Annotated in this window: 53 protein-coding genes and 3 tRNA genes (1 of these 56 running past the window's edge); 33 read left to right on the top strand and 23 right to left on the bottom strand. The window is 63.8% G+C overall.

Going from position 1 to position 56,873, the window contains the following annotated elements; all coding sequences use genetic code 11:
• The 8 genes from EPD66_RS21250 to EPD66_RS21215 form a co-directional block, all read left to right on the top strand.
• Positions 1–182: the end of an NAD(P)-dependent oxidoreductase gene (locus tag EPD66_RS21250; protein WP_142850557.1), read on the top strand. Its footprint begins 1,273 nt before the window's first position; only the last 182 of its 1,455 coding nucleotides appear in the window; its start codon lies off the left edge, out of view; the stop codon is at positions 180–182.
• Between the two features lie 20 nt (positions 183–202).
• Positions 203–4,744, top strand: coding sequence for a glutamate synthase large subunit (gltB, locus tag EPD66_RS21245; protein ID WP_142850556.1), 4,542 nt, complete (start codon positions 203–205; stop codon positions 4,742–4,744).
• A gap of 152 nt (positions 4,745–4,896) precedes the next feature.
• A complete protein-coding gene (locus EPD66_RS21240) occupies positions 4,897–5,808 on the top strand; it encodes a glycosyltransferase family 2 protein (protein WP_142850555.1) in 912 nt (303 codons plus the stop codon).
• Between the two features lie 98 nt (positions 5,809–5,906).
• Positions 5,907–6,737, top strand: a complete 831-nt coding sequence (locus EPD66_RS21235; protein WP_142850553.1) for a glycosyltransferase family A protein — start codon at positions 5,907–5,909, stop codon at positions 6,735–6,737.
• 40 nt (positions 6,738–6,777) lie between these two features.
• Positions 6,778–7,470, top strand: a complete 693-nt coding sequence (locus EPD66_RS21230; RefSeq protein WP_142850552.1) for a class I SAM-dependent methyltransferase — start codon at positions 6,778–6,780, stop codon at positions 7,468–7,470.
• A gap of 798 nt (positions 7,471–8,268) precedes the next feature.
• The gene (locus EPD66_RS21225; RefSeq protein WP_185961551.1) at positions 8,269–9,114 is read left to right on the top strand and encodes a class I SAM-dependent methyltransferase; all 846 of its coding nucleotides are present in this window, start codon (positions 8,269–8,271) and stop codon (positions 9,112–9,114) included.
• A 78-nt stretch (positions 9,115–9,192) separates the two neighbouring features.
• Positions 9,193–9,861, top strand: coding sequence for a glutathione S-transferase family protein (locus tag EPD66_RS21220; protein WP_142850549.1), 669 nt, complete (start codon positions 9,193–9,195; stop codon positions 9,859–9,861).
• 40 nt (positions 9,862–9,901) lie between these two features.
• Positions 9,902–10,252 (top strand): STAS/SEC14 domain-containing protein, encoded by a 351-nt coding sequence (locus EPD66_RS21215; protein WP_142850548.1) that lies wholly within the window; start codon positions 9,902–9,904, stop codon positions 10,250–10,252.
• A 134-nt stretch (positions 10,253–10,386) separates the two neighbouring features.
• Here EPD66_RS21215 and EPD66_RS21210 read toward each other — a convergent pair whose 3' ends face one another.
• The gene (locus EPD66_RS21210; RefSeq protein ID WP_142850547.1) at positions 10,387–11,157 is read right to left on the bottom strand and encodes a cobalt-precorrin-6A reductase; all 771 of its coding nucleotides are present in this window, start codon (positions 11,155–11,157) and stop codon (positions 10,387–10,389) included.
• Positions 11,144–12,211 (bottom strand): cobalt-precorrin-5B (C(1))-methyltransferase, encoded by a 1,068-nt coding sequence (locus tag EPD66_RS21205; RefSeq protein WP_142850546.1) that lies wholly within the window; start codon positions 12,209–12,211, stop codon positions 11,144–11,146. Before EPD66_RS21205 ends, EPD66_RS21210 begins: the two co-directional genes overlap by 14 nt.
• An 86-nt stretch (positions 12,212–12,297) precedes the next feature.
• Here EPD66_RS21205 and cobA point away from each other — a divergent pair, with 86 nt between their 5' ends.
• The 6 genes from cobA (at position 12,298) to EPD66_RS21175 (ending at position 17,931) form a co-directional block, all read left to right on the top strand.
• A complete protein-coding gene (cobA, locus tag EPD66_RS21200) occupies positions 12,298–13,098 on the top strand; it encodes a uroporphyrinogen-III C-methyltransferase (protein ID WP_142850545.1) in 801 nt (266 codons plus the stop codon).
• 253 nt (positions 13,099–13,351) lie between these two features.
• The gene (locus EPD66_RS21195; protein WP_255448606.1) at positions 13,352–14,119 is read left to right on the top strand and encodes a sulfite exporter TauE/SafE family protein; all 768 of its coding nucleotides are present in this window, start codon (positions 13,352–13,354) and stop codon (positions 14,117–14,119) included.
• A 114-nt stretch (positions 14,120–14,233) separates the two neighbouring features.
• Entirely contained in the window at positions 14,234–14,845 is a 612-nt protein-coding gene (locus tag EPD66_RS21190; protein ID WP_142850544.1) for an SCO family protein, read from the top strand.
• Positions 14,842–16,155, top strand: coding sequence for a cobyrinate a,c-diamide synthase (locus EPD66_RS21185; RefSeq protein WP_255448605.1), 1,314 nt, complete (start codon positions 14,842–14,844; stop codon positions 16,153–16,155). The genes EPD66_RS21190 and EPD66_RS21185 overlap by 4 nt, the downstream gene beginning before the upstream one ends.
• Positions 16,156–16,289: 134 nt before the next feature.
• Positions 16,290–17,534 (top strand): polyhydroxyalkanoate depolymerase, encoded by a 1,245-nt coding sequence (locus EPD66_RS21180; protein ID WP_142850542.1) that lies wholly within the window; start codon positions 16,290–16,292, stop codon positions 17,532–17,534.
• Positions 17,476–17,931, top strand: coding sequence for a YcgN family cysteine cluster protein (locus EPD66_RS21175; RefSeq protein ID WP_142850540.1), 456 nt, complete (start codon positions 17,476–17,478; stop codon positions 17,929–17,931). The genes EPD66_RS21180 and EPD66_RS21175 overlap by 59 nt, the downstream gene beginning before the upstream one ends.
• Before the next feature lie 15 nt (positions 17,932–17,946).
• Here the strand turns inward: EPD66_RS21175 and EPD66_RS21170 are convergent, their stop codons facing one another.
• Positions 17,947–18,387, bottom strand: a complete 441-nt coding sequence (locus EPD66_RS21170; protein ID WP_142850539.1) for a DNA-binding transcriptional regulator — start codon at positions 18,385–18,387, stop codon at positions 17,947–17,949.
• Between the two features lie 13 nt (positions 18,388–18,400).
• Entirely contained in the window at positions 18,401–18,715 is a 315-nt protein-coding gene (locus EPD66_RS21165; RefSeq protein WP_142850538.1) for a DUF4258 domain-containing protein, read from the bottom strand.
• A gap of 140 nt (positions 18,716–18,855) precedes the next feature.
• Between EPD66_RS21165 and EPD66_RS21160 the strand changes: the two genes are divergently transcribed.
• Together EPD66_RS21160 and EPD66_RS21155 are read left to right on the top strand one after the other, a co-directional pair.
• Complete coding sequence (locus EPD66_RS21160; RefSeq protein ID WP_142850537.1) at positions 18,856–19,563, top strand: M48 family metallopeptidase; 708 nt, start codon at positions 18,856–18,858, stop codon at positions 19,561–19,563.
• A 3-nt stretch (positions 19,564–19,566) separates the two neighbouring features.
• Positions 19,567–20,778: a multidrug effflux MFS transporter gene (locus tag EPD66_RS21155; RefSeq protein WP_142850536.1), complete on the top strand. Its 1,212-nt coding sequence runs from the start codon at positions 19,567–19,569 to the stop codon at positions 20,776–20,778.
• 92 nt (positions 20,779–20,870) lie between these two features.
• On the opposite strand, the gene EPD66_RS21150 is transcribed toward EPD66_RS21155, so the two are convergent.
• The 9 genes from EPD66_RS21150 to hemC form a co-directional block, all read right to left on the bottom strand.
• Positions 20,871–22,160 carry a TRAP transporter large permease gene (locus EPD66_RS21150; RefSeq protein ID WP_142850535.1) on the bottom strand — a complete coding sequence of 430 codons (1,290 nt, stop codon included), beginning with the start codon at positions 22,158–22,160 and terminating at the stop codon, positions 20,871–20,873.
• A complete protein-coding gene (locus tag EPD66_RS21145) occupies positions 22,157–22,633 on the bottom strand; it encodes a TRAP transporter small permease (RefSeq protein WP_142850533.1) in 477 nt (158 codons plus the stop codon). The genes EPD66_RS21150 and EPD66_RS21145 overlap by 4 nt, the downstream gene beginning before the upstream one ends.
• Positions 22,634–22,699: 66 nt before the next feature.
• Positions 22,700–23,725 (bottom strand): DctP family TRAP transporter solute-binding subunit, encoded by a 1,026-nt coding sequence (locus EPD66_RS21140; RefSeq protein WP_142850532.1) that lies wholly within the window; start codon positions 23,723–23,725, stop codon positions 22,700–22,702.
• A gap of 208 nt (positions 23,726–23,933) precedes the next feature.
• Positions 23,934–24,008: transfer RNA gene (locus EPD66_RS21135), tRNA-Thr, on the bottom strand.
• A gap of 304 nt (positions 24,009–24,312) precedes the next feature.
• Entirely contained in the window at positions 24,313–24,603 is a 291-nt protein-coding gene (locus EPD66_RS21130) for a GIY-YIG nuclease family protein (protein WP_142850531.1), read from the bottom strand.
• A gap of 258 nt (positions 24,604–24,861) precedes the next feature.
• Entirely contained in the window at positions 24,862–26,208 is a 1,347-nt protein-coding gene (locus EPD66_RS21125; RefSeq protein WP_142850529.1) for a heme biosynthesis protein HemY, read from the bottom strand.
• A gap of 6 nt (positions 26,209–26,214) precedes the next feature.
• The gene (locus EPD66_RS21120; protein WP_142850528.1) at positions 26,215–27,744 is read right to left on the bottom strand and encodes a COG4223 family protein; all 1,530 of its coding nucleotides are present in this window, start codon (positions 27,742–27,744) and stop codon (positions 26,215–26,217) included.
• Between the two features lie 24 nt (positions 27,745–27,768).
• Positions 27,769–28,488: a uroporphyrinogen-III synthase gene (locus EPD66_RS21115; protein WP_142850527.1), complete on the bottom strand. Its 720-nt coding sequence runs from the start codon at positions 28,486–28,488 to the stop codon at positions 27,769–27,771.
• A 9-nt stretch (positions 28,489–28,497) separates the two neighbouring features.
• Complete coding sequence (gene hemC / locus EPD66_RS21110) at positions 28,498–29,439, bottom strand: hydroxymethylbilane synthase (protein WP_142850525.1); 942 nt, start codon at positions 29,437–29,439, stop codon at positions 28,498–28,500.
• Between the two features lie 63 nt (positions 29,440–29,502).
• Between hemC and tsaD the strand changes: the two genes are divergently transcribed.
• Entirely contained in the window at positions 29,503–30,558 is a 1,056-nt protein-coding gene (gene tsaD, locus EPD66_RS21105; RefSeq protein ID WP_142850524.1) for a tRNA (adenosine(37)-N6)-threonylcarbamoyltransferase complex transferase subunit TsaD, read from the top strand.
• A 315-nt stretch (positions 30,559–30,873) separates the two neighbouring features.
• On the opposite strand, the gene EPD66_RS21100 is transcribed toward tsaD, so the two are convergent.
• Complete coding sequence (locus EPD66_RS21100; RefSeq protein ID WP_142850523.1) at positions 30,874–31,425, bottom strand: TetR/AcrR family transcriptional regulator; 552 nt, start codon at positions 31,423–31,425, stop codon at positions 30,874–30,876.
• Between the two features lie 85 nt (positions 31,426–31,510).
• Here EPD66_RS21100 and EPD66_RS21095 point away from each other — a divergent pair, with 85 nt between their 5' ends.
• Positions 31,511–32,254, top strand: coding sequence for an SDR family NAD(P)-dependent oxidoreductase (locus EPD66_RS21095; RefSeq protein ID WP_142850521.1), 744 nt, complete (start codon positions 31,511–31,513; stop codon positions 32,252–32,254).
• 180 nt (positions 32,255–32,434) lie between these two features.
• Here EPD66_RS21095 and EPD66_RS21090 read toward each other — a convergent pair.
• Positions 32,435–33,192, bottom strand: a protein-coding gene (locus EPD66_RS21090) for an IS5 family transposase (RefSeq protein WP_142850520.1) whose coding sequence is annotated in 2 segments (ribosomal slippage) — positions 32,435–32,865 and positions 32,865–33,192 — 759 coding nt in all. Because the reading frame shifts where the segments join, the coding sequence is not laid out codon by codon here.
• 430 nt (positions 33,193–33,622) lie between these two features.
• On the opposite strand from EPD66_RS21090, the gene EPD66_RS21085 reads away from it, so the two are divergent.
• The 5 genes from EPD66_RS21085 (at position 33,623) to acs (ending at position 37,822) form a co-directional block, all read left to right on the top strand.
• Positions 33,623–34,612, top strand: a complete 990-nt coding sequence (locus tag EPD66_RS21085; protein ID WP_142850519.1) for an NAD(P)H-dependent glycerol-3-phosphate dehydrogenase — start codon at positions 33,623–33,625, stop codon at positions 34,610–34,612.
• A gap of 44 nt (positions 34,613–34,656) precedes the next feature.
• Positions 34,657–34,938 carry a YciI family protein gene (locus tag EPD66_RS21080; RefSeq protein WP_142850518.1) on the top strand — a complete coding sequence of 94 codons (282 nt, stop codon included), beginning with the start codon at positions 34,657–34,659 and terminating at the stop codon, positions 34,936–34,938.
• Between the two features lie 2 nt (positions 34,939–34,940).
• On the top strand, positions 34,941–35,354 hold the full coding sequence (locus EPD66_RS21075) for an EVE domain-containing protein (protein ID WP_142850517.1): 414 nt from the start codon (positions 34,941–34,943) through the stop codon (positions 35,352–35,354).
• Positions 35,351–35,686 carry a Rieske (2Fe-2S) protein gene (locus tag EPD66_RS21070; protein WP_142850516.1) on the top strand — a complete coding sequence of 112 codons (336 nt, stop codon included), beginning with the start codon at positions 35,351–35,353 and terminating at the stop codon, positions 35,684–35,686. Before EPD66_RS21075 ends, EPD66_RS21070 begins: the two co-directional genes overlap by 4 nt.
• Before the next feature lie 195 nt (positions 35,687–35,881).
• Positions 35,882–37,822 carry an acetate--CoA ligase gene (gene acs / locus EPD66_RS21065; protein WP_142850586.1) on the top strand — a complete coding sequence of 647 codons (1,941 nt, stop codon included), beginning with the start codon at positions 35,882–35,884 and terminating at the stop codon, positions 37,820–37,822.
• 398 nt (positions 37,823–38,220) lie between these two features.
• Here acs and EPD66_RS21060 read toward each other — a convergent pair whose 3' ends face one another.
• A complete protein-coding gene (locus EPD66_RS21060; RefSeq protein ID WP_255448604.1) occupies positions 38,221–38,787 on the bottom strand; it encodes a D-sedoheptulose 7-phosphate isomerase in 567 nt (188 codons plus the stop codon).
• A 132-nt stretch (positions 38,788–38,919) separates the two neighbouring features.
• Between EPD66_RS21060 and EPD66_RS21055 the strand changes: the two genes are divergently transcribed.
• Both EPD66_RS21055 and EPD66_RS21050 read left to right on the top strand, forming a co-directional pair.
• A complete protein-coding gene (locus EPD66_RS21055) occupies positions 38,920–39,675 on the top strand; it encodes a glycosyltransferase family 2 protein (protein WP_142850515.1) in 756 nt (251 codons plus the stop codon).
• 2 nt (positions 39,676–39,677) lie between these two features.
• A complete protein-coding gene (locus EPD66_RS21050) occupies positions 39,678–40,649 on the top strand; it encodes a glycosyltransferase family 9 protein (protein WP_255448603.1) in 972 nt (323 codons plus the stop codon).
• Here the strand turns inward: EPD66_RS21050 and EPD66_RS21045 are convergent.
• On the bottom strand, positions 40,646–41,113 hold the full coding sequence (locus tag EPD66_RS21045) for a thermonuclease family protein (protein WP_142850513.1): 468 nt from the start codon (positions 41,111–41,113) through the stop codon (positions 40,646–40,648). The genes EPD66_RS21050 and EPD66_RS21045 overlap by 4 nt on opposite strands.
• Before the next feature lie 66 nt (positions 41,114–41,179).
• Positions 41,180–41,347, bottom strand: a complete 168-nt coding sequence (locus tag EPD66_RS21040) for a DUF1674 domain-containing protein (RefSeq protein ID WP_142850512.1) — start codon at positions 41,345–41,347, stop codon at positions 41,180–41,182.
• Between the two features lie 81 nt (positions 41,348–41,428).
• Here EPD66_RS21040 and htpX point away from each other — a divergent pair, with 81 nt between their 5' ends.
• The 4 genes from htpX to purH all read left to right on the top strand — a co-directional run bounded on the left by htpX (position 41,429) and on the right by purH (position 45,955).
• Positions 41,429–42,310: a zinc metalloprotease HtpX gene (gene htpX, locus EPD66_RS21035; RefSeq protein ID WP_142850511.1), complete on the top strand. Its 882-nt coding sequence runs from the start codon at positions 41,429–41,431 to the stop codon at positions 42,308–42,310.
• A 64-nt stretch (positions 42,311–42,374) separates the two neighbouring features.
• The gene (gene rsmB / locus EPD66_RS21030) at positions 42,375–43,664 is read left to right on the top strand and encodes a 16S rRNA (cytosine(967)-C(5))-methyltransferase RsmB (protein ID WP_142850510.1); all 1,290 of its coding nucleotides are present in this window, start codon (positions 42,375–42,377) and stop codon (positions 43,662–43,664) included.
• A 7-nt stretch (positions 43,665–43,671) separates the two neighbouring features.
• Complete coding sequence (gmhB, locus tag EPD66_RS21025; protein WP_142850509.1) at positions 43,672–44,247, top strand: D-glycero-beta-D-manno-heptose 1,7-bisphosphate 7-phosphatase; 576 nt, start codon at positions 43,672–43,674, stop codon at positions 44,245–44,247.
• Between the two features lie 130 nt (positions 44,248–44,377).
• Positions 44,378–45,955 carry a bifunctional phosphoribosylaminoimidazolecarboxamide formyltransferase/IMP cyclohydrolase gene (gene purH / locus EPD66_RS21020; protein ID WP_142850508.1) on the top strand — a complete coding sequence of 526 codons (1,578 nt, stop codon included), beginning with the start codon at positions 44,378–44,380 and terminating at the stop codon, positions 45,953–45,955.
• A gap of 591 nt (positions 45,956–46,546) precedes the next feature.
• Here the strand turns inward: purH and EPD66_RS21015 are convergent.
• The 5 genes from EPD66_RS21015 to EPD66_RS20995 all read right to left on the bottom strand — a co-directional run bounded on the left by EPD66_RS21015 (position 46,547) and on the right by EPD66_RS20995 (position 53,936).
• On the bottom strand, positions 46,547–47,830 hold the full coding sequence (locus EPD66_RS21015; RefSeq protein ID WP_142850506.1) for an MFS transporter: 1,284 nt from the start codon (positions 47,828–47,830) through the stop codon (positions 46,547–46,549).
• 320 nt (positions 47,831–48,150) lie between these two features.
• Positions 48,151–52,971, bottom strand: coding sequence for an NAD-glutamate dehydrogenase (locus EPD66_RS21010; protein ID WP_142850505.1), 4,821 nt, complete (start codon positions 52,969–52,971; stop codon positions 48,151–48,153).
• Between the two features lie 218 nt (positions 52,972–53,189).
• Positions 53,190–53,543 (bottom strand): hypothetical protein, encoded by a 354-nt coding sequence (locus EPD66_RS21005; protein WP_255448602.1) that lies wholly within the window; start codon positions 53,541–53,543, stop codon positions 53,190–53,192.
• Positions 53,544–53,631: 88 nt separating this feature from the next.
• A tRNA-Gly gene (locus EPD66_RS21000) sits at positions 53,632–53,706 on the bottom strand.
• Between the two features lie 155 nt (positions 53,707–53,861).
• Positions 53,862–53,936 (bottom strand) — tRNA-Gly (locus tag EPD66_RS20995).
• A 245-nt stretch (positions 53,937–54,181) separates the two neighbouring features.
• Here EPD66_RS20995 and trxA point away from each other — a divergent pair.
• From trxA to EPD66_RS20975, 4 genes are read left to right on the top strand one after another with little or no spacing between them, the layout of a single operon-like run.
• Complete coding sequence (gene trxA, locus EPD66_RS20990) at positions 54,182–55,102, top strand: thioredoxin (RefSeq protein WP_142850503.1); 921 nt, start codon at positions 54,182–54,184, stop codon at positions 55,100–55,102.
• Between the two features lie 13 nt (positions 55,103–55,115).
• Complete coding sequence (locus EPD66_RS20985) at positions 55,116–55,790, top strand: LON peptidase substrate-binding domain-containing protein (protein WP_142850501.1); 675 nt, start codon at positions 55,116–55,118, stop codon at positions 55,788–55,790.
• 25 nt (positions 55,791–55,815) lie between these two features.
• The gene (locus EPD66_RS20980; RefSeq protein WP_142850500.1) at positions 55,816–56,025 is read left to right on the top strand and encodes a Trm112 family protein; all 210 of its coding nucleotides are present in this window, start codon (positions 55,816–55,818) and stop codon (positions 56,023–56,025) included.
• A gap of 5 nt (positions 56,026–56,030) precedes the next feature.
• A complete protein-coding gene (locus EPD66_RS20975; RefSeq protein WP_142850499.1) occupies positions 56,031–56,408 on the top strand; it encodes a gamma-butyrobetaine hydroxylase-like domain-containing protein in 378 nt (125 codons plus the stop codon).
• Positions 56,409–56,873 lie beyond the last annotated feature (465 nt).

The raw sequence follows: 56,873 nt of genomic DNA, 5'->3' as shown, positions 1-56,873 counted from the left end.
TCGATTTCCGCACCCAGATGACCAATCTGGACGGCGTGTTCGGCGCCGGAGACATTGTGCGCGGCGCCTCGCTGGTGGTCTGGGCCATCCGTGACGGTCGCGACGCTGCCGCATCCATCCACAATTACATTCAGTCCAAGGCCAAGGCCGACGCCGACCAGCGCGTCGCGGCGGCGCAGTGATAGGGCACGGAGGGCATTCCATGAACGAGATCATCCGCAACGACGGCGATAAGCATATTGCCGAGTGGAAAGCCAATGCCGCCCATCTCGAGGCCAACGGCATGTATCGGCCCGAGCAGGAAGTGGATTCCTGCGGCGTCGGCCTGGTCGCCGCGCTGGACGGCAAGCCCAGCCGCAAGGTGGTGGTCGCCGGTATCGAGGCGCTGAAGGTCCTGTTCCATCGCGGCGCCGTCGATGCCGACGGCAAGACCGGCGACGGCGCGGGCATCCATGTCGAAATCCCGCAGGATTTCTTCAAGGAACATATCCGCCATACCGGCCATGAGCCGCAGCCGGGCCGTCTGGCCATCGGCATGTGCTTCCTGCCCAAGACCGACCTGTCGGCGCAGGAGCGCTGCCGCACCATCGTGGAAACCGAGATCCTCAATCTCGGCTACACCATCTACGGCTGGCGTCAGGTCCCGACCAATGTCAGCGTCATCGGCGAGAAGGCCAACGCCACCCGTCCCGAGATCGAACAGATCATGGTGGCGAACAATCGCGGCGTGTCGGACGAGCAGTTCGAGACCGATCTCTACGTGATCCGCCGCCGCATCGAGAAGAAGGTGCTGGCCGAGAACATCACCGAGTTCTACATCTGCTCGCTCTCGGCCCGCTCGATCATCTACAAGGGCATGTTCCTGGCCGAACAGCTGTCGGTGTTCTATCCCGACCTGCTGGACGAGCGCTTCGTCTCGCGCTTCGCCATCTACCACCAGCGCTATTCGACCAACACCTTCCCCACTTGGCGTCTGGCCCAGCCCTTCCGCATGCTCGCCCATAACGGCGAGATCAACACGCTGACGGGCAACGTCAACTGGATGAAGTCGCACGAAACGCGCATGGCGCACGAGATCTTCGGCGACCATATCGAGGACCTGAAGCCGGTGGTCCAGGCCGGCGGCTCCGACTCCGCTGCCTTGGACAACGTGTTCGAGCTGCTGGTCCGCGCCGGCCGCCCGGCGCCCATGGTCAAGTCCATGCTGGTGCCCGAAAGCCTGGGCCAGAACGTCACCATGAAGGCCGAGCACCGCGCCCTGTTCAGCTATCTGAACTGCGTGATGGAGCCCTGGGACGGCCCGGCCGCCCTGTGCGCCACCGATGGCCGCTGGGTCGTCGCCGGTCTCGACCGCAACGGCCTGCGCCCGCTGCGCTACACCATCACCGGCGATAACCTGCTGATCGTCGGTTCGGAAACCGGCATGGTCCGCGTCGCCGAAGCCGATGTCGTGGAAAAGGGCCGTGTCGGCCCCGGCCAGATGATCGCCGTCGACCTGGTGGCCGCCAAGTTCTATCGCGACACCGAGGTCAAGGACCTGTTCGCCGCCAACAAGCCCTATGGCGAATGGATCAAGCGTATCACCGAACTGGACAGCCTGATCCAGAACCGTTCCGAGCCGACCGAACTGGCGAGCGAGGAATTGCGCCGTCGCCAGATGCTCTATGCCCTGACCATGGAAGACCTGGAGCTGATCCTCCACCCGATGGTGGAAGACGGCAAGGAAGCCGTGGGCTCGATGGGCGACGACACGCCGCTGGCCGTGCTGTCCGAGCATTACCGCGGCATGCACCACTATTTCCGCCAGATGTTCAGCCAGGTCACCAACCCGCCGATCGATTCCCTGCGTGAGCAGCGGGTGATGAGCCTGAAGACGCGTCTAGGCAACCTGGGCAACATCCTCGACGAGGATGAGACCCAGTGCGACCTGCTGCAGCTGGAAAGCCCCGTGCTGACCAATGCGGAATTCGAGGCCATGCGCCGCTACATGGGCGACACGGCGGCCGAGATCGATTCCACCTTCGACCCCAATGGCGGCGACACCGCCCTCCGCGATGCCATCAGCCGCATCCAGCGCGAGGCCGAGGATGCCGTGCGCGGCGGCTGCACCCATGTCATCCTGTCGGACAAGGCGGTCAGCGCCACCCGCGCGCCGATCCCGATGATCCTGGCCACCGCCGCCGTCCACACCCATCTGGTCCGCCAGCAGCTGCGCACCTTCACCTCGCTGAACGTGCGCTCCGGCGAGTGCATGGACACCCAGTATTTCGCCGTGCTGATCGGCGTGGGCGCCACCACCGTCAACGCCTATCTGGCCCAGGAAAGCATTGCCGACCGCCATCGCCGCGGCCTGTTCGGCAGCATGACGCTGGAAGAATGCATGCACAACTTCAAGCATGCCATCGACCAGGGCCTGCTGAAGATCATGTCCAAGATGGGCATCTCGGTGATCAGCTCCTATCGCGGCGGCTATTGCTTCGAAGCGGTCGGCCTGTCGCGCTCGCTGGTGGCGGAATTCTTCCCCGGCATGGCCTCGCGCATTTCCGGCCTGGGCCTGGCCGGTATCCAGCACAAGGTCATCGAGCAGCACCGCAAGGCCTTCACCGCCAACAATCCGTCCCTGCCGGTCGGCGGCTTCTACCGCTACCGCCGCTCGGGCGAGGTGCACAGCTTCGACGGCACGCTGATCCACACCCTGCAGACCGCCGTCGCCACCGACAGCTACACCACCTACAAGCGCTATTCGGAAGGCCTGCGCCGCATGCCGCCGGTGAATCTGCGCGACCTGCTGGAATTCAAGCCGCTGGGGGCGCCGGTTTCCCCCGACGAAGTGGAATCCATCACCGAGATCCGCAAGCGCTTCGTCACGCCGGGCATGTCGCTGGGCGCCCTCAGCCCCGAGGCCCATGGCGCGCTGAACATCGCCATGAACCGCATCGGCGCCAAGTCGGTCTCCGGCGAAGGCGGCGAGGACCCGGCGCGCTACAAGCCCGCCCCGAACGGCGACAACGCCAATTCGGCGATCAAGCAGGTGGCCTCGGGCCGGTTCGGCGTCACCGCCGAATACCTGAACAATTGCCGCGAGATCGAGATCAAGGTGGCCCAGGGCGCCAAGCCCGGTGAAGGCGGCCAGTTGCCCGGCTTCAAGGTCACCGTCGAGATCGCCAAGTTGCGTCACTCGACCCCCGGCGTGACCCTGATCAGCCCGCCGCCCCATCACGACATCTACTCGATCGAAGACCTGGCGCAGCTGATCTACGACCTCAAGCAGATCAATCCGGAAGCCAAGGTCACGGTCAAGCTGGTCTCGCGCGCCGGCATCGGCACCATCGCCGCCGGCGTGGCCAAGGCCAAGGCCGACGTCATCCTGGTGTCGGGCCATAACGGCGGCACCGGCGCTTCGCCGCAGACCTCGATCAAGTTCGCCGGCCTGCCCTGGGAAATGGGCCTGTCGGAAGTGCATCAGGTTCTGACGCTGAACCGCCTGCGCCACCGCGTCACGCTGCGCACCGATGGCGGCCTGAAGACCGGCCGCGACATCGTCATCGCCGCCATGCTGGGCGCCGAGGAATTCGGCATCGGCACCACCAGCCTGATCGCCCTGGGCTGTATCATGGTCCGCCAGTGCCATTCCAACACCTGCCCGGTCGGCGTCTGCACCCAGGACCCGGCTTTGCGCCAGAAGTTCACCGGCACGCCGGAAAAGGTCGTCAACCTGTTCAGCTTCGTCGCCGAGGAGGTCAAGGAGATCCTGGCCCAGCTCGGCGCCAAGAGCCTGGACGAGATCATCGGCCGCACCGACCTGCTGCACCAGGTCAGCCGTGGTTCGCCGCATCTCGACGACCTCGACCTGAACCCGCTGCTGGCCCAGGCCGATACGGGCGGCTTCCCGCGCTTCTGCACCGCCGAAGGCCGCAACGAAGTGCCCGAGACGCTGGACGCCCAGCTGATCAAGGACGCCCGTCCCGCCCTGGAAGACGGTGAGAAGATGCAGCTCACCTACACCGTGCGGAACGTGGAACGCGCCATCGGCACCAAGCTGAGCCACAAGATCACCAAGCGCTTCGGCATGACCGGCCTGCAGCCCGGCCATATCACCGTGCGCTTGCGCGGCTCGGCCGGCCAGTCGCTCGGCGCCTTCTCGGTGCAGGGCCTGAAGCTGGAAGTCTTCGGCGATGCCAACGACTATGTCGGCAAGGGCCTGTCGGGCGGCACCATCGTCGTCCGCCCGCCGGTCTCCAGCCCGCTGAAGACCAACGAGAACACCATCATCGGCAACACGGTCCTCTACGGGGCCACGGCCGGCAAGCTGTTCGCGGCGGGCCAGGCGGGCGAACGCTTCGCCGTCCGCAACTCGGGCGCCCGTGTGGTGATCGAAGGCTGCGGCTCGAACGGCTGTGAATACATGACCGGCGGCATGGCCGTCATCCTGGGTTCGGTGGGCGCCAATTTCGCGGCCGGCATGACCGGCGGCATGGCCTTCATCTACGACACCGACGACAGCTTCCAGCATCAGGTCAATACCGAGAGCGTGATCTACCAGCGCATCGAGGTCGAGCACTGGGAGAACCAGCTCAAGGAGCTGATCGAAGAGCATGTCCGCGAAACTCAGTCGGCCTGGGCCCAGAACATCCTGGTCAACTGGCACGAAGCCAAGACCCGCTTCTGGCAGGTCGTCCCGAAGGAAATGCTCACCCGCCTGGAAGTGCCGGTGACGGCCCAACGGGAAAAGGTCCCGGCTTGATCACCGGAACCTGAACAGAGAGAAGGCGGGGCCAGGTGGCTCCGCCTTTTTTATGACTGCAGGTACGACTACTTTGGCAGCATCTTCGCTGCTGACACGTCCAGGCCGAAAAGGCTATGCTGCCGGCCATATTGCATTAGAAGAGTTTCACCATGTCTCTCGGCGTCTCCTTCATTGTGCCCGTCTATAACAAGGCACCATGGCTTCCTGCGGTACTCAACGCGCTGTGGGCTCAGAGAGGCGATTTTGAGCGAGAGTTTATTTTTGTCGACGACGGCTCTACGGACGAATCCATGCCGGTCCTCGAAAGGCAGACTGCGGATTGGCCGAATGTGACGATCGTCCGGCAAGCCAATGCTGGGGCAGCATCAGCGACAAACCGGGGCATCGAGCGCGCACGCCTGCCCTATATCAAATTCTGCGATGCAGACGATCTCTTGGCGCATGATGCGACGCAGGTGCTGCTGAATGCTCTTCATGGTTCCGGCGCCTATCTCGCTTTTGGCGATGCCGTAATGTACCGCGAAGGAGAGTCGATTGATCTTAGCGCGCCACTGCCCGAAGCAGAAGTAGAGTATATCGCCGAACCTCTCCGTCCGACAGTAAGGACCTCCCGTTTCAATCCCACACAGATGCTTGTGAACACACGAGCAGCCCAAGAAGTCGGAGGCTGCGACGAGCGGGTCATTCATACACAGGATTATTCCCTCTCCCTTCGCCTAGCCCGTATCGCTCCCTTTGTTCATGTGAAAACAACGTTAGCCTACATTCCTGCAGAAGTACCTGGACGTGTTACAAGAAAAGACCCGGGATGGCAACTACAGCGGGTGACACGTACTTTAGCTTATTTTCTTCGTGACAATCCTGATGTCCCTATCGAGCTCAAGCGACTTGCTTGCCGGCAAGCTGCGGGGCGCGCATGGAAATACCAGAAGCGGCAAAGAGGGGCGACGATTCTATCGCCCTGGTTCTGGCGCAGCATAAAAAGCAGTCTCTTCACTCCCTCTGACCCTGAGTTCATAGAAGATTGCACACGTGCGTTTGACCCTGAGGAAAAAAAGTAATTATTGCATTCTTTTTAGATTATCCGGAGACAGTCCAAGCGTAAACGGCATGAAAGAGGGTTAAGGTGCTTAAATATATACGCAGGAAGTTCCGGAAGATGGCTCCCACTGTCATTCCCTGGAAGCTAAAGCTTTCAAAAGCAACAATTCATACTGCTGAACCGCATTCTTTGAACAAAGAGCTAACGGTTTCATTGACCTCCTATCCCGCACGTTTTCCAGTTCTCCCTCTCACCCTCAAAAGTATTTTGCGTCAGGATATTTCTCCCGACCGAATTGTCCTCTGGATTGCTCACGACGACAAAAAATACCTTACAAAAGAAATAATTAAAGAATGCAGTGATTTCATCGAAATTCGCTTCTGCGACGACCTGGGATCTTATAAGAAAATAATACCTACCCTTGAGGCCTTTGAAAACTCTGTCATTGTTACCGCTGACGATGACACCTATTATTGGCCCAATTGGCTTCGAGGCCTAGTTGAAGCATCAAGAAAATATCCGGATAATGTTCTCTGCTATCGTGCACACCGCATCAAGCTAGGGAGGGACGGAACTCCTTGCCCCTATAAAGAATGGAAGCTCGATATCGGAGAAGGTGCCGCCTCTCCACTTACCTTTCCTACTGGCGTAGGTGGGGTTTTGTATCCTTCAAACGTCTTCCACAAAGATGTCCTCCACCGCGATATCTTTGAGACATATTGCCGGCAAGCCGATGATGTATGGCTTTACTGGATGGCGCGCCTTAATGGCGCCACCGCACGTAAAATAGGTCCTATCCATAACTGGATCAGTTGGCACGATACCCAGGAATCAGGACTCTGGAAAGTAAATATAGGTCATGGCCGGAATGACGAGTGCATCCAATCTTTAAAAGAAATCTATGGTTTTCCTTCCCTTAGCGGAGCGGACATTAGAGAAAACATCTAATTAAAAATCATGATTAACGACTAACGGAAGAATCATAGGCATGGAAAAGTATAAAGAAAAAAAATCACCAATTAAAATTGCTATAAAAAAATTAAAGCGCGTTTTTTTTGGTAAAAAAAGTTTATTCGACAGCTCAAAAAGCTACTGGGAGCGCAGATACCACTCTGGCGGAAACTCCGGCTCGGGGTCCTATAACCGTCTTGCAGAATTCAAAGCCGAAGTTCTTAACGATTTTGTGAAAGAAAAAAACATAAGAACAGTTATTGAGCTTGGCTGTGGAGATGGAGCTCAACTCGAACTATCCTCATATCCTAATTATGTTGGAATAGATGTATCTCCCACCGCCGTAAGCATATGTAAAGAAAAATTTGCAAAAGACCACACAAAATCGTTTTTTATACTAAATAACTTTGACTTCACAAATAAATTTTATGATCTCGCCCTCTCTCTCGATGTCATTTACCACTTAGTGGAGGACGAAACATTTGATCAATACATGAAAAATCTTTTCTCTGTATCAAAAAAATATGTCGTGATTTATTCCAGCAATGAAGAAAAAGCATGGCCTGCACCACATGTACGGCATCGGCAATTTACTCAATGGGTAATGGACAACCAACCAGCCTGGGAAATGATTGGCCATATAAACAACAGATATCCATTTGACGAAAACGATCAGGAAAACACTTCCTTTGCCGATTTCTACATATACGGAAGAAAGAATATCTCATAAATTTTCACTCTATCAGCAATTCAACCATTCATTATGTCTCCCTAAAGAATCCTCTAGATGAAGGCCTTGGTGAAGGACGAGCAGTTTACACGGCGAAAACCGCATCTGGCGGCAGAAATGCATGGCAAGACGCGGGTTGAGCGGATCCGCTGTATCATCCATGTCTTGAAATCTGGCTGCCGCTGGATAGCCAGGACATCCGGAAATTTCATGCCATCACCTCTCCTAATGATCCTCCGGTAGAAGCCATGGACCATTCGCCCGCTACAAAAGTTCCTTGCTATACCCTTGGTGGAAAAGTGGGCATCGGGACCGAGGCCTTTACCCCCTTACATAGCAGCACTCCATGGAGATCCATGCCCTGAGCGATACATTCTGCCGTCCTTTCGTTTCCTACTGACCGGCAGTCAAGCCACCGACTACACGACCAGCGCCCCTTCATGCCGTAGATCAACATCCCGCATCGCAACAAGGGCGGTGACTGCAATTTTCTTCACCGCAGCCGCACTCCAATGGAGATCATGATTTCCCACTAAATGACTTTCTTGAGAATTGCTGTATATTACAACAGATGCACAGAGAAACTTGCAGTTACAGTCTTCATTGCAGATGCCACCAGATTCTGACTATGAATTCAAAGCTTCATTGACCTCAAGGGAATTTATCACACTGAACCAGCTGGTTAGCCACCAATGGCTTAGGCGTTACGGAATAGCGATAGCGCTCCTAACCAAGCTTCCTAAAAATTCTTACTGCATGTTTTTAGGAATTTTACATCAAATAAGGTTGGTGTTGGTCATGTCCATAATCGTTCCCCTCATAAAAGCTTATGAGGCTCACGGCTTTACCATCTCTACAGGCCTCAACTCATTTCTTTTCAACAATGCCCGAGCAGCACCTTTTACATGGCTTATGCGGAATGGACGCTCGGTCACCGAAGGCTTGGGAATCGCTTTGCAAGAAGTGCACTTCTTCGAACAATTGTGCGCAGCTTCTCAGCCAAAGCGCGTTTTCGTCATCGGCAATAGCTTTGGCTGGAGCACCATCGCTCTCGGACTGATCAATCCAAAATCCAGGATTGTCGCTATTGATGCTGGCTATGACCATAATTCCTTGGAAGGCCTTGAGCTGACCAATCTCATTTCCTCTGAACTCGGCCTAAATGTCAGCGCTACGCTTGGAACTTCCCCACAAGATGTTGACAAAATCATAGCCACCCAACTTGACGGTCCTATCGATCTGGCCTTCATCGATGGCTTGCACACGAATGAGCAAGTACTGAAGGATGCTTTGGCAGTTTGGCCGCACCTTTCCCCGGAAGGCATCATGGTTTTCCATGATGTTATAATGTGCGGGCTTACGCCGGCCATGAAAGAAATTGGCGAAAAGCTCGGCCAGGCTCCTGAGACTATGTGGATGACGCCTTCCGGAATAAGCGTTCTGTCGCGCTCACGAGTTCCAGAAGTCGCCGAATTGCTCCGCATTTATGCCGGATCAGAAGAAGGAAGAAATATTCTTTCGGCAAAGGCCGAATGGGAGCGTGAACGCCAACGGTGGCGTCGCGTAAAGAAATGGAAACGCAGCATCGCGAAACGGCTGGGCTTTCATTCTTCAAAACCCACATTCCATACAGGGGAGATCTAACCCCCCATCTTCCCCCCTTCTCCCATTAGCCATAGGATAGGCTGTCGTCGTCATCGAAGTTGGTGTAACACCCTGTCCATGCGCAGCCTTTATCACCTTCCTCTCTGTCCTTTCTCGCGCCGGGTGCGGATTGCCCTGGCGGAGAAGCGGCTCGACTTCGAGCTGGTGGAGGAAAGGCCGTGGGAGCGGAAGCCGGAATTTCTCGCCCTCAATCCGGCGGGCGAGGTTCCGGTGCTGGTTCATGACGACGGCACGGTGCTTTCGGGCGCGACGCCGATTTGCGAATATCTGGACGAGACGGTGCTGGACCCGCCGCTGCTGGGGCATTGCCCCGACTCGCGGGCCGAGGTGCGGCGGCTGGTGGACTGGTTCGACGTCAAGTTCAACCGCGAGGTCACCCTTTGCCTAGTCGGCGAGAAGGTGATGAAGCGCATGCTGGGCAATGGCGGGCCGGATTCCCGGGCGGTGCGGGCCGGCTTCGCCAATATCCGCATCCATCTCGACTATCTCGGCTGGCTGATCGACCACCGCCGCTGGCTGGCGGGCGATCACTTCTCGCTGGCCGACATCGCCGCTGCCGCCCATCTGTCCTGCGTCGATTATGTCGGCGACGTGCCGTGGGAGGATTATCCTTCGGCGAAGGACTGGTATGCGCGGGTGAAGTCCCGTCCCAGCTTCCGCCCCTTGCTGGCCGACCGCCTGGTCGGCTCTCCGCCGCCGGCCCATTACGCCGACCTGGATTTTTAGGGATATTGATCAAGCCTTTGACGATGATCAACTTTCAGACATGATCGAGGTCGAAGAGCATGGCGGCATCCTGACCGTCCGGGCCCGGGGGCGGCTGACGCGGGAAGATTACGACTGCCTGGTCCCGGCGGTCCAGAACGCCCTGTCCTGCGGGGGCGAATTGCGCCTCTATCTCGTCTTCGAGGATTTCCAGGGCTGGGAGCCGGCGGCCCTGTGGCAGGATCTACGCTTCGACTTCCGCCGCCGTTCGGATTTCCATCGCGTCGCCGTGGTCGGCGACGTGCTGATCGACAAATGGATGAGCAAGCTCGCCCGGTGGTTCTTCACCGCCGATGTCCGTTTCTTCGATCCCCAGGATGCCGCGGTCGCGGCGAACTGGCTGCGGCGGTAGGGAGTCCGGGCCCTTCGAAACGCCGCCAAGGCGGCTCCTCAGGACAAAGCTAATTTCTTAGGGCCACTGACTCTCGAGGTCCAGGAGCCCGAGGCTCCTGGCGGGTTGCAGGGCAGCGCCCTGCCCTTCTTCCCCTACATCCCTGCCATCTGCCGCACCCAGCCCAGGGCCCCGTCGATGCTGGAGACCCGCTCTCCCGGTTCCGGGTCGGGGCGGCGGATCATCAGGACCGGCAGGCGCAATTCCCGGGCGGCGATGATCTTGCCATAGGTGGCGAAGCCGCCGCTGGCCTTGGTCACCACGCAATCGATCTGCCAGGACGACAGCAGGCTGCGCTCGTCGTCGATGCTGAAGGGGCCGCGCCCGAGGGTGACCTGGTAGTCCTCCAGCGGCAAAGGCGTCTTGGGTGGGGCGATCAGGCGCACCAGGAACCAGACTCCCTCGGATTTGGCGAAGGGCTCGATCTCGCCCGTTCCCACCGTCAGGAAGGCGCGCTGGCCGATACGCGGCAGCAGCCGCGCAGCCTCCTCCATGTCGTCCACCTCCACCCAGATATCGCCGGGCTGGCGCTGCCAGGCGGGACGTTCCAGGGTCAGGCGCGGCAGGCGCAGGATGTCGCAGGCCTGGCGGGCATGGGCCGAGATGGCGGTGGCGAAGGGATGGGTGGCGTCCACCAGCATGGTGATGCCGTTCTCGCGCATGTATTGCGCCAGCCCCACGGGTCCGCCGAACCCGCCGATCCGCACCTCGCCGGGCAGCGGGCCGGGGCGTTCGACCCGCCCGGCCAGGGAAGAGACGATACGCAGCCGTCCGGCATATTGGCGATGGAGAACGCGAGCCAGTTCGGCGCCTTCCGTGGTGCCGCCCAGGATCAGGAGTGCGGGACGAGTCTCAGGGCCCGGCATGGCCCACCATCCTTCCGGCCCGGTCGAAGACCGCCACATCCACCGCGATATCGCCGGCCAGCACGGCCAGGGCCGTCTCCCGGGCCCGCCGCGCCACGGCCTCGCCCAGCGGCAAGGATCCGGCCAGTTGCAGGACCTGGGCGGCGCTGACGGCCTGGCGGGCCCGGGAGACGGTCTCGCCGGATGCCCCCAACTCCTCCAGCATGGAGGCCAGCAGCGCCATATCGACGCTGGAGCGCGAGGAATGCAGGTCCATCTCGCCTGCGGCCAGCTTGGTCATCTTGGCGAAGCCGCCGCCGATGGTCAGACGCCGGACCGGATGGCTGCGCAGATATTTCAGCAGCGCTCCGGCGAAATCACCCATATCCATCAGCGCCGTATCGGGCAGGCCATGGAGTTTCTTCACTCCCGCCTCCGAGGTCTTGCCGGTCGCCCCGGCCACATGCTCGATCCCCAAGGCGCGGGCCACGTCCACGCCGCGATGGATGGAATGGATCCAGGCCGAACAGGAATAGGGGATCACCACCCCCGTCGTGCCCAAGATCGACAAGCCGCCGAGAATCCCCAGCCGCCCGTTCATGGTCTTGGCGGCCAGTTCCGCCCCGCCTGGGATGGAAATCGTCACCTCCACGTCGCCGGCCACGCCCAATTCCCGGGCCAGGGCGTCGATATTGGCGGCGATCATCGCGCGCGGGGCCGGATTGATGGCGGGCTCGCCCGGCGGCAGGGGCAGGCCCGGCAAGGTCACGGTGCCGACCCCTTCCCCGGCACGGAAGGTCACGCCGCTGCCCGCCGCGCCGGGGCGCAACGTGGCGACGATCTCGGCGCCATGGGTCACGTCGGGATCGTCACCTGCATCCTTGATCACCGACGCCGTCGCCCTGCCCTCCCCCAGTTCCTGCCGGGCCAGGGGAAAGGACGGCGTCAGGCCGCGCGGCAGGGTGATGGTCACGGGATCGGGAAAGCGCCCGCAGGACAGCGCGGCAAACGCCGCCTTGGCCGCTGCCGTGGCGCAGGCTCCGGTGGTCCAGCCCTTGCGTAGTTCCTTCGTCATACAGACCAATCTAGCCTGCCCGGCAATGCCATGATAGGGCTAGAAAAAGCCGGGCAAAGACAAAGACGAGTGGATATACTGCGCCCATGGACTCATTCCCTATCGAAATGCCGGAGTTCCGTCCGGGCAGTGTCTGGCTGGTCGGCGCCGGGCCGGGCGATCCCGGCCTGCTTTCGCTGCTCGCGCTGCATGCCTTGCGCCACGCGGATGTGGTGGTCTACGACGCCTTGGTGGATGAGCGCATCCTTGCGCTGGTGCATCCCGAGGCGGTGCTGGAATATGCCGGCAAGCGCGGCGGCAAGCCCTCGGCGAAGCAGCCCGACATCTCGAAACGGCTGGTCGTCCTGGCGCAGGAAGGCAAGCGGGTACTGCGGCTGAAGGGCGGCGACCCCTTCGTCTTCGGACGCGGCGCGGAAGAGGCGCTGACGCTGGTCGGGGCGGACGTGCCCTTCCGCGTGGTACCGGGCATTACTTCGGGCGTCGGGGCGCTGGCCTATGCCGGTATTCCCGCCACCTCGCGCGATACCAATTCGGCCATCGCCTTCGTCACCGGCCATTCCGCCACCGGCGACGTGCCGGACGGGCTGGACTGGACGGCCCTGGCGCGGCTGCCGGCACTGGTGCTGTACATGGCGCTGAAACATGCCGGGCCGATCTCGCAGCGCCTGATCGCCGCCGGACGGGATGCCGACACGCCCGCCGCCGTGGTCAGCCGGGGCACCACGCCCCACCAGAAGGTGCTGGAAACGACCCTGGGACGGCTGGAAGCCGATATCGCCGCCTCGGGGATCGAGCCCCCGGCCCTGCTGGTGATCGGCGAGATGGTCCGTCTGCGTTCCCTGCTGGATTGGCAGGGCGGCGGCGCGATGGTTTTCGGAGAGGTTTGAGAGGCGGACAAGGTTTCGCAGGGCGCTGCCCTGCACCCGCCAGGAGGCTCGCCTCCTGGACCTCGCTAAGGTTATGCGTCATTCCCGCGAAAGCGGGAATCCATGCTGCTGTGTCTTCCTGGGCGGAGATGGACTCCCGCTTTCGCGGGAGTGACGAAAACAAGGAATGGGTGCCAAGGGCTAAGGCCCTTGGCGGGTGCAGGGCAGAGCCCTGCAACACCCCTTCACGCCATCTTTTAGGACTGACAAGGCTGTGGACGAAACTTCCCTTCTTCTCGCGGCGCTTTCCTCGGGCCTCAATCAATGCATGGCCGTCCTCGACCAGCAGGGCGGGCTGATCTTCGGCCTGTTCATGATGGGCCTGATCGGCGGCGCCAGCCATTGCGCCGGCATGTGCGGCCCCTTCGTCCTCAGCCAGGTGGCCGCACGGCTGGAAACCCGGCCGGTGAGCCAGATGCGGGAATGGCACCGCTTGGCCGGAGCCGCCGTCCTTCCCTATCACCTCGGCCGCGCCACCACCTATGCCGCCTTGGGCGGTGCTGCGGCCCTGGCGGCGGGCTCGCTGTCCATGGTGCCGGGGCTGAAATGGCTGTCGGCGGGATTGCTGTTGCTGGCCGCGATACTGCTGCTGGGGCTGGCGGTGCCGAAGCTGAAGATGGCCCTGCCCGGCGGCGCCAAGGCCGAAGCCCTGTGGTCGTCCAAGGTATCGGAATGGGCCAAGCCGCTGTTCCGCAGCCCCACCGGCCTGCGCGGCTATGGACTGGGGCTGGCCCTGGGCTTCATTCCCTGCGGCCTGCTCTATGGCGCCATCGCCGCCGCCGCCGCCTCGGGCAGCGCCTTGGGGGGAATCATGGCGATGCTGGCCTTTTCGGCGGGCACCATCCCCAGCCTGCTGGCGGTGGGACTGGTCGGCCATTTCGCCGCCAGCCGCTTCCGCGCCACCGTCTTCCGCTATGCGCCGCTGCTGCTGGTGCTGAATGCGGGGGTACTGTCCTTCATGGCGTGGCGGCTGGTAGCATAAGGAAGTTTGGCCCCCCGGCCCTCAACTTCCTATGTATAGGGTTCCAAGGGCCTTTCGGCCCTTGGCGAGGGCGCGGGAGCAGCGCTCCCGCATGAACGGCATAAGGAATGAGGCATGAAACTCGGTCGGATCATTGCCGTCGTGGCGGCTCTTCTGGTGGTGGGGCTAGTGGCGCTGGCGGGCCGTGCCACCCTATGGAACGACGGCGGCCAGCATCAGGCGGCGGCGGTTCCCATCGGCGGCCCCTTCACCCTGGTGGACCATACCGGCAAGACGGTGACCGAGCAGGATTTCCGGGGCCGTCCCATGCTGATCTATTTCGGCTATGCCTATTGCCCCGATGCCTGCCCCACCAGCCTTGCCATCATGGCCCAGGCCCTGGACATGCTGGGACCGCAGGGCGAAGAGATCACCCCGGTCTTCATCACGGTGGACCCCGAGCGCGACACGGTCGAGACGGTGGCCGGCTATGTCCAGGCCTTCCACCCCCGCATGGTCGGCCTGACCGGCACCAACGAACAGGTGGAAGCGGCCAAGAAGGCCTGGCGGGTCTATTCCGCCAAGGCCAATGTGGAAAGCGCCACCGATTATCTGGTCGATCACAGCTCGATCATCTATCTCATGGGGCCTGACGGCAGCTTCGTGACTCATTTCAGCCATGGCACCACCCCCGAGGCCGTGGCCGAAGGCCTGCGCCGCTATCTCTCGGGCAAGATGATCTCTTGAACGGGCTGATCATCGCCGCGCCGTCCTCGGGCAGCGGCAAGACGATGGTGACCCTGGGCCTGCTGCGCCTGCTGGCCCGCAAGGGCTTGGCGGTGGCCTCGGCCAAGGTCGGGCCGGACTATATCGATCCCGGCTTCCACGCCGCCGCCTGCGGCGGTCCCTGCCGCAACCTGGACGGCTGGGCGATGCGCCCGGCCAGCCTGTCCGCCGCCCTGTCCGCCCTCGGCGCCGCCTCCGAGATCGTGCTGTGCGAAGGCGTCATGGGCCTGTTCGACGGCGCCAACGTCACCGAGGGTCCCAGCGGCTCGACCGCCGAAATCGCCGCCCTGAGCGGCTGGCCGGTGGTGCTGGTGGTCGATGTGCGCGGCCAATCGGCCAGCGCCGCCGCCGTGATCCGGGGCTTCGCGGACCTGATGCCCGAAGTGACGGTGGCGGGCGTCATCTTCAACCGCTGTGGCAGCGCCAACCATGTGGAGATGCTGACCCGCGCCTGCGCCCGCCATTGCCCCGGCATCCCGGTCCTGGGCTGCCTGCCGCGCCTGAACGGGCTGGAGACACCGTCGCGCCATCTGGGGCTGGTCCAGGCCCGCGAACATGCGGAACTGGCCGCCTTCCTCGACCAGGCCGCGGACCTGATGGCCGAGCATCTGGACATCCCCGCCCTGCTGTCCCTCGCCCGCCCGACGAAGCCGTCCGGCGGCCGGACGGAGGCGCCGATGCCGCCCCTGGGCCAGCGCATCGCCATCGCGCGGGACGACGCCTTTTCCTTCACCTATGCCGGATTGCTGGATTCCTGGCGGACCGAGGGGGCGGAACTCGCTTTCTTCTCTCCCCTTGCCGACGAGGCCCCGCCGGAAGATTGCGACGGCCTCTATCTGCCCGGCGGCTATCCCGAACTTCATGCCGGCAGGCTGGCCGCAGCCGACCGCTTCATGGGCGGCCTGCGCGCGGCGGCGGCGCGGGGGGCGGCGATCTTCGGGGAATGCGGCGGCTTCATGACGCTGGGAGAAAGCCTGACCGATGCCCAGGGCCAGCGCCACGCGATGGCCGGGCTGCTGCCGCTGGAAACCAGCTTCGCCGAACGCCGCCTGCATCTCGGCTATCGCCGGGCGGTGCTGCTGGCGGACAGTTTCCTGGGTCCGGCGGGCCGGGTCTATCGCGGCCACGAATTCCACTATGCCACCATCACCCGCCAAGACGGCCCCACCCTATTCCGCGCCAGCGATGCGGCGGGCCGGGACATGGGTCCTATGGGTTTGGCATCTGGCAAAGCAGCAGGATCCTTCCTACATGTCATAGATCATGAATAGGCATAATCGCCTAAGCAAAATGGGGAGAAAGCGTCCAATAACCCTTCAAAAATTATTTTTATTGCGAGAGGTATACCTCATGCGTAATAAAAATATAACGACAGAGGTAGTCTCTCTGACCTCCGGGGGATTGGATGCTCTATCACTTCCACGAAATGAACTATGCTGCCGTGGCGCCGCTGCGCCTGATGGCCGAAACGGCCCAGCATCTCTTCAGCCATCCTTGGCTGCCGATTTCCTACACAAATTTCGGCCGGGTCATGGCGGCGGGTGCCGAATTGGTCGAACGGACGACGCGGCGCTACAAGAAGCCCGATTTCGGCCTGACCCATACGACCGTCGGCGGGGAAAAGGTCGCCGTCCACGAAGAAGTGGTGCTGCGCAAGACCTTCTGCGACCTGCTGCATTTCAAGCGTGACACCGACCGCCAGGACCCCCGCGTCCTGATCGTCGCCCCCATGTCGGGCCATTGGGCGACGCTGCTGCGCGGCACGGTCGAAGGCATGATGAAGGACCACGACGTCTACATCACCGACTGGCAGGATGCCCGGGACATTCCGCTTCATGCCGGCGGCTTCGACCTGGACGATTACATCGACTACATCATCGACTTCCTGCACTTCCTGGGGCCGAACACCCATGTGCTGGGGGTCTGCCAGCCTTCGGTGCCGGTCCTGGCCGCCGTGTCGCTGATGTCCAGCCGCAAGGACCCGCTGGTCCCGTCCTCGATGATCCTGATGGGCGGCCCCATCGACACCCGCGTCAGCCCGACCAAGGTCAACGAACTGGCCACCGAACGCCCATTGAGCTGGTTCGAGCACAACGTCATCCAGACCGTGCCCTTCCAGTATGCGGGCCGCGGCCGACGGGTCTATCCGGGCTTCATCCAGCTTTCGGGCTTCATGTCGATGAATCTCGACCGTCATGTGACGGCCCATTGGAAGCTGTTCGAACACCTGATCGAAGGCGACGGCGACAGCGCCGAGGCCCATCGCAAATTCTACGACGAATATCTGTCGGTCCAGGATCTGTCGGCTGATTTCTACTTGCAAACCATCAAGACGGTGTTCCAGGATCACGCTCTGCCCTGCGGGACCATGACCCATCGCGGCGAGAAGGTGACGCCCAGCGCCATCACCCGCACCGCCTTGATGACCGTCGAGGGCGAAAAGGACGATATCACCGGGCCCGGCCAGACCATCGCGGCGCATAAGCTGTGTACCGGCCTGCCGGCCCATATGCATCGCGACCACTGCCAGCGGGGCGTCGGCCACTACGGCGTCTTCAACGGCCGGCGCTGGCGCGAGGAGATCCTGCCCAATGTCACGGACTTCATCCGCACCCACGACGCGGTTCTGGGAAGGGAAGTCGCTGCATGACCTGACCGAAGCGGAGTGGGAATCCCTCTGCGACGGCTGCGGGAAATGCTGTCTGCATAAGCTCGAGGACCAAGACACAGGCGAGGTTCACTACACGAACATCGCCTGCCGTCTCCTCGATACCGGCTCCTGCCGCTGCTCCAACTATCCGGGGCGCAAGCGGCTGGTGCCGGATTGCGTCAAGCTTACGCCCGACGACATCAAGACGCTGACATGGCTGCCCTCGACCTGCGCCTACAAGCTGGTGGACGAGGGCAAGCCCCTGCCCTGGTGGCACCCGCTGGAATCGGGCGACCCCAATACCGTCCACGCCGCCGGCATCTCGGTGCGCGGCCGCTGCGTCCCGGAAAAACGCGCCGGCGACTACGAAGACCACATCGTCACCTGGCCTTGGTGAGAGCGAGGGGGCAGTTCAAGCTGCTTCCTGGAACTCCCAATTCTCTTCCTTTTCCTGATAGGTGAAGGCTGGCGTCTCACCCTTTTTCAGGTCCGCAACCTTATAGACCATGTCCAGGTAGGATGGCGTTTCGCCCAAATGGTTGAGATAGATCACTCGCGCCAGGACATTCACCAGATCAGGAACTTCCTCGCTCTTTTCCCAACGGGCGACGGTTTGCGTATCCCGTCCGAGCAGATAGGCGAATTCCGCCTGGGTCTTATCCATATTACCACGCAGGAAGCGGAGTTCGCCGCCGCTGAGATGGGGCTTGCGGTGTATCAGGTCGGTGGCGATAGCCTGATGCAGCGCACGAGAGTTGGGAACGGATACGGCTTTCCCATAGCCGGTTTCGATTTCCCTATAGCCGTTCACCAGCCATACATTCTCCAGACCGCATTCGGTGTAGTGATACATTCCTGTGCTCCAATCACCTGGCGGTTTTTCCGCATTCATAGGCGGTGATGACCAAGATATTTTCCGAGGGAACAAAGACCACGACGACTTCATGGCATTCCCGAGGGACAAAACGCGTGATGGTGCATTTCTTACCGTTGGGCACCTTGATATCGTCAACCGGATCATCCTTGACATAGCCGTGGGTCAGGCAATTCAGGACTTGATCCTTGGTCAGCGGAAATTTTCCTTCCTGAGGATTTCTCTTCTTCGCATGTTCAGTAAAGAAGACCCTCGTCTCATCCTGCGCCAACTGCCGGATCTGCTTCGTCGCGGTATGACGGTCCACTCGAGCCTCCAGATTGGCGCAGCTCCAAACTATCAAAATGATAGACCCAGGGAACAGCCCCGTCAAGCTTAACCTATCAAAATGACAGGCATACTGGAACCTCTCTTGCCGCCGAAGGAGCGAAGCGGTATCACCATTTCATGAGCCTTGCCCAGAGAGAGCTTCACGAGATCGAACTCGACGGACAGGCGCTGCCGGTGCGGGTCCGCCGGTCGGCGCGGGCGGCGCGGCTGTCCCTGCGGGTGGGGCTGAAAGGCGACGAGCTGGTCCTGGTCCTGCCGCCCGGCGTGAAGCTGGAGCATGGCCTGCGCTTCTGCCGCCAGCAGCAGGACTGGATCCGCCGCCGCCTGTCTTCCCTGTCCCCCCAGGTCCCCTTCGCGCCGGGAGCCAGCCTGCCCCTGCTGGGGCAGGATCACGTCCTGCGCCATGCGCCCGAGGCGCGGCGCGGCGTCTGGGCCGAAGGCGGCGAGATCTTCGTCTCAGGTGGGATCGAGCATTTCCCCCGTCGGGTCGGCGACTGGCTGCGCCGCCAGGCCCGCACCGAGATCGTCGCCCGCGCCTATCCCATGGCCGCGGAGATCGGCAAGCGCATCGCCAGCCTGTCCTTGCGCGACACCACCTCGCGCTGGGGCAGCTGCACCGCGCGCGGCGACCTCGCCTTCTCGTGGCGGCTGGTGCTGGCGCCCGAAAAGGTGCTGACCTATGTCGTCGCCCACGAGGTCGCCCATCTGGCCGAGATGAACCATTCCCCCCGCTTCTGGTCGGTGGTCGACACCCTGTGCCCCCATGCCGTCGAATCCCGCGCCTGGCTGAAACGCCACGGCACCAGTCTCCACCGCTTCGGGTGACCCATGGCCCTGCATGACCGGCTGCCGCCGACTTCCCTGCCCGTGACCATCCTGCTGACGGGCCTCGTCGCCTTCGGGCCGATCTCGACCGACCTCTATCTGCCCTCGCTGCCCGACATGACGCGCGCCTTCGGCACCGACGTGTCCATGGTGCAGCTGACACTCAGCGTCTTCCTGATCGGCTTCGCCTTCGCGCAGCTGATCTACGGGCCGTTGTCGGACCGCTTCGGGCGGCGGCGGGTGGTGATCGGCGGCGTGCTGACTTATCTGGCGGCCAGCCTCTTCTGCCTGTTCGCCCCCAGTATCGAGATGCTGATCCTCGGCCGCTTCCTGCAAGCCGTCGGCGCCTGCTGCGGCCCCGTGGTGGGGCGTGCGGTGGTGCGCGACGTCTATCCGCGCGAGCAGGCGGCACGCATCATGTCCTACATGGCCTCGGCCATGGCGCTGGCACCGGCGGTGGCGCCGCTGCTCGGCGGCTGGCTGCACAGCCTGTTCGGCTGGCGTGCCAATTTCGTCGTCCTGGTCCTGTTCGGACTCCTGCTTCTGGTCGCCTGCCTGACCATGCTGGCCGAAACCAACCGTCACCAGGACCCGGCCGCCCTACGCCCGTCGCGCATCCTGGAAACCTACGGCCTGCTGCTGTCGGACCGGCATTTCCTCGGCTATGCCGCAGCCGTCGCCTTCAGCTTCTCGGCCCTCTTCTCCTTCATTTCCGGCTCGTCCTTCGTGCTGATCGACGTGCTGGGGCTGGAAGCGCGGCATTTCGGCTTCGCCTTCATGATCTGCGTCATCGGCTACATCATCGGCACCTTCACCGCCGGGCGGCTGACGATGCGGGTCGGGCTGGCCAACATGATCACCATCGGGGCTTGGCTGGGCGCGCTGGGCGGCGTGCTGCTGGCGGGCTTCGCCTGGATGGGAATCGAGACCCTGGCCGCCGTCGTCGGTCCCGTCGCCCTGGTCTTCCTGGCTGTGGGACTGGTCCTGCCCAATGCCTCGGCCGGGGCCATCGCGCCCTATGCCCGCATGGCCGGCAGCGCCTCGGCCATGCTCGGCTTCCTGCAGATGGGCATCGGCGCCGGGGCCGGTTTCCTGGTCGGGCTTCTCCATGACGGCAGCACCAAGCCCATGGCGACCGTCATCATGATCGCCACGCTGCTGAGCCTTGCCGCCGTGCTGGGGCTGGTGCGCCGCCGGACGGCGGCGGCGGAGTAAAAGTTTTCCGGGCTGCCGCCCAAACCCTTTTGGGGGTCTTGAGAAGCCGCCTTGGCGGCGTCTCGAAGAGCGAGGCGGGTCAAAATCCGCCTCTAGTAGCCCAGGCTCCTCGGCAGCCACAGGGCGATGGACGGGAAGATGGCGACCAGGACCAGGGCACTCAGCATGGCCAGGACCAGCCAGATCACCCAGCGCACCGTCTTCTCGATGGGCACACCGGCCACGGCGCAGGTGACCATCAGATTGACGGCCAAGGGCGGCGTGAACTGGCCGACCGCCAGATTCATGGTCATCACCACGCCGAACCATACCGGGTCCCACTGATAGGCGGTGACGAGGGGCATCAAGAGCGGCAGCAGGATCAGATAGATGCTGACGGCATCCAGGAACATGCCCGCGCCCATCAGCAACAAGTTGATCAGGATCAGCACCATCCATGGCGGCGCCTCCAGGGACACGATGCTCTGAGCCAGGACGTCGAAGGCGCCCAGCGTGCTGCCCGCCCAGGCGAAGATGCTGGCTAGGCCGATGATCAGCAGCACCACCGCCGACATCTCGGCGGCTTCCATGAAGACGTTGCCAAGGTCGCGCAGGGTCAGGCTGCGATGGATGAACAGCCCGACCAGCAGGCCATAGGTCACGGCGGCGACGGCGGCTTCGGTGGGGGTGAACAGACCGGCGCGCATGCCGCCCAGGATGATGACCGGCGCCAGCAGGCCCCAGATGGCTTCGCGCGCCGCCCGCAGGACGCCGATCTTCTCCTCGTCTTCCCGGCGGCCGCCGAAACCGTAACGGCGGGCGATGAAGACGATGGGCAGGATCAGCGCCAGTCCGGCCAGGATGCCGGGGAACAGGCCTGCAGCGAACAGGGCGGGCACCGTCGCCTGGGGCACCAGCACGCTATAGATGATGAAGGCCACGGAGGGCGGAATGAGGATCGCCGTCGCCCCGGCGGCGGCGATGATCGAGGCCGAGAAGGCGGGGGGATAGCCCGCCCGGGTCATGGCGGGCAGCATCACCGTGGCGACGGCGGCGGCATCGGCGGGGCCGGAGCCGGAAATGCCGCCCATCACCATCGCCACCAGCACCGCGACGACCCCGAGGCTGCCGCGCCAGCTTCCGATCAGGATGCTGACGAAGCGCACCAGCCGCGCCGCCACCCCGGCCCGCTCGAAGATGGTACCGGCCAGGATGAACAGCGGAATCGCCAGCAGCGGGTATTTGGCGATGCCGGTATACAGGCTGGTGGGAATGGCCATCTCGCCCAGATCCTGCATCAGGATCACGGCGGCTCCGGCCAGGCCCAGGGCCACGCCCAGCGGCGTGCCCAGCAGCATCAGCAGGGCGAACAGGCCCAGCAGGACGATGGCGGCGGTGGTCATGGCTTGCGCCTCCACAGCACCGACACCAGCACCCGCAGCAGGATCAGCCCGGCCAGGACCGGCAGGGCGATGGTGTAGATCCATTGCGGCAGGCCGAGGCTGGCGCTGGTCACTTCGAAACGGTAATCGTCCCAGGCCATCCGCACGCCGAGCCACAGGACCAGGGAGAACATCGCCAGCGTCGCCAGGACCGCCACCGCATCGGCGAGATGGCGGCCGAGAGGCGGCAGGCGGTCACGCAGCACGGTGATGGCGATATGGCGGCGGCGGACGAAAGGAACGACCGAGCCCAGCAATGCGAGAATCACCAGCAGCGCCACCGACACTTCCTCGGTCGCGGCGAAGGAATAATTGGTGAAGTAGCGCACTACCACATTGACGAGACTGATGGCACAGACGGCGGCCAGAATCAGGGCCGCCAAGGCCCGCTCCGGCTCCCAGCCGCCGCGCCCGACAGGATCGTGCTCGGACACTTTATCCCCCTGGAAGACAAAAAGGGCGCCGGCTCCCGATGAGTGCCGACGCCCGCACAGTCATTATCAGCGATTGGCGATGGAGTCTTGGGCCTTCTTCACCAGATCCTCGCCGATGGTCTTCGACCACTTGGCGAAGACCTCCTGCGTCGCCTTCTGGAAGGCTTCCTTCTCCTCGATGGAAAGCTGGGTCACGGTCACGCCCTGGGACGAGATCTGCTGCAGGGCGGCAGTGTCCTCGCCGGCGATGCCCTGGCGCGCCAGTTGGATCTGCTCGGCGGCGGCCTGTTCGGCGGCCTCGCGCACGGCCTGGCGGTCCTCTTCGCTCCAGCTGTCCCAGACGCGCTTGTTGACCACGAAGATCAGCGGGTCGGCAACATAATCCCACAGGGTCAGATAGTTCTGGCTGACCGTGTTCAGCTTGGCGGCAATGAAGATCGAGAGCGGGTTTTCCTGGCCGTCGACGGCCCCGGTCGCCATCGCGGGCTGGGCATCGGCCCAGCTCATCTGCACCGGATTGGCGCCTAGGGCCGTCATGGTGTCGATGAAGAGCGGGCTGCCGACCACGCGCACCTTCAGGCCCTTCAGGTCCTCGGGCGTGCGCACTTCGCGCTTGGAATTGGACAGCTGGCGGAAACCGTTCTCGCCCCAGGCCAGCGGCACCACGTCGCGCTGGGCCAGAATGTCGAACAGGTCCTTGCCGACCTCACCCTGGGTCAGCGCATCAATCGCCTTGTAATCGGGCATCAGGAAGGGAAGCGCGAACAGGTTCAGTTCGCGGACCTGGGGCGACCAATTGATGGTCGAACCGACCGCCATGTCGATCATGCCCTGGCGCAGGGCGGTGAATTCCTTGGTCTGGTCGCCGCCCACCAAGCTGGTGCCCGGATACATCTTCACATTGATGCGGCCTTCGGTCTTCTCGGCGATCAGGTCGGCCCAGCGCTGGCCGCCCTGCCCCCAGGGGAAGGCGTCGCCCAGGACGGTGGACAGCTTGTATTCCGACTTGTAATTGGCCGCCGAGGCCGGGCTGACGACAGACAGGGCGACGATGGCCGCTGCGGCCAGGCGCGCAACAATCTTAGCGCTCACGATGGTTTCACTCCCGTCGGGTGATGTTTTTCTCCCCGCAAGCGTAATCCGATTTCGTGACGCAGGTCAAACCGGTAGGACCGCTTTGGCAGCAGGCATACCCGCAGGCGCACGAAAAAGTGCGGGCCTGAAACGGATGACGGGAATGGGAAACGGTCTGCCGCGACCGGAGCGGGTGTCTCGCCCCGCACGGAAGGCGAGGGAGAAATGGTGCCCAAGATAGGATTTGAACCTACGACCTACTGATTACGAATCAGTTGCTCTACCCCTGAGCTACTTGGGCACGAGGAGAGCCGGAAGATAAGGACAAATTTCGCGGAATGCAAGGGCTTCTGAAAGCTTCCGCTTTGAGAAGGAACAGAGAAACCGGAAGAACCGCCTCTCCTGCGAAGACACCGGCGCCGACGGGAAATAAGGCTTTGCCTCCGCAGGGTTCAGCCCTGCACCCGTTGGAGCCTCAGGCTTCAGTCTCCTCCCCCCAATCATTCGTCATGCCCGCGAAAGCGGGCATCCATGCCGCCGCCATGTCTTCCGGAACGAACATGGACTCCCGCTTGCGCGGGAGTGACGGGATAAGAACGGAGATTTCAATGGAGGATGCTATCGTAAAGGTCCTGCCATCGGGGATTGGCCCGCTCGATCAATGCGACCTTCCAGGCTCTGCGCCATTTCTTGACCTGCTTCTCGCGAAGGATCGCCTCGGGCATCGTTTCATGAAATTCGGCATGAACGAGAGTGTGAACACCGTATTTGCTGGTAAAGCCATCGGCCACGCCTGATTTGTGCTCCCAAACACGGCGAATCAGGTCATTCGTCACCCCAACGTAAAGCGTCCCATTGGGTTTGCTGGCGAGGATATAGACGCAAGGGCGCTTCATGCCTTTTCCCTCACATCCCTTGTCGCCTTTGCAAAAGCACGACACTGTCCGAGGCAACTATTCCGGGCGGAATTCAAGAGCAAAACACTACCATAGATCGTCGTCCCCGCGAAAGCGGGGGCCCATCTTGGAGCTTACGAAGATGTAAACCGCTGGCTGTGGTTTCCGCAGCTTCATGGATTCCCACTTACGCGGGAATGACGGTCAGGCGTATACAACCCGACCTTGCGCAAAAGCCTGAGTGGCGAGGAAGGCGCCCTAAGACGCCGCCTTGACCTCCGGGCTGGGTGTCGTGGTAGCCGGCAGGGCGTTGGCGCGGCTGGCGGGTTGGCTCCAGGAGATGGAATCCAGGGCGTTGCATTTGGGGCAGGTGGCTGCCCAGCGTTGGGTGGCGGTACCGCAGGAATGGCACAGCCAGACCGGGTCCGGCGGTTCCGCCGCGGCCAATTCCAGCCATTTCTGGGCGGCCGCCTTGTCGCCCTTCTCCTGTTCCTCGAGCTTGGCCAGCAAGCGATGGGCCCGCCGCGAGGGCCGGTTCTCGATGGCTTTCATCAGATGGTTGCGCGCCTGCCCCCACAGCTTGGCCGACAGCGCGACCTCGCCTACCACCAGATGGCTTTCCGGGTCGTCGGGACGTTGGCGGCAGAGTGTCTCGGCATGGCGCACCCGCTGCAACTCGTCCTCGCCGGCGAACAGCGCCAGATAGGCGCTGGCGAGATCGGGATGGGGAGAGCGGCTCCAGGCTTCCTCGATGGCACGGGCGGCCTTGGCCTGCTTGCCCGCCGCTTTCAGCGCTTCAGCCAGGGTCAGCACCGCCGGAACCGAGGAGGCATCGGCATTCTGGGCCTGGCGCGCCAGCTTCACGGCCCGGCCCGTATCCTTGTCCAGCAGCATCTGGCGGGCGCGTTCCTGCAGGAGGATGGAGCGCATGTGCCGTCCCTGCGTCTCGTCGATCTCGCCCGCGCGGATGGCGGCGTTCAGCCCGACCTCCGCATCCCGCCAGTTCCCCGCCCCGGCTTCCAGCTCGAACAGGGTCTTGGCCAGCCAGCCGGCCTCGGGATTCATGGCATGGGCGCGGCGGGCGTAATCCAGTGCCGCCGTACGGTCGCCTTCCTTCAAGGAGATCTCCAGCAGGCCGCGCAATCCGAGGAAACGGCTGTCGGGATCGTCCACCATTTCGGTGTAGTGACGCTTCGCCGCTTCGCGGTCCCCGGCGATTTCCGCAGCCTGGGCGGACAGCAGGCGGGTGATCGAGGCATCCTTCAGCAAGTCGTCGGCCCGGCGCGCCATGCGGCGGGCCTGATGGGAATCCCCCGCCGCCACCGCCGCCATACCGCTGGTCAGGGCGACGATGCCCTTGCGATAGCGGCTTTCCCTGCGGGCGCGGCGCAAATCGCGCGGCAGGTGCAGGAGGATGCCGAGGAATTTCAGCACCAGCCACACCACGCCCAGCAGCAGCGCCAGGGCCAGCAGCAGGACCGGCACGGTAGTTTCGATCTGCCAGCCCAGCCAGCGCACCGAAACCTGCCCCGGACGCTCGGCCATCCACACGGAGACGACCACCAAGACGGCGACGACCAGGACATAGAGGATGAGACGGATCATGGCGCCCTACCCCGCCGCGCCGCTGCGCGCGACGGCGCGCGTGGTCAGTTCGGAGATGCCGCGTTCGGCGGCCACCCGGGCTTCGGCATCGGCGATCCAGGGCTGGGCGGTTTCCGCCGCCGCGCCCTGCAGGGTGCGAAGTTCCTCCACCGCAGCGGCCAGATTGCCCGCCTGGACATGGGTCTCGGCCCGCGCCACCACCGAGGCCGGGCCGGTGCCGCCGCCTCCGCCGTCGATGCGGCGCACGGAGACCAGCGCCCCCATGCGGTCGACCGTCCGGTCCCACCAGGAATCGCCGCCGCCGACGGTGCCGGCCTGCACGATGCGCCCCGCCAGATCCTGGAAGCGCTGCTGAAGCTGCGCGCGGGTCGGGATGCCGCGATCGGCAAAAGTGGCGAAGCCGCCCACCGCCTGGTTCAGAGCCTGTTCGTCGGTGCTGAGCGCGCGGATGGTTTCCATCTCGCCGCGGAAGGGCGCGCCCCGGTCCACCGCCTCGCGCAGCTGGCCGACGGCCAGCAGCATCGCATGGGCGGCCTCGCGCCGCTCTCCGGCCTGACGGGCGGCCTGCTCGACCTCGTCCATCCGGTGGGCGAGGCGCAGCACCGTTGCGGCATCGGCGGAATTGCGCTCGACGGCCCCGATCTGCTGCTGGGCCTGGGCAAGCTGTTCCCGCGTCTGGTTCAGCTGGTTCCGCAAATCCTCATTGGCCTGCTGCAACTGGGTCACCGCCTGGGGATCGACGGCGGGCGCCTGCTGCTGGGCCGTTTCCAGGCGCGACAGGCGTTCCTGCAATTCCTGGATCTGCGGGCCATTGGCGGGCGCCTGGGGCGCGGCCGGTTCACGCTGGGCCAGATCCTCGACCGTGCCGCCCAGGGCATTGACCCGGCTGGCGAGCTGGTTGAGTTCTTTGCGCAGGGCTTCCGTCTCGGCCTGCTGTCCCGCCGGAGCCCCACCGCCCAGGGCCGCGATGGCCTGATCGCGCCACATGGGCAGGGTCAGCGCGGCAGCCGCGAGCAGCAACACGACCGCCGCCGCGACGATCAGCGCGCCGGTCAGGGCCGAAGCGCCCTTCTTCTCGGATGCCGTTCCATTGCCGGAACGGGCGGGCGGTACCTCTTCCCTTTCCCTGCCCTCGTTTTCCCTGCCCGCATCGCTTACCGCGGCGGAGGCAAAGGGAGAGGCGGCCTTCGTCTTGTCCTCCTCCGTCCTGGCGGCGGCGGTGAAATCGAAGGTCCTGGCGGTTTCCGGGGTGGGTTCCGGCGTCGCTTCCGGCTCGGGCGTCACGGTCAGGGCCGGCGCATCCGTCGGTTCCGGAGCTTCCGTCCCCTTGCCGTCCGTCTCCGGGGATTCGGACTGGGGAGTGCCGCTCGGCGCCGGTGTCTCGCCGGCAGCCACGGTTTCGGAAGGCGGCAGCAGCTCGGGCTGCGAGGGAGTGGTGGGAGAAGGCGTCTCGGAAGGGGAAGCTGTCTCGGGCCCTGTTCCCTGGGAATTGGGCTTGTCCGTTCCGCCGCCCTTCTTGTCCTTTTTATTCGTCATGCTCTCCCTCGACTTCCGACGGGCCTAGTCGCTCTGGCATTCCTCGTCCAGTGCCGCCAGCAAGGATCGCTGATCCGGCTTTGCCGCCACGCGCAGGCTGCGCCATGGCAGCGCCTCCAGTTCCCGGGCGACGGCTGCGCTCAAACATATCGCCGCGATCGATCGGCAGGCATCCTGCAATTCGACCTGAACGACCAAAGTAACAAAGGTGGCTGCCGTGCGGGGAGAAAAAAAGAGTGCCAGATCAACCCTTTCTTCCCGCAGGGCGGAAACCGCCTCGGCAGAGAGATGGGAAGCCTTGCGGGCTTCGTACAGCTTCACCCGCCGCAAATGGTAACCCGAACGGGCCAGGTCCTGCCCCAAATCGCCGGCCACGTCCGTCCCGGCGGCATGAAGCAGGGTCCCCGAGGCCGGATCCAGCCGCCGCCGCACCAGGGCGGCCAGGCTGTGGACGTCGCCGCCCGCGCTTTCGACCGACAGGAAACCGTGCTCGCGGGCGCAGCGCGCCGTGGCGTCGCCAACGGCGAGAAGGGGAAGGTCACGGCGCGCGGTGGCCGCCGCCAGGCTGCGCACGCCATTGGCGCTGGACGCCAGCAGCGCCTGCACGCCGTCGAGATCGATCGTGACGCCGGGAAACGGCACGATCTCGAGCAAGGGCTCGATCTGGACATCGATGCCGCGCGCACGCAACTCCTGCGCCACGCCCTCGGCATCGGCTTTCGGACGGGTGACCAGCGCACGCATGGGAAAGCCTCAGGCCGTCTTGAAGTCGAAGAATCCCGGCTCCAGCCGCAACAGCACATCCCGCGCCGCCCGCTCGCCGATGGCCTCGGCCTCGCGCGCCGCCCCCCGATCCTCGATGCGGTGGCAGACCTGGCCGTCCGGGCTGACCACGAGGCCCCGGAAGGACAAGCCGCCCTGCCCGTCCAGTTCCGCCAGACCGGCGATGGGCGTGCGGCAGGAGCCGTCGAGCACCCGCAGGAAGGCGCGTTCGGCGGTGATGCGATACCGCGTTTCCTCATGCTCCAGCGGGGTCACGAGGTCGATGGCCCATTGGTCGTCGCAGCGGCAGGTGATACCGATGGCGCCCTGGGCCACCGCCGGCAGCATATAGCTGCTGTCCAGCGGGGCGGTCGCCACCTCGCTCATCTCCAGCCGGTTCAGGCCCGCCATGGCCAGCAGGGTAGCATCGGCCACGCCTTCGCGCAATTTGCGCAGGCGGGTCTGCACATTGCCGCGGAAGCCCACCACCTCAAGATCCGGACGGCGGTTGAGGATCTGCGCAGCGCGGCGCAGGCTCGACGTGCCGACGCGCGAACCCGGCGGCAATTCGTCCAGGCTTTGGGCGCGATAGCTGATGAAGGCGTCTCGCACATCCTCGCGCGGCAGCACGCAGGCCAGCACCTGGTCATAGGGCAGCGCCGTGGCCACATCCTTCATGGAATGGACGGCAATGTCGATACGGCCGTCGGCCAGCGCCTCGTCCAGTTCCTTGGTGAACAACCCCTTGCCGCCGATCTCGGCCAGCGGCCGGTCCTGGACGATATCGCCGGTGGTCTTCAGCGCCACGATCTCGATGGCGCCCTCCTGGCGAAGCGCGGGATGGACCGCCATCAGGCGGTCGCGGGTTTCGTGGGCTTGAGCCAGGGCCAGCGGACTACCCCTGGTGCCGATGCGTAAAGCTCTGGAAGTCATGATAGGCTTGTTGTAGTTGCTGACCAGCCGCAAGGGAAGCGGCAATCTGCTGGCGGAAGGTCAATGCGCATTCTCGGTATCGAAACAAGCTGCGATGAAACAGCCGCCGCCGTGGTGGATGGCGAAGGCAAGATCCTGTCCAACGTGGTGCTGTCGCAACTGGACGAGCACCGCCTTTATGGCGGCGTGGTGCCGGAAATCGCCGCGCGCTCCCATCTCGACCATATCGACCGCCTGGTCGCCGAGGCCATGCGCGAGGCCGGGCTGGGCTTTTCCGAGCTGGACGCGGTGGCGGCCACCGGCGGGCCGGGTCTGATCGGCGGGGTGATCGTCGGCGTGATGACCGGCAAGGCCATCGCTTTGGTCCATGACAAGCCCTTCCTGGCCGTCAACCACCTGGAAGGCCATGCCCTGACGGCCCGGCTGACCCATCAACTGGCCTTTCCCTATCTGCTGCTGCTGGTCTCGGGCGGACATTGCCAATTGCTGCTGGTCGAAGGCGTGGGGCGCTACCGCCGCCTGGGCGCGACCATCGACGACGCAGCGGGCGAAGCCTTCGACAAGGTGGCGAAGATGCTGGATCTGGGCTATCCCGGCGGCCCCGCCGTGGAACGCGCCGCCCGCGACGGCCGTCCCCAGGCCTTCACGCTGCCCCGCCCCATGAAGGGGCGCCCGGGCTGCGACTTCTCCTTCTCCGGGCTCAAGACCGCCGTGCGCCAGGCCCTCGACGGCCTGGGCCGCGAGGCCACGCCCCAGGACAAGGCCGATATCGCCCTTGCCTTCCAGGAAGCCGTGGCCGATTCCATCGCCAACCGCAGCCGCAACGCCATGCGCATGGCCCGCGATTTGCGCCCCGAGACCTGCAAGCTGGTGGTCGCCGGCGGCGTCGCCGCCAATTCCTTCCTGCGTGCCCGCCTCGGCGAGACGGCGGCGAAGAACGGCTTCGAGCTGATCGCCCCGCCGCTGAATCTCTGCACCGACAATGCCGCCATGATCGCCTGGGCGGGGCTGGAACGCTTCCGCCTGGGCCAGCGCGACTCGCTGGACTTCGCCCCCCGCCCCCGCTGGCCGCTGGACCCCGAGGCGGCGAAACTGCGCGGTGCCGGGGTGAAGGCGTAGAGAACTAGGGTCAGGACCCATTGATGTGAGCGCTTCCGAGGGCTGACTATCGGTAAGCGTTCAACGCTCAGCGGTCGACTCTGTGTGATCAAACGAGCGGCTGCTTTGAGCGCCCTCCCGACCATCGCCTCATGCTCTCGGATTCGGTCCGGGGCCCTTCCATAGGCCATGGAAAGCCGCTTTCTTCGTGTCGATAGAGCTCGGTTGCAGCAGAAGTGACGCTGTCTGGAACCGTGATTAAGTGTCAGAAACGCTCAAAGGTGCGGCCCATATGCCCAACCTGGAAGAACAGCCGTTGCAAGGGAACCGGGCTGGTCACCGCACGCTAATGCCATTGAGGAGCAGGTCCACCAGATGCGCAATGCGCGACTCCGGTGAGCGGTCCTTTTCGACCGCGATGGATATTGCGATCACCACACAGATTATATCGTCAAAGCTGGTGTCCCCACGAATAACCCCGGCTTCCTTCGCGCGGCGAAGCAGTCGGTGCCCTTCCTCGGTGATCGCATTACAGCCAGGCGTGCCGCACTCAATGACGGTTCCTAGAGACGCGGCAAGGTTTTGATAGATGCTCGTGTTCAGTGCGAGCTCTTCAAGATACTTGCGTAGCGCGTTGCCGGGATCATGGTCTGCATCTCGCCCACGGCTCGACTCGGCGACCGACAGAAACCGCTCGTTGCTGGTGGCCGCCAGAAGTGCCTCGCGCGTCGGGAACCGGCGATAGAGGGTCCCTATGCCGACCTTCGCTCGCTTCGCCACCTCCTCGAGTGACACACCTGCCCCTCGCTCCAGAAATAATTCCTCTGCCGCAGCGAGAATGCGTTGGCGGTTCCGCTCTGCGTCGGCACGTAGGCCTGCCTTGATCAACTTTTTTCTTCCTGAGCTTGCTAAGTGGAGGATACTTCCGTATTAGAAGTGGAGCAATCCTCCATTTATCTGAAAGGTCAAAGGCATGACGAAGCGATTTGAGGACAAAGTCGTGGTGATTACCGGTGGTAGCGACGGCATAGGCTTAGCATCGGCGAAGCTCTTCGCAGAGGAGGGCGGCCACGTGTACATCACAGGGCGGCGACAGGCATTGCTCGATCAAGCTGTTGCACAGATCGGCCATGGGGCGGTCGGCGTACAGGGGGATGTCACGAACCTCAGTGACCTCACTAAGCTTTACGAGCGCATTGAGCGTGACCACGGAAAAGTTGATGTCGTGTTCGCCAATGCCGGCATGCACGAGGCCGTTCCGCTCGAAGCGATCGACGAAGCCCATTTCGATTCAATATTCGGCCTCAACGTGAAAGCTATGGTCTTCACCGTGCAGAAAGCGCTGCCGCTGATGACAGAGGGGAGCGTGATCGTCCTCAATGGCTCGATTGCGGGTTCCAAGGCGTTTCCAGCCCAGTCGCTCTACAATGCCAGCAAGGCAGCGGTTCGCTCCTTTGCGCGGAGCTGGACTAACGATCTAAAAGAACGGGGCATCCGTGTGAACGTCGTCTCGCCAGGTGGCACCGAAACACGTCTGATCCGGAGCTTCTTCGACAAAACACCGGGAGCTGAAGAAGAGGTAATCAAGGGGGTTCCGCTCGGGCGCCTGGGGCGCCTCGAAGATGTCGCGCGTGCCGTGCTTTTCCTGGCGTCGAACGAAAGCAGCTTCGTCGCGGGCCATGAGCTCTTCGTGGATGGCGGTGTCGCGGCGGTCTGACCCTGAACAGAAATGGTAGATGCGGTGGGCGCAGTCGATGACTGAAGAGACTGTGAGGGAAATCGATCGGGACAAGGATCGACGAGATCGCGCAGGATCCCACCGACATCGCCCGCGCTGTAAGATTCACCATTGGCCAGCCCGATCATGTCGACATCGGTGACATCCTAGGATCAGGTCTCATAACCAGTAGCTGACGGTTGCGGCGATGCAGAGGGCAGCCATGAAGTTCGTGGCCAGCCTGTCGTATCTTGTGGCGATGCGCCGAAAATCCTTGAGACGGCAGAACATGCGCTCAATGGCGTTGCGGCTGCGGTAGAGGACGGACGAGAAGCCGTTCTTCCAGCGCCGATTTACCTTGGGCGGGATGTTCGGCGCTGCGCCCTTGCTCTCGATCTTGCGGCGAACGTCATTGCTGTCATAGCCCTTGTCACCATGCAGGATAGATGCCTGCGGCATGGCATCGAGCAGAGTGTCTGCGGCCGTACAATCGGCGACTTGGCCACCGGTCAGCAGGAAGGCGATGGGACGGCAGAAGGGATCCGTCAGGGCGTGGATCTTCGTGGTGCGACCGCCACGCGAGCGACCAATCGCCTGCGTCCGCTCCCCCTTTTTCCGCCAGCGGCGTAGCGATGGGCCTTGACAGCCGAAGAGTCGACCATGACCTCCGCCGGAGGTCCGCCCGCCGCCGCCAAGGCATGGAAGATGTTCTGCCAGATGCCTTTGTCGGCCCAGCGGACGAAGCGATTATAGAGCGTCTTGCGCGGCCCATAGGCTGGCGGGGTATCCACCCAGCGGCACCCTGATTTCAGGACATGGATGATCCCACTGATGACCCGCCGGTCATCCACCCGTGCCTTGCCGCGCGTATCTGTCGGAAGATACGGTTGAAGCCGCGCAAACTGCTCGTCCGTCAGCCAAAAAAGGCGATCGTTCATTCATAGGCTCCCTTCGGAAACCTTGATCATGACACGGCTGCCCCGCCAAGAGATTTTATAGGTCCTGACCCTAAAGACGGGACGCTGCCCCGCGCCCCGCCAGGGGGCTCGCCTCCTGGACCTCCAATAGTTTTTCGTCATTCCCGCGAAAGCGGGAATCCACGGGGCTGCAGCAGCGGTATTCAGCGGCCTGCACTTCCGCAAGCCCCACATGGCCCCCGCTTTCGCGGGGGTGACGGAATGAAGAGAAAGCCCGCTTGAATGAAGACGGGCCAGACCCTCGAAACCGGCTTCTTGGTGTCTTGGTGGCTTTCAGCGGCATGAAGAAACCACCAAGATACAAAGACACCTAGGCTTTTACAGCCTTCTCCTTGCCCTTCCCTGCCCCACATTGCATAAAGCGCCGGAAGTTCAGTCAGAGAGGCAGGGCATGGAACGCATTGGCGTCATCGGCGCGGGAGCCTGGGGCACGGCATTGGCGGCAAGCGCGGCGCGCGCGGGACGGCAGGTGGTGCTGTGGGCGCGCGAGCAGGCGGTGGCCGACAGCATCAATGCCGACCACCGCAATCCCCATTATCTGCCCGACCAACACTTGCCGGAAAATCTGGTGGCGACCTGCGATGCCGCCCGCGCGCTCGATGCCGATGCCGTGCTGCTGGTAGTGCCCTCGCAATTCCTGCGCGGCATCTGCGATACCTTCCGCCCGCTGTGGCGCGGCGGCCTGCCCGCCGTCATCTGCGCCAAGGGAATCGAGCAGCAGACCCATCTGCTGATGAGCGAAGCCGTGGCCGAGGCCCTGCCCCAGGCGCCGCTGGCGATTCTGTCCGGCCCCACCTTCGCCGCCGAGGTCGCCCGCGACCTGCCCTCGGCCGTCACCCTCGCCTGCGCCGATCTCGACCTCGGCGGGCGCCTGGTCGAGGCGCTAGGCACCACCACCTTCCGCCCTTACCTGTCGGACGATGTGATCGGCGCCCAGATGGGGGGGGCGGTGAAGAACGTCCTGGCGATCGCCAGCGGCATCGTCGAAGGGCGCGGCCTCGGCGACAATGCCCGCGCCGCCTTGGTCACGCGCGGCTTGGCCGAAATCACCCGGCTGGCCGTCGCCAAGGGGGCGCGGCCGGAAACGCTGATGGGATTGTCGGGCCTGGGCGACCTGATCCTGACCGCCAATTCCCAGCAATCGCGGAATTACTCCCTCGGCTACCAGCTCGGCCAGGGGCGCAGCCTGGACGACATCCTGAACGAGCGCCGCTCGGTCACCGAAGGCGTCTATACCGCCTCTTCCGTGCTGGGGCTGGCGGCCAGGCTGGGCGTCGAGATGCCGATCTGCGCCGCCGTGAATGCCGTGCTGCACCAGGGCGCCGACCTGGGCGAAACCATCGCCGCCCTGCTGTCCCGGCCCTTCAAGCAGGAATGCTGATGGGGTAAGCTCCTCCCCTCTGCATCTTTCGGGAGGATCATCCTTTGTTCATCATCTATTGCGTCGACAAGCCCGGCCACGGCCATGTCCGCGCTGCCAACCGCGACGCCCATCTCGCCTATATGCGCACCGCCGGCAAGACCCTCGTCATCGGCGGCCCGATGCTGAGCGACGACGGCAGCCAGATGCTGGGCTCAATGCTGGTGCTCGACCTGCCCGACCGCGCCGCCGTCGAGGCCTTCCTGGCCGAAGACCCCTATGCCAAGGCGGACCTGTTCGAGAGCGTGGTGATCCGCCGCTACCGCAAGGTCTTCCCGGAAGCCTGAAGATGGCCTTCTGGCTGCTCAAATCCGAGCCGGAAAGCTGGTCCTGGACGGACCAGCTTTCCAAGGGAACCGAGCCCTGGAACGGCGTGCGTAATCATCAGGCCGCCGCCAATATGCGGGCCATGCGCCTGGGCGACCGGGCCTTCTTCTATCATTCGGGCAAGGAACGCCGGATTCTGGGCATCGTCGAGGTGGTGCGCGAATACCATCCCGATCCCAGCGACGAAAGCGGACGCTTCGGCATGGTCGAGGTCAAGGCCGTCGCGCCCCTGCCCCGGCCGGTCGACCTGGCCGAGATCAAGGCGGAGCCGCGCCTGTCCCATCTCGCCCTGCTGCGCCAGTCGCGCCTGTCGGTCCAGCCGGTGGACGAGGCGGCCTGGGCACTGATCCTGGAGATGGGCGGGGTGACGGCATGAACGAGGCCCTGTGCCGCCTGGAGGAACTGGCCGATCCCGGCTCGGCCTCCTTCACCGTCGAGCAGGACGGCACCCGCCTGTCGATCATGGTGGTGCGCCAGGACGACGAAGTCTTCGGCTATGTCAATTCCTGCCCCCATGTCGGCGTGATGCTGGACTTCGAGCCCGGCCGCTTCCTCGACAGCGAGCGCCGCTTCATCCTCTGCTCCAGCCATGGGGCCTTGTTTCGCATCCGGGACGGTTTCTGCGTCTCCGGCCCTTGCGCCGGGAAATCCCTGACGCCCTATCCCCTATCCCTTAAGGACGGGTTCGTCCTACCTGGAAGGGGGTGACTTCCGGCCTAAGACTTTCGCAACATTACCGAAATAAAGATCAAAAGGTTCAATTCATGCGTGGTTATCCTTGTGCGGAGCCGGGATATTGAACATAATCCCACCGCATTAAGCCCCTCAGGGGAGAAACACCGGGATAGCCAGCCAATAAAACGGTTTGCCGGTGCAAACCAAGAAAGGGAGACATCCGTGACCATGTCTGAAACCAATGTCTTTCCGGTTCCCACAGAAGTCGCCAAATCCGCCCTGATCGACGAGCAAAAATACTTCGAGATGTATGAGCGCTCCGTCAAGGACCCCGAGGGGTTCTGGGGGGAGCACGGGAAGCGGATCGATTGGATCAAGCCTTATTCCAAAGTCAAGGATGTCTCCTATACGGGCGATGTCCACATCAAGTGGTTCGAGGACGGCACGCTGAACGTCGCCGCCAACTGCCTGGACCGCCATCTCGCCACGCGCGGTGATCAGGTCGCCATCATCTGGGAAGGGGACAGCCCGGACGAGTCGGCCAAGATCACCTATCGCGACCTGCATGAGCGCGTCTGCCGCCTCGCCAATGCCCTGGCCGATATGGGCGTCAAGAAGGGCGACCGCGTCAGCATCTATCTGCCGATGATTCCCGAAGCGGCCGTGTCCATGCTGGCCTGCGCCCGCCTCGGCGCCATCCATTCCGTCGTCTTCGGCGGCTTCTCGCCCGACGCCCTGGCCGACCGCATCCTCGACAGCGACTGCAAGGTCGTCATCACCGCCGATGAAGGCCTGCGCGGCGGCCGCAAGGTTCCGCTGAAGGCCAATGCCGACAAGGCGCTGGAACGCTGCCCCAATGTCGGGAAAGTCGTCGTGGTCAAGCGCACCGGCGGCGACATCGCCATGCAGGACGGCCGCGATGTCTGGTACCATGACGTCTGCGCCGCCGCCTCGCCGCAGCACGAACCGGTGGAAGTGGGCGCCGAAGACCCGCTCTTCACCCTCTATACCTCGGGTTCGACCGGCAAGCCCAAGGGCGTGCTGCACACATCGGGCGGCTATCTGGTCTATGCCTCGATGACCCACCAATACGTCTTCGACTACAAGGACGGCGACGTCTATTGGTGCACCGCCGACGTGGGCTGGGTCACCGGCCACAGCTACATCGTCTATGGCCCGCTGGCCAATGGCGCCACCACGCTGATGTTCGAGGGCGTGCCGAACTATCCCGACAGCTCGCGCTTCTGGCAGGTCATCGACAAATACGGCGTCACCATCTTCTACACCGCGCCGACCGCCATCCGCTCGCTGATGCGCGAAGGCGAAGGCCCGGTCAAGAAGGCCAGCCGCAAGTCGCTGCGCCTGCTGGGCTCGGTCGGCGAGCCGATCAACCCCGAAGCCTGGCTGTGGTACTACAACGTGGTCGGCGAAGGCCGCTGCCCCATCGTCGACACCTGGTGGCAGACCGAAACCGGCGGCATCCTGATCTCCCCGCTGCCCGGCGCGACGCCGCTCAAGCCCGGCTCGGCCACCCGTCCCTTCTTCGGTGTGCAACCGGTCATCGTCGATGCCGAAGGCAACATCCTGGAAGGCGCGACCGAGGGCAATCTCTGCATCGCCGATTCCTGGCCGGGCCAGATGCGCACCATCTACGGCGACCACGAACGCTTCGTGCAGACCTATTTCTCGACCTACAAGGGCTATTACTTCACCGGCGACGGCTGCCGCCGCGATGAAGACGGCTATTACTGGATCACCGGCCGCGTCGACGACGTGATCAACGTCTCGGGCCACCGCATGGGCACCGCCGAGGTGGAAAGCGCCCTGGTCGCCCATCCCAAGGTGGCCGAAGCCGCCGTCGTCGGCTATCCGCACGACCTCAAGGGCCAGGGCATCTATGCCTATGTCACCCTGGTCGCCGGCGAGGAACCGAGCGAGGAGCTGCGTAAGGAACTGGTGGCCTGGGTCCGCAAGGAAATCGGCCCCATCGCCTCGCCCGACCTGATCCAGTGGTCGCCCGGCCTGCCCAAGACCCGCTCGGGCAAGATCATGCGCCGCATCCTGCGCAAGATCGCCGCCAATGAATACGAGTCCCTGGGCGACACTTCGACCCTGGCCGATCCGACCGTGGTCGAGGATCTCATCGACAACCGCATGAACCGCGGCTAAGCGGTCGAGAGCGGTAAAACTGGACGGCGGGGGCGAAAGCTCCCGCCGTTTTTTCATTCAAAAACCAACAAGCAGGACGCTGCCCCATAGGCAGCTATGAGTAAAAACCATTCCTTGAAAAATAAAGAAGTCTTCATGGGCTCCGCCCAAACCCGCTGGGGCCTTGAGCCCCAGACCCCGGAACTTTGAAGACTGAAATACCTTCGGGCCGCCTCGACCTTCGAGACGCCGCTTTGCGGCTCCTCAGGGTAAGGTTAATTCTTTATTTTATATCAAGAAGATAAACCTCATGCTGAGGAGGGCCGACAGGCCCGTCTCGAAGCATGAATAAGCGCTCCAGCCTCTTGGGATCAAAGGGGCCGAGCCCCTTTGCGGGTTTGGGCGGAGCCCAAGCAAACCTAAACCGCTTCCGCCTCCAGCAGGTCACAGAGCATGTGACCCAGCAGGATATGCATTTCCTGGATGCGGGCGGTGACGGTCGAGGGAACGACGATCAGCGGCTCGGCCAGCCCCACCATCTTGCCGCCGTCGCGGCCCGACAAGCCAGCCGCGATGCCGCCCATTTCCTTGGCCGCCTCGAGGGCGCGCAGGACGTTCGGGCTGTTGCCCGAGGTGGAAATGCCGATCACGACATCGCCCGGGCGGCACAAGGCCTCCACCTGGCGGGCGAAGACTTCGTCGAAAGAGAAGTCGTTGGCCGCAGCCGTCAGCAACGAGGTGTCGGTGGTCAGGGCGATGGAGGGCAAGGCCTTGCGGTTGCGGGTGTAGCGCACGACCAGTTCGGTCGCCAGATGCTGGGCATCGGCGGCGCTGCCGCCATTGCCGCAGAACAGGATCTTCCCGCCACCGGCCAAGGCCTCCCGGCAAGCCTTCACCAGCTGACCGAAGGGCCCGCGCACCGCTTCCCGGGTGGCTTGCAGCGTCAGGGCATGCTGCTCGAATTCATCGTCGAAAAACTTGTCCACGTCCGCCGCTTTCCTGCTGCTCCGACTCCGCACAGCGCTAGCCCAGAGCGCGCGCCATTGCAATGGAAAAGCATTGTCTCTCCCTCCCCGCCACGCTATCACCTCACTGTTTCCAGCAAGGACCTCAAGCCCATGCCCGTCACCCTTTCCGCCCTGGTCGTCGCCCATAACGAAGAGGCGCAACTGGCCGACTGCCTGGAACGGCTGCGCTTCGCCGACGAGATCGTGGTGGTCCTGGACAAGTGCACGGACCGGTCCAAGGAAATCGCCGCGACCTTCACCAACCGCCTGATCGAAGGCAGTTGGGAGATCGAGGGCGACCGCCGCAATACCGGCATCGACGCCTGCAGCAGCGACTGGATCCTGGAAGTCGATGCCGACGAAAGGGTGCCCGAGGCCTTGGCGCGGGAAATCCGTGAAGTGATCGCCTCCACGCCCTATGACTGGCATGAAATCCTGGTGGACAATTATATCGGCGACCGGCTGGTCCGCCATGGCTGGGGCGCGTCTTTCGGCAAGCCCGCCTATCCGGGTCTGTTCCGCCGCGGGGCCAAGCGCTGGGGGCCGCAACGCGTCCACCCCTCCCTGACCTGGACCGGCCGCAAGGGGCCGATGCTACAGAACAGGATCGACCATCTGGTCGACCGGAACATCTCCGACATGCTGCGGCGCCTGGATTCCTATACCACCGCCCGCGCCAAGGACCTGCGCGAGATGGGCGAGCTGGGACCGGTACGCCCCTATGTCCGCCGCATGTTCTCGCGCTTCTTCAAATGCTTCGTCCGCCGCGGCGGCTGGCGGGAAGGCGGGCATGGCTTCATCATCGCCACCTGCGCCGCCCTCTATCCCATCATCAGCTATTACAAAGCCAAGCTGGAACAGGACTAGACGTGCCCGCCCCCCAGCGCATCCTCTTCATCACCGCGAACCGGATCGGCGACGCGGTGCTGTCCACCGGCATCCTGGACCATCTGCTGCGCCTTTATCCGGCGGCACGGGTCACCGTCGCCTGCGGACCGCTCGTCACCGGCCTGTTCAAGGACGTTCCCCAGGTCGAACGGGTGATTGCCATGCCCAAGCGCAAGCGCAGCGGACATTGGGTCCGGCTATGGGCAAAGACGGCGGGGACGCGCTGGGAAATAGTCGTGGACCTGCGTTCGTCCCTGCTGTCCTGGCTGCTGTGGACGCGCAAGCGCGCGGTCTTTTCGGGCACCAAGGAACCCATCCACAAGGTGCGCCAGCTCGCCGCGCTGTTCGACCTCGATCCGCCGCCGGCGCCACGCCTGTGGGCCGGTCCCGAAGCGGCGGCCAAGGCGACGGCGCTGCTGCCGTCCCAAGGCCCCATCCTGGCGATCGGCCCGACCGCCAATTGGGGGGGCAAGCAATGGCGGGCCGAATACTTCGCCGAGACAGTGGCGCGCCTGACCGGCCCCGGCGGTATCCTTCCCAACGCCCCCGTGGTGATCATGGGCGCCCCGGGGGAGGAGGAAAAGGCCCGCCCGGTGGCCGAAGCCGTCCCCCCCGCGCGGCGCATCGATCTCGTCGGAAAGATCGGCCTGGATGTGACGGCGGCGGTGCTGGCGCGCTGCAGCTTCTATCTGGGCAACGATTCCGGCCTGATGCACATGGCCGCCGCGAGCAAGCTACCCACCCTAGGCCTGTTCGGGCCGAGCGACGAACGCATCTATGGCCCCTGGGGCGAACATACCGCCTGCCTGCGCACGAAACGCAGCTTCCAGGAGATCCTCGCCTCCCCGGAATACGACTACCGCAGTCATGCCACGATGATGGACGAAATCGAGGTCGACCAGGTCGTCACCGCCGCCACCGCCCTATGGCGGCGCGTGGCCCAGGCGGCTTAATCGGCCATTTCTCCCACCTGCGCAGCACACCAGGGCTGCCTGGCCCGTCCGTCATAGGGGCGTCCCAGGCCAGCGGCGATCAGCGCCTGGGCCAGGTCCTCGCCGTTTTCGGTTTCCACCACGGCCAGCACCCGGCCGCCATATTTGTCCTGGGCGATGGAGCGCAGCCGCACGGTCCGGCCTTCCACGCGCTGTTCGACGAAGCTGCGTGCTTGGCGGGCGAGGTCGCGTTCCTCGGGGCATTTGCCGCGAAGTTCAGGGGTATCGAGCCCCGTCAGCCGGACCATCGTCTCGATGTCCTGGCGCAGCCAGATGCGCGCCCGCACATGCAGGGTGTCCCCATCGACCACGCGCAGGACCTGGGCCTGAACGGGGCCTTCCAGCCTGTCCTGCGCATATCCGGCCGAAAAAGCCAGGGGAGAGGACATCAATGAAGCGGCGAAAAGGACAGACCAGCGGCGCATCTCGGCCCCATAAACACGGAAGAGGGCCGAGATTAGCCTTATTATGCGTACAAATAAAGAACGCGCTTAAAAGTCGCTGCAGCGCCCTGCCCGTTCCCAATCGCCGAAACGGGTCGGCTCGGGACCGGTGGGGCCGCCTATTTCCTCGGGCATTTCGGACGGAGTGGGTTTTTCATTCTCCGTCTTGACGCTGTTCTCGGTCTTTTCCTGGGTCTTGTCGGGTTTCTGGGTCATCGTCGTGCTTGCCCTTGATCTGGAGGGTTGTGGTACTTAATCATCTTGCGCGTTTCCATCAAGCAGCACACAGAGGGGTCCATGAGCTTCGCACGCGTCGCGCTGATGCTGGCCGCCATGACCGGCCTGTTCCTGGCGGTCGGTTACATGATCGGTGGGCAGGGCGGCATGATCATCGCCCTGGGCATCGCCCTGGCCATGAACTTCTTCGCCTACTGGAACTCCGACAAGATGGTGCTGCGCATGTATGGCGCCCGTCAGGTGGACCGCCATACCGCCCCGGCCTTCTACGGCATCGTCGAGCAACTGGCCCGGCGCGCCAAGATGCCGATGCCCAAGGTCTATATCATCGAGAACCCCCAGCCAAACGCATTCGCCACCGGGCGCAATCCCGAGAATGCTGCCGTGGCGGCGACGACGGGGCTGCTCAACATCCTCAACACCGAGGAAGTGGCCGGCGTCATGGCCCATGAACTGGCCCATGTGAAGCACCGCGACACGCTGACCATGACGATCACCGCCACCATCGCCGGCGCCATCGGCATGCTGGCGAATTTCGGCCTGTTCTTCGGCGCGGCCAACCGCGAGAACAACAATCCCCTGGGCATGGTCGGCGCCATCCTGGCGGCCATCGTCGCGCCTATGGCGGCGATGCTGGTGCAGATGGCGATTTCGCGCACCAACGAATATGCCGCTGACAAGGCGGGCGCCGAGATCTGCGGCAATCCGCTCTGGCTGGCTTCGGCGCTGGAGAAGCTGGAGCGCGGGGCGAGCCGGATCGACAACAATACCGCCGAGGCCAATCCGGCCACGGCCCATCTGTTCATCGTCAATCCGCTGCATGCCCATAAGCGCGACAGCCTGTTCTCGACCCATCCCAGCACCGCCAACCGCGTGGCGGCCCTGCGCCAAATGGCGAGCGCCAATCACCGCCCGGTCCGCCCCGCCAGCCCCTGGGGCTGAGTTCGACCCGCGCAAGCGCGTATTCCCCTTTGCCTGAAGCCACAACTGGAGTAAGGGAAGAAACATGGCTTCTTCCCTTACATCCCGTCTCGTCGCTCTCGATCTGGTGGCTGCCGTGCTGCGCCGCCGCCGGCCCTTCGACGAGGCTTTCGAGCAGCATCCCAAGCTGGATGCGCTCTCCGAACGCGACCGCGGCTTCGTCCGCCTGACCGTCACCACCGTCCTGCGCCGCCTCGGCCAGATCGACGCCCTGATCGATCATTGCCTGGAACGTCCCCTGCCGCACAAGGCGGTCATGGTACGCGACGTGCTGCGCCTGGGCGTCGCCCAGATGATCTTCATGGGCACGCCGGCCCATGCCGCCGTCGATACCACCGTCGATCTCGCCAAGGCCCAGAAGCTGACCGCCCACAAGGCGATGGTCAACGCGGTGATGCGCCGTCTCGACCGCGAGGGCCGGGCCTTGGCCGAGGCCCAGGATGCCGCCCGGCTGAACACGCCGTCCTGGCTGTGGGAAAGCTGGTGCCGGACCTATAGCGAGGAGACCAGCCGCGCCATCGCCGAAGCACAAGTCCTGGAAGCGCCGCTCGACATCACCGTCAAGGCCGATCCCGCCTTGTGGGCCGAAAGGCTGGAGGCCGAGATCCTGCCCACCGGCAGCCTGCGCCGCCGCCAGGGCGGCTTCGTTCCCGCCCTGCCCGGCTTCGACGAGGGCGCCTGGTGGGTGCAGGATGCCGCCGCCGCCCTGCCCGCCAGGCTGCTGGGGCCGGTGGCGGGCAAGCGCGTCGCCGATCTCTGCGCCGCGCCGGGGGGCAAGACCGCACAGCTGGCCGCCGCCGGAGGCATCGTCACCGCCGTGGACCGCTCGGCCAAGCGGCTGGAAAGAGTCACCGCCAATCTCGCCCGGCTGGGGCTATCCGCCGAGATGATCGCCGCCGATGCCGCCACCTGGCGCCCCGATCAGCCCTTCGACGCCATCCTGCTCGATGCCCCCTGCTCGGCCACCGGCACCATCCGGCGCAATCCCGACGTCGCCCATATCAAGACCGCCCAGGACGTGGCCAAGCTGGCCCAGACCCAGGCCGCGCTGCTTCGCGCCTCCTTCGAGCAGTTGCGCCCGGGCGGCGTGCTGGTTTATTGCGTCTGTTCGATGCAACCCGAGGAAGGGGTGGAGCGTATCGCCGCCCTGCTGGCCGAAGGGGCGCCGCTGCGCCGCCTGCCCATCCGTCCCGAAGAGGTCGGAGGCTTGGCCGAAATCCTCACCCCCGACGGCGAGTTGCGCTCGCTGCCCTGCCACTTGGCGGACCAGGGAGGCATGGACGCCTTCTTCGCCGCCCGCCTGGAACGCCTGTGAGCCCGGAATGAAACGTTTTGCCCTGATCGACCGCGACGGCACCCTGAACGTGGAGAAGCACTACCTCTCCGATCCCGCCCAACTGGAACTGATCCCCGGCACGGGCGAGGCCTTGCGCCGTTTCCGCAAGCTGGGCATGGGCATCGCCGTCGTCACCAATCAATCGGGCGTGGCGCGTGGTTATTTCGATCTCGAAACATTGGCCGCCATCCATCGCCAGATGGAAGACTTGCTGCGGGCCGAAGGCGTGACGGTGGACGGCATCTATGTCTGCCCCCATGGCACCAAGGACGGCTGCGACTGCCGCAAGCCCGAACCGGGCTTGGTGCGGCGCGCCGCCGCCGAACTGGCCTTCGATCCCTCCCAAGCCTTCGTCATCGGCGACAAGGCCGCCGATATCGCCCTGGGCCGGGCGGTCGGCGCCACCACCATCCTGGTGCGCACCGGCTATGGCACGGAAACCGAAAAGGCCGGCGAAGCGATGCCCGATTTCGTCCTCGACGACCTGTTGCAGGCCTCGGCCATGATCGAGCGCCTCCTGACACAGGAAACGATGGAATTCCAGGCTCCTTCGGCAGGGTGAACACCCTTTTGCATTCCCGCGGCAATCCCCGTCGCCCGGACCTCATTTGCGCCCCTGACGGCGGCCCTGCTTCGTGCTATACCGCCGCCTTTCTATCGCCGGGACCATTTCCACGCTGGAGTCCAGAGACATGACCGACATCCCTATCCGCCGCGCCCTGTTTTCCGTCTCCGACAAGACCGGGTTGATCGAGTTTGGCCGATTCCTGGCGGAACAGGGCGTCGAGATCCTGTCCACCGGCGGCACCGCCCAGGCCCTGCGCGATGCCGGAATCGCGGTCAAGGACGTGTCGGAGCATACCGGCTTCCCCGAAATGCTGGATGGTCGCGTCAAGACCCTGCATCCCAAGGTCCATGGCGGCCTGTTGGGCATCCGCGGCAATGCCGAGCATGAAGCGGCCATGGCCCAGCATGGCATCGCCCCCATCGACCTGCTGGTGGTCAACCTCTATCCCTTCGAGGCCACCGTCGCCAAGGGCGCCGATTTCGAGACCTGCATCGAGAATATCGACATCGGCGGCCCCGGCATGATCCGTGCGGCAGCCAAGAACCACGATGCCGTGACCGTGGTCGTCGATGCCGAGGATTACGCGGTGGTCATGGAGGCGATGCGCGCCAATGGCAACGCCACCACGCTGGAACTGCGCCGCCGACTCGCCGCCACCGCCTATGCCCGCACCGGCGCCTATGACGCCGCCATCTCTGCCTGGTTCGCCGAACAGCTGGGCGAACCCTTCCCCCGCCGCATCGCCGTCGGCGCCGAACTGAAGCAGACCCTGCGCTACGGCGAGAACCCGCATCAGCAGGCTGCCTTCTATGTCGGCGGCCAGGCCCGTCCCGGCATCGCCACCGCCCGGCAGCTTCAGGGCAAGGAATTGTCCTTCAACAACCTGAACGACACCGACGCCGCCTTCGAACTGGTCGCCGAACTGGACCAGCCGGGCGTCGCCATCATCAAGCACGCCAATCCTTGCGGCGTCGCCGTCGGCGAAGACCTGAAGACTGCCTATGCCCGCGCCCTGGCCTGCGATCCCGTTTCGGCCTTCGGCGGCATCATCGCCGTCAACCGCACCCTGGACGCCGCCACCGCCGAGGAAATCGCCAAGCTGTTCGCCGAAGTGGTGATCGCGCCCGATGCCGACGAAGACGCCCGCAAGCTCTTCGCCGCCAAGAAAAACCTGCGCGTCCTGCTGACCGGCGGCATGCCCGACCCGTCCCAGCCGGGCATGACCCTGCGTTCGCTGTCGGGCGGCTATCTGCTGCAAAGCCGCGACAACGGCCGTATCGCCGCCGCCGACCTGAAGGTCGTGACCAAGCGCCAGCCGACCGAACAGGAACTGGCCGACATGCTGCTGGCCTTCCGCATCTGCAAGCACGTCAAGTCCAACGCCATCGTCTACGTCAAGGACGGCGCCACGGTGGGCATCGGCGCCGGCCAGATGAGCCGCGTCGATTCCTCGCGCATCGCCGCCTGGAAGGCCCGTGAAGCCGCTGAGAAGGCCGGCCTCGCCCAACCCGCCACCGTGGGCTCGGTGGTCGCCTCCGACGCCTTCTTCCCCTTCGCCGATGGCCTGCTCGCCGCCGCCGAAGCCGGTGCCACCGCCGTCATCCAGCCCGGCGGTTCGGTCCGTGACGAGGAAGTCATCGCCGCCGCCGACGAAAAGGGCCTGGCGATGGTCATGACCGGAATGCGCCACTTCCGCCACTGATCACCCCGGCATCCAACGAAAAGGCCCCCGTGCAACGGAAAGCACGGGGGCCTTTTTTATGAGCCATGGGTGGGCTTGGGCGCTTATTCATGCTTCGAGACGGGCCTTCCGGCCCTCCTCAGCATGAGGCTTATCTTATTGATACGGAATAAGGAATTAGCCTCACCCTGAGCGGGCCGCATTCCAGGCTCTTTCTCCGCAGGGTGCCGCCCTGCGTCCGCCAGAAAAGACCTCATTTCTTATCTATGTGCATCTGTGTTCATCCCTCTTCATCTGTGTCTCTTTGAAGAATGGAAGAGGCTCCGCCTGTAAAAGAAAAGCATGGAATTTTTTATCAGACACAGATGAACACAGATAAACACAGATGGTCTTGGGCTTTGGTCGATCTGTTGATTAGCCTCATCTTGAGGAGACCACGTAGTGGTCGTCTCGAAAGGTGAAGGCGGACCACGAGCATTCCAGGCTCTTTCTCCGCAGGGCGCCGCCCTGCGTCCGCCAGAAAAGACCTCTTTCCTTATCTGTGTGCATCTGTGTCCATCCCTCTTCATCTGTGTCTCTTTGAAGGATGGAAGAGGCTCCCCCCGAACCTTGCTACTTCTTCACCGGCCGCAGCGGCCACAGGATCAGTGCGCCGCCGATCAGGAAGATCAGGATGGTCGCCATGCCGGCACGCTGGCTGGCGAAATAGGCGGTCGTCCAAGCGAGCAGGGCCGGGGCGATGAAGGAGGTGATCTTGCCCGACAGGGCATAGATGCCGAACATCTGGGCGCGCAGATGGTCGGGCGTCAGATGCGACATCAGCGAGCGGCTGGCCGCCTGGGTGGGGCCGACGAACAGGCCCAACGGCAGGGCCAGCACCCAGAACCAAAAATGGCTTTCGACGAACAAAAGTCCGCCGCCCAGCAACGACAGACCGGCCAGCGAGACCAGGATGGTAGGCTTCGATCCCACCTTGTCGTCCATGAAGGCGAACAGCCCCGCCCCCAGCCCGGCAGTCACGTTGATGGCGATGCCGAAGATGATGATCTCGCTGACGCTCATGCCGAAAGTGCCGGCAGCGTAGATGCCGCCGAAGGCGAACAGCGTGTTCAGACCGTCGGTATAGAGGGCATGGGCGATCAGGAAGCGCAGCAACTGCTTTTCCGAGCGGGCGTTGCGGATGGTCGTGTAAAGCTGCCGCAACCCCTGGCGCACCGCCGTAACCGGGCCGATTCCGGTGGACGGACGATCCGGTGTCAGGAAGAAGAGCGGGATGCAAAAGACGGCGAACCACAAGGCCACCAGCAGGGCCCCCGCCCGCACCGGTTCCGCCGAATCCGGGTCCAGGCCGAAGGGCGGGGTCTCCGCCTCGATCAGCACGAACAGCGCCACCACGAGGCAGCTCAGCCCGCCGAAATAGCCCAGCCCCCAGCCCCAGCCGGAAATTCGGCCATACCAGTCCTTGTGCGCCAGGTCACCCAGCATGGCGTTGTAGAAGACCGAGGCGGTTTCCTGGGTGAAGGTGGCAATGACCAGCAGCACCAGGGCCAGCCAGATGAAGGACGGATCGGGCTCGACGAACCACAGCGCGGCGGTGGTGACGATGGCAAGGAAGGTGAAGGTTCCCAGCCAGGGCTTCCGCCGTCCGCCCTGGTCGGCGATGGAGCCGAAGACCGGGCTGAACAGCGCCATGGTCAGCCCAGCCACCGCCATCGCATTGCCCCACAGCGCGGTGCCCTCTTCCGGCGTCGGTGCGACCGCCGTGGTGAAATAGGCGGCAAAGACGAAGGTGACGATGACGGTGGGAAAAGCGGAATTGCCGAAATCGTAAAGGCACCAGGCCAGGACGGCCGAAATCCTCCGGCCTTTACCGGCTATGGGTGCGACTGTGCTCATTGACCCTTCCTTCCCCTGCCTTTCCAGCGGCAAGGTAGAAGATGGCCCCGAATCCGTCACCCTTCCAGTGGTGGAGGGACTTTATTTCAAGACACAGATGGGCACAGATAAACACAGATGAATTCTTTATGAAAATTCCCTTCCCTCTCTCTTCAAGAAAGAAGGAAGAAAAACATCAAACCTTCATCTGTGTTTATCTGTGTCCATCTGCGCCTCTTATACAACTGCGGAAAAAGCCGACTCCGTCTGTCCGCATCGTCACCCCCGCGAAAGCGGGAATGACGATGAAAACAGGCGTTTCCGCAGCCTTTCCCTGCCTCTTACCCTTCACAGAAGGCGCGGAACTGCCGGTTCGCCACGGCCAGCATGGCGAGGTCCACCTGTCCGGCGAGGCGGAGTTCGGCCAGAAGCTGCTCGGTGCGCTCCCGCCCGCTCTGGTGCTCCGCCCAGGCGGTGACGGCCTCCTCGGGGCTGAGATCCCGGTCGGTGGAATCGGCGACGGCGCGGGCGATATCGCGCTGATGGGCGTAAAGTTCCTCGATCATGGCGGCGACGGCCAGTTTCTGCCATCCCCCGACCACCGGAATATGTTCCGCAGCCCCGCGCAGCCAGCCCAGGCCGAACCGTGTTCCGACGGCGAAATAAAGCCGCCCGGCCTCGGCCACCACCAAGTCCCGGCTGGCGGCAATGCGGACGATATCGCAGCCCGACGCCAACACCACCAGGCTGGCCACCCGCCGCGCCAGTTCTTCCGGCACGCCCTGGCCGATATATTCCTGTGCCCGCTGCCCCACGGATTCCGCCAAGCTCTGCGGCAGAATTTCGTCGAAACAGGACCGCAGGGCCTCCAGCCCCGGTGCCAGTTCGGCCCGGGCCGGGGAGATTTCCAGCGGCTTGGGCCCATAGCGCAGGATCCAGGCAGTGGCCCGCTCGATCAGGCGGTTGGCCTCGACCGCCATGGCGGTCTGGACGGCGGCGGGAACCTGGTTGTCCAGCTTCTCGATGGCGTCCCAGATTTCACGCAGGCCGAAGGCATCGCGGGCGACGATATAGGCGCGGGCCACATCGGTGGGGGACGCGCCGGTCCGATCCATCATCTCGGTGACGAAGGTGCCGCCGACGCGGTTGATCATGCTGTTGGTGACATGGGTCGCCACGATCTCGCGCCGCAGACGGTGATTGCGCAGGCGCGGCTGGAAGCGTTCCGCCAGGACGGCGGGGAAATAACGCTCCAGATCCTCCACCAGCAACGGATCGTCGGGCAGGTCCCCGGCCAGAAGCTGGTCATAGAGCCAGATCTTGGAATAGCCGAAGATCACGGCGATCTCGGGCCGGGTCAGGCCCTGATGGGCCGCGGCGCGCTCGGCCAGGGCCTCGTCATCGGGCAGGAACTCGATGGCCCGGTTCAGCCGCCCGGCCTTTTCCAGCATGCGCATCAGCCGCACATGCTGGTCCAAGATTTCCGGGGCCTGGGCCTCGATCCGGGTGATGGCCTGGGTCTGCAGGTAGTTGTGGCGCAGCACCAGCTCCGCCACCTCGTCGGTCATGGCGGCCAGCAGTTCGTCGCGCTGCTTGCCGGTCATGTCGCCGGTCGCCACGATCTCGTTGAGCAGGATCTTGATGTTGACCTCGTGGTCCGAGGTATCGACGCCCGCCGAATTGTCGATGGCATCGGTATTGATGCGTCCACCCTTCAGGGCGTATTCGATGCGGCCCAACTGGGTGACGCCCAGATTGGCCCCCTCGCCCACCACCTTGGCCCGCAGGTCGCGGCCATCCACGCGCAGGGCGTCATTGGCGCGGTCCCCGGCTTCGGCCTGGCTTTCCGCCGAGGATTTGACATAGGTGCCGATGCCGCCGAACCACAGCAGGTCCACCCTGGCCGTCAGGATGGCGCGGATCAGCTCGATCGGCGAAATCGATTCGCCCTTCAGATCGAGCAAGGCGCGCATTTCCGGCGAGACGGGAATGGACTTGGCGGTCCGGGGGAAGATTCCGCCGCCTTGTGAAATCAGCGAGGGATCGTAATCGGCCCAACTCGAACGCGGCAGGGCGAAGAGGCGCTTGCGCTCCTCGAAGCTGCGGGCGGCATCCGGGCTGGGATCGATGAAGATGTGGCGATGGTCGAAGGCCGCCACCAGCCGGATATGCGGCGAGAGCAGCATCCCATTGCCGAAGACGTCGCCCGACATGTCGCCGATCCCGGCAACAGTGAAATCCTGGGACTGGATATCCACCCCGATTTCCCGGAAGTGGCGCTTCACCGCTTCCCAGGCGCCGCGCGCGGTGATGCCCATGGCCTTGTGGTCATAGCCCTTCGACCCGCCCGAGGCAAAGGCATCGTCGAGCCAGAAGCCGTATTCCCGGGCGATGCCGTTGGCGATATCCGAGAAGGTGGCCGTGCCCTTGTCGGCGGCGACCACCAGATAGGGGTCGTCACCATCGCGCCGCGTCACTTGCGGCGGCGGCACCACGCCGTCCGGCGTCAGGTTGTCGGTGATGTCGAGCAGGCCGCGCATCATGATGCGGTAGCACTCGATCCCCTCGGCCATCACCGCCTCGCGCCCGCCGCCGACGGGCGGATTCTTGACCACGAAGCCGCCCTTGGCCCCCACCGGGACGATCACCGCATTCTTGACCAGCTGGGCCTTGATCAGCCCCAGGATCTCGGTGCGGAAATCCTCGCGCCGGTCGGACCAGCGGATGCCGCCGCGCGCCACCTTGCCACCACGCAGATGCACGGCCTCGACACGGGGGGAATAGACGAAGATTTCGGCGAAAGGCCGGGGCAGCGGCATATCCTCGACCCGCGCCGCGTCGATCTTCAGCGACAGATAGGGCTTCGACCCGCCATCCGCGCCGGTCTGCCAGAAATTGGTGCGCAGGGTGGCTTCCACCAGATTGAGGAAGCGGCGCAGGATGCGGTCGTCATCGGCGCTTTCCACCTTGTCCAGCACGGCATCCAGCCTTTCCCGGATCGCCTCGGCCTCAGCGGCATCGGCTTTGTCGGGATCGAGCAGGGCGCGGAACAGGGCGATGATGGCGCCCGTCGCCTCGGCATTGACCGCCAGGGCCCGTTCCATGGCCTGTTGGCTGTAGGGCGATCCCAGCTGGCGCAGATACTTGCCGTAGGCCCGCATCAGCGTGACCTCGCGCCAGGTCAGGCCCGCGCGCAGGACCAGCTGGTTGAAGCCGTCATTCTCCAGCTCTCCCGACCAGATACGGGCGAAGGCCTCGTGGAAGCGGGCCCGCAGGCTGCCGATATCGATCGCCCCGTAATCGACCGCCTCCATGTGGAAGTCGTGGATCCACACGCTGTCGCCGCTGCCTTCGGGCCACAGATGGTGGGGTACCTCGCTGATGACGCGGAAGCCCATATTCTCCAGCATGGGCAGGACCTGGGACAACGGCACCGTGCGGCGGGCGTGATAGAGCTTGAAGCGCGCCTCGTATTCGGCGGCCTCGATCGGGCGGTAGAGAGTCATCGCCAGGGGGGCGCCGGCCAGCACTTCCTCAGCCCGTTCGATATCGGCCACCGCCGCCTGCACGCCCTGGCGTTCCCGGTAGGAGGCCGGAAAGGCCTTGCCGTAGCGCCGGGCCAGGGCCAGCCCCCGTTCCTCGCCGCTGGCGGCGATCAGCACATCGCGCAGATGGTCGGTCCAGTCCCGCGCCGCATCGGTCAGACGGGATTCGATTTCCGGCAGATGCGGATGGGCGGCCTCGCCCGGCGTGGTGGAGACGATGAAATGCAGCCGCGCCAGGGGACTGTCGGCCATCTGGGTATAGAAGGCCGTCACCTTGCCGTTGAAGGCCTCTTCCAGGATACGCTGGACGGCCTGGCGCAAGGCGGTGTCATAGCGGTCGCGCGGCACGTAGACGAGGCAGGAGATAAAGCGCTCGAAACGGTCACGGCGGACGAACAGCGCCACGCGCTGGCGTTCCTGCAGATGCAGGATGCCCATGGCCGTCGCGAACAATTCCTCATCCTCGCTCTGGAACAATTCGTCGCGGGGATAGGTCTCCAGGATGTTGCGCAGGGCCTTGCCGTCATGGCTCAGGGGACGGAAGCCCGCGCGGCGGATGGTGCGGTCGATCTTGCGCCGCAGGACGGGAATGACGGCGGGGCTGCGGGTATAGGCGCTAGACGTGAACAGCCCGGCGAAGACATGCATCGCCACCACCCGGCCCTGCGCGTCGAAACGCTTCACTCCCACCACATCCATGGGCACCGGGCGGTGGACGCTGGAATGGCGCCCCGCCTTGGTGATCAGCAGCAAATCGGGGTCGCGCAGGAAGGACACCACCTCGCCGGGCATGTCGGACAGGCTGCGTTCCTCGTCGAACAGACGCACCGAGGGATCGCGCAGGATGCCCTGTCCGGCCTGCTGGTCGAAACCGATCCTGACCGGGTCGTCGCCGGAGATGCAGATCAGGCGATAGCCGAGGAAGGTGAAATGATCGTCGTGCAGCCAGGTGATGAAGTCGCGGACCTCGTCCACGTCCTCGCGCGCCAGGCCCGCCGGAGGTTCTTCCAGTTCGGTGACCACATCGGCGGCGAGGCGGCGCATGCTTGGCCAATCCTCGACGGCGACGCGCACATCAGCCAGTACCCGTTCCAGGGACCGCGCCAGCCCGGCCAGATGCTCTTCCCCGGAAATCTGGTCGATCTCGATATGGATGACCGATTCCAGCAGCATTCCCTCGGCCTCGCCCTCGGCGAAGCCCAGGAAGTTGCCTTCCTCGTCGCGCCGCACCGGCAGGATGGGATGCACCACCATGTGGACGCCATGGCCCAGCCGGTTCAGTTCGGCGGTGACCGAATCCACCAAGAAGGGCATGTCGTCATTGACCATCTCGACCACGCTGTGGTCGGACACCCAGCCATGTTCTTCCAGATTGGGATTGAAGACCCGCAGGCGCGGCGTTCCGGGCGGACGGCGTCGCATGAACGTCAGCAGCGCCAGGGCGGAACCGTAAAGCGACTCGGCGTCATGGGGCAGGTCATCGACCGGCACGTTGGAGAAATAGCGCCGGATGAAGAATTCAGCCTCGTCCGTCTTGTCCGTGCCAAGGCGCTGGCGGGCCAGCCCCGCCACCTTCTCGATCAGGTCTTCCTTCAGATGTTCCACTCTGTAAGCCATGCTCGGCTCCTCGTTTCACCGGAAGCGCCGGGTTTTCACAACCCTCTGGATCGTTCCCGCTTAGGCGGAAACTGCCTTAAAGGCTGGCATGTGCTCAGAAATTTACAAGGCGGGAAATTACTGCATCTATCGTTGCGGGTGTGGAATATCCTTCCCGCCCGGATCAGGTCCCGGATCCGGGCGCGTTCTGCCGTCCGGCCGCGCGGCGGCCGATGGAATCAGCCGCGGTATTTCTCGGGATCGTCGATGCCCAGCTCGCGCGCCTCGGCGTCGAAGCCTTCCCGGAACAGGGGATAGGAACGCGTCTTGATCATCTTCTCGCCGGTGCGGCTGTTGATGAATTCAGCGCGTTCGAGCAAGGGATGGGCGGCCTTGTTGGGGCAGGCATCGCCTTCGGCGATCACCGCGCGGGCCTGGGCGATCAGTCCGGCAAGATGGCAGGCATCGAGGTCGGCATCGAAGTGCAGGTCGTCGTTTTCCTGCTGCAGGGCTTCGACTTCTTCGCGCAATCTCTCATTCTCGGCACGCAATGCCTCGATTTCGGCGCGCAGCCTGGCGAGCTCTTGATCCACGGGAACGATCCTTCTGAAGGGGAATGGCTGTCCAGCCTCGATACCCGGGCAAGGGCGGCGAAAGACCTCTGCTTTCGCTGACGGAAATTGGAGCGGGCGAAGGGATTCGAACCCTCGACCCCAACCTTGGCAAGGTTGTGCTCTACCCCTGAGCTACGCCCGCTTCGTCTTTCCGTCGGCCGGTCGGTGCCGGCTGAGGCGGCGGATAATACGCAAACTTCGCCGCCGTGCAAGCACAGAAATCAAGGCTGCGGCGAAAAGCATAAAAAGCAAAAGGCCGGTGTCCTGCGACCCGGCCTTTTGCTTTTTCCCGGAAATTGGAGCGGGCGAAGGGATTCGAACCCTCGACCCCAACCTTGGCAAGGTTGTGCTCTACCCCTGAGCTACGCCCGCTTCGTCTTTCCGTTCCGCCGGTGGGTACCGGCTGAGGCCCCGGATAATACTCAAAGCCAAACGCCGCGCAAGCACTTTTTTGCTTTTTTCCCCAATGGCCGGAAAGCCGCCTCCCGCGCCCGTCGGGATGCCCTGAACGATCACGCGAAAGGGCGCATTTCCCAGGCGCTTTGCGCTTGCCAGTCGTGGCCGGTCAGGCCATCTATGAAGCTCCAGGGACGATCAAACCAGGAAAGATCTTATTTATGGACATCCTGTTCAATAACCCGGCCCAGGCAGGCGCCGGACAGGCCCCCGCCGATGTCATCAAGGATGGCAGCATCGCCACCTTCGCCGCCGATGTCATCGAAGCCTCGATGACGACACCGGTGATCGTCGATTTCTGGGCGACCTGGTGCGGCCCGTGCAAGCAGCTCGGCCCGGTCCTGGAAAAGCTGGTGCGCCAGGCCAAGGGCGCCGTGCGCATGGTCAAGATCGACGTGGACAAGAACCCGGAACTGGCCGCGCAATTGCGCGTGCAGTCGGTTCCCGCCGTCTACGCCTTCAAGAACGGCCGCCCGGTGGACGGCTTTGTCGGCGCGCAGCCGGAAAGCCAGCTGAAATCCTTCATCCAGCGCCTGATCGGCGATGCCGCCGGCGGCGGACTGGAAGAAGCGCTGGAAGAGGCCAAGACCTTCGTCGCCGAGGGTGATTTCGAGACGGCCCTGCAGATCTATCAGGAAGTGCTGGCCCAGGACCCCACCAACGCCCCGGCCTATGCCGGCATCATGCGGGCCCAGATGGCCGCCGGCCAGGTGGATGCCGCCCGCGACCTGCTGTCCCAGCTTCCCCCCGACCTGGCCAAGCATGCCGAGGTGCAGGCCGTGCGCGCGGCGCTGGAACTGGCCGAACAGGCGGGCGAGGCGGGCGACATCGCCGAGCTGCGCCGCAAGGTGGCGGATAATCCCGACGACCATCAATCCCGCTTCGACCTCGCCATGGCGGCCTATGCCGGCGGGCAGCGCGAAACGGCGGTGGACGAGTTGCTGGAAATCATCCGCCGCGACCGGAGCTGGAACGAGGAAGCCGCCCGCAAGCAGCTGATCAAGCTGTTCGAGGCCTTCGGCAATTCCGATCCGCTGACCGTCCAGGGCCGCAAGCGCCTGTCGAGAGTGCTGTTCTCGTAAGATCGGAGGTCCCATGAGCGCGCCGGCCCACGATCCGTTCCTGCCCCAGTTCCAGGACCTGCCGGGCGAATTGCCCATCTTCCCCCTGGAAGGGGCTTTGCTGTTGCCCCGTGGCCGGCTGCCGCTCAACATCTTCGAGCCGCGCTATCTGGCGATGACGCTGGACGCCCTGCGCCATCCCCAGCGGCTGATCGGCATGATCCAGCCCACCGCGCCCGAACGCTCCGATCAAGTGCAGCCGGTCTATTCCGTCGGCTGCGCCGGGCGCATCTCGGCCTTCGAGGAAACCGCCGACGGACGGCTGCTGATCGTGCTGACCGGCGTCGCCCGCTTCCGCCTTGCCGAGGAACTGCCCCAGGCCGAAGGCGGCTACCGCCGCGTACGGCCCGATTTCAGCGAATATGCCGACGACCTGGAAACCCTGGCCGCCACCGGTTTTTCCCGCGACCAGCTGGTGAAGATGCTCAAGCCCTATCTGCACCGCGTGGGAATGAAGGTGGACTGGCAGGTCATCGACAGCGCCTCGGACTTGGCGTTGGTCACGACCCTGGCTATGATCTGTCCGTTCGAACCCAAAGAAAAGCAGGCCCTGCTGGAAGCGCCCACCCTGGCCGAACGCGCCTCGGCCATGGTCACATTGATGGAAATGGCCCTTGCCGGCGGCCCTGCCGGGAACATGCCCCAATAACAAGACTCATAAGGAAAACCGTCTCATGAGCCAGCGTAGTGCAGGACCCGACCCCAAGCTTCTGGAAATCCTCGTCTGTCCGCTGACCAAGGAACCCCTGCGCTTCGATGCCGAACGCCAGGAACTGATCAGCGAGAAAGCTGGCCTGGCCTATCCCATCCGCGACGGCATTCCGATCATGCTGGTGGACGAGGCCCGCCCGCTGGACCCCGATTCCCAGCCGATGATAGGGTAACGACCATGGCCGAGGAACAGTTCGGCACCCGCCATTGGCCGGTGGAAATCCGCAACAAGCGCCAGGAAAAGGTCCTGGAAGTGGTGTTCGAGGACGGCAAGACCTTCCGCCTTCCGGCCGAACTCCTGCGCGTCGAAAGCCCCTCTGCCGAGGTGCAGGGCCATGGGCCGGGCCAGAAGGTGCTGGTCTCGGGCCGCCGCCATGTCGGCATCATGCAGATGAGCCCGGTCGGCAATTACGCCGTGCAGATCGCCTTCGATGATTTGCACGATACCGGCATCTATACCTGGGACTTCCTCTACGACCTGGGCGAGCGCCAGGACGAGATCTGGGCGAATTATCTGGCCGAATTGGAAAAGGCCGGCAAGAGCCGCGATCCGTAGAGGCGGGCGGCGGAAAAGCCGACTCTGTCTGCACCGCATCGTCACCCCCGCGAAAGCGGGGGTCCATGTGGGAGCTTGTGAAGACGCGAACCGCTCAATCCCGATGCTGCGGCAGCATGGATTCCCGCTTGCGCGGGAATGACGATGAAAACAGAAGATTTTCCGCAGAGGGTTAAAAGACACGGATGAACACAGATAAACACAGATGGGCTTGAGCGCTTATCATGCTTCGAGACGAGCCTACGGCCCTCCTCATCATGAGGTTTATCTGCTTGATAATAATAAGGAATTAGCCTCACCCTGAGGAGCCGCGAAGCGGCGTCTCGAAGGGTGGAGCGGCCCAAAGGTGTAGCGCGGTTTCCGATTTTGGACTTCTCCGACAGAGTTTTTGGACTCCTGCCGATGCCGTTAGAAGCGAGGTTTGACCGCCTCTTCTAACGGCATTTTTTGTGCCGCCGCCGCTGC

Source organism: Telmatospirillum sp. J64-1, from assembly GCF_006980715.1.
Classification (GTDB): domain Bacteria; phylum Pseudomonadota; class Alphaproteobacteria; order Rhodospirillales; family Magnetospirillaceae; genus Oleiliquidispirillum; species Oleiliquidispirillum nitrogeniifigens.
Note: the sequence above shows the minus strand (reverse complement) of the source record. Positions and strands in the feature narration are given on the sequence as shown.

Coding starts and splice junctions, on each gene's coding strand:
- gmhB (WP_142850509.1), top strand. CDS start 43,672: ATGAAACGTTTTGCCCTGATCGACCGCGACGGCACCCTGAACGTGGAG.
- EPD66_RS20985 (WP_142850501.1), top strand. CDS start 55,116: ATGAGCGCGCCGGCCCACGATCCGTTCCTGCCCCAGTTCCAGGACCTG.
- EPD66_RS21170 (WP_142850539.1), bottom strand. CDS start 18,387: ATGTATCACTACACCGAATGCGGTCTGGAGAATGTATGGCTGGTGAAC.
- EPD66_RS21055 (WP_142850515.1), top strand. CDS start 38,920: ATGCCCGTCACCCTTTCCGCCCTGGTCGTCGCCCATAACGAAGAGGCG.
- EPD66_RS21220 (WP_142850549.1), top strand. CDS start 9,193: ATGCGCAGCCTTTATCACCTTCCTCTCTGTCCTTTCTCGCGCCGGGTG.
- EPD66_RS21130 (WP_142850531.1), bottom strand. CDS start 24,603: ATGAAGCGCCCTTGCGTCTATATCCTCGCCAGCAAACCCAATGGGACG.
- gltB (WP_142850556.1), top strand. CDS start 203: ATGAACGAGATCATCCGCAACGACGGCGATAAGCATATTGCCGAGTGG.
- EPD66_RS21160 (WP_142850537.1), top strand. CDS start 18,856: ATGAGCCTTGCCCAGAGAGAGCTTCACGAGATCGAACTCGACGGACAG.
- EPD66_RS20980 (WP_142850500.1), top strand. CDS start 55,816: ATGAGCCAGCGTAGTGCAGGACCCGACCCCAAGCTTCTGGAAATCCTC.
- hemC (WP_142850525.1), bottom strand. CDS start 29,439: ATGACTTCCAGAGCTTTACGCATCGGCACCAGGGGTAGTCCGCTGGCC.
- EPD66_RS21215 (WP_142850548.1), top strand. CDS start 9,902: ATGATCGAGGTCGAAGAGCATGGCGGCATCCTGACCGTCCGGGCCCGG.
- EPD66_RS21115 (WP_142850527.1), bottom strand. CDS start 28,488: ATGCGTGCGCTGGTCACCCGTCCGAAAGCCGATGCCGAGGGCGTGGCG.
- htpX (WP_142850511.1), top strand. CDS start 41,429: ATGAGCTTCGCACGCGTCGCGCTGATGCTGGCCGCCATGACCGGCCTG.
- EPD66_RS21075 (WP_142850517.1), top strand. CDS start 34,941: ATGGCCTTCTGGCTGCTCAAATCCGAGCCGGAAAGCTGGTCCTGGACG.
- EPD66_RS21175 (WP_142850540.1), top strand. CDS start 17,476: ATGTCACGGACTTCATCCGCACCCACGACGCGGTTCTGGGAAGGGAAG.
- EPD66_RS21120 (WP_142850528.1), bottom strand. CDS start 27,744: ATGACGAATAAAAAGGACAAGAAGGGCGGCGGAACGGACAAGCCCAAT.
- trxA (WP_142850503.1), top strand. CDS start 54,182: ATGGACATCCTGTTCAATAACCCGGCCCAGGCAGGCGCCGGACAGGCC.
- EPD66_RS21240 (WP_142850555.1), top strand. CDS start 4,897: ATGTCTCTCGGCGTCTCCTTCATTGTGCCCGTCTATAACAAGGCACCA.
- EPD66_RS21235 (WP_142850553.1), top strand. CDS start 5,907: ATGGCTCCCACTGTCATTCCCTGGAAGCTAAAGCTTTCAAAAGCAACA.
- purH (WP_142850508.1), top strand. CDS start 44,378: ATGACCGACATCCCTATCCGCCGCGCCCTGTTTTCCGTCTCCGACAAG.
- cobA (WP_142850545.1), top strand. CDS start 12,298: ATGGACTCATTCCCTATCGAAATGCCGGAGTTCCGTCCGGGCAGTGTC.
- EPD66_RS21180 (WP_142850542.1), top strand. CDS start 16,290: ATGCTCTATCACTTCCACGAAATGAACTATGCTGCCGTGGCGCCGCTG.
- EPD66_RS21225 (WP_185961551.1), top strand. CDS start 8,269: ATGTCCATAATCGTTCCCCTCATAAAAGCTTATGAGGCTCACGGCTTT.
- EPD66_RS21070 (WP_142850516.1), top strand. CDS start 35,351: ATGAACGAGGCCCTGTGCCGCCTGGAGGAACTGGCCGATCCCGGCTCG.
- EPD66_RS21210 (WP_142850547.1), bottom strand. CDS start 11,157: ATGCCGGGCCCTGAGACTCGTCCCGCACTCCTGATCCTGGGCGGCACC.
- EPD66_RS21205 (WP_142850546.1), bottom strand. CDS start 12,211: ATGACGAAGGAACTACGCAAGGGCTGGACCACCGGAGCCTGCGCCACG.
- EPD66_RS21190 (WP_142850544.1), top strand. CDS start 14,234: ATGAAACTCGGTCGGATCATTGCCGTCGTGGCGGCTCTTCTGGTGGTG.
- EPD66_RS21015 (WP_142850506.1), bottom strand. CDS start 47,830: ATGAGCACAGTCGCACCCATAGCCGGTAAAGGCCGGAGGATTTCGGCC.
- acs (WP_142850586.1), top strand. CDS start 35,882: ATGTCTGAAACCAATGTCTTTCCGGTTCCCACAGAAGTCGCCAAATCC.
- tsaD (WP_142850524.1), top strand. CDS start 29,503: ATGCGCATTCTCGGTATCGAAACAAGCTGCGATGAAACAGCCGCCGCC.
- EPD66_RS21230 (WP_142850552.1), top strand. CDS start 6,778: ATGGAAAAGTATAAAGAAAAAAAATCACCAATTAAAATTGCTATAAAA.
- EPD66_RS21155 (WP_142850536.1), top strand. CDS start 19,567: ATGGCCCTGCATGACCGGCTGCCGCCGACTTCCCTGCCCGTGACCATC.
- EPD66_RS21010 (WP_142850505.1), bottom strand. CDS start 52,971: ATGGCTTACAGAGTGGAACATCTGAAGGAAGACCTGATCGAGAAGGTG.
- EPD66_RS21045 (WP_142850513.1), bottom strand. CDS start 41,113: ATGCGCCGCTGGTCTGTCCTTTTCGCCGCTTCATTGATGTCCTCTCCC.
- EPD66_RS21095 (WP_142850521.1), top strand. CDS start 31,511: ATGACGAAGCGATTTGAGGACAAAGTCGTGGTGATTACCGGTGGTAGC.
- EPD66_RS21150 (WP_142850535.1), bottom strand. CDS start 22,160: ATGACCACCGCCGCCATCGTCCTGCTGGGCCTGTTCGCCCTGCTGATG.
- rsmB (WP_142850510.1), top strand. CDS start 42,375: ATGGCTTCTTCCCTTACATCCCGTCTCGTCGCTCTCGATCTGGTGGCT.
- EPD66_RS21085 (WP_142850519.1), top strand. CDS start 33,623: ATGGAACGCATTGGCGTCATCGGCGCGGGAGCCTGGGGCACGGCATTG.
- EPD66_RS21125 (WP_142850529.1), bottom strand. CDS start 26,208: ATGATCCGTCTCATCCTCTATGTCCTGGTCGTCGCCGTCTTGGTGGTC.
- EPD66_RS21040 (WP_142850512.1), bottom strand. CDS start 41,347: ATGACCCAGAAACCCGACAAGACCCAGGAAAAGACCGAGAACAGCGTC.
- EPD66_RS20975 (WP_142850499.1), top strand. CDS start 56,031: ATGGCCGAGGAACAGTTCGGCACCCGCCATTGGCCGGTGGAAATCCGC.